Source organism: Ruegeria sp. HKCCA4812 (genome assembly GCF_013034245.1).
Lineage (GTDB): Bacteria > Pseudomonadota > Alphaproteobacteria > Rhodobacterales > Rhodobacteraceae > Ruegeria.
Genome location: NZ_WQFQ01000004.1, coordinates 170101 through 225025, shown reverse-complemented (window position 1 = coordinate 225025; position 54925 = coordinate 170101). Strand labels below are relative to the sequence as shown.

Below are 54925 nucleotides of genomic sequence, written 5' to 3'. Positions count from 1 at the left end.
GACGGGATCTACGGCCTGATCAGGAAGGGCTCCTGCCGCGTTTGCCATTGCGATCATATCCCGCCAGTTTTCGGCTTTGACGGCAATCTCTCCGGTCGGGATACCTTGGGCGTCCACATCCAGATCGCCTGTCGCGAACAGGCGCAGCTCACCCCATTTGATCTCGGCCAGACGCAGATCGATGGCCACGGGCTGCGGACGGCTGTCTTCGAGGGCGGACCGGCTCCAAACCTTGTCGAAAGTGGTGACCATATCCAGTTCCAGCGTCTCAAAGCTCTGCGGTAATGAACTTGCGGAATGCATCAGGGCCCGCAGGTTTTCCCCCGGTGTAAACCCATCCGCGCGGGCGGTGATGGAATAGGCTTCTGAAATTGGCGTTTGTTCCATGATCAGGCTCAGCGTGTCGCCCGAGGCCAGCTTGGTGGAGTTTTCCGTCACCAACCAGGCTCCGGCCGTCAAAGCCATTTTCTCCAGCACGAGCGAGACGCCGGGCTGCAATTGCAGCTCGGCAAGCAATTCGTCGGCCACAATTGTTGATGTCTGGTCGAAATATGACAGGCGTTGCGGTGTGTCCGCGAACCGCAATATCTGACGACCGGGCCAGATGGCGGGGCTTTTGAATTCGATCCAATCCGCGCTCCATGCCGTGCCGTTCACCGGATCCGCCAGCGCCAGATTGTTCAGACGGGTCATGTGGTGGGTCGGATAGCCCGCTGTCGCGACATTCGAGAAATCCGCTTGCCAGCCGCGCGCCTCCTGCTGTTCGAACCAGCCAGTGATCGCAGAGCGCAGGCCATATCCGGCGACGAACCAATAGGCGCTCCATGCCAGGGAAACAAAAATCAACACTCGTATCAGACGCATTCGAAAGGCCCTTTTTCCCGCCTTGGAATTGATGTTTATAGGCCGAAACAGGCAAGGACCAGTGCAATGACGATGTGGGTATTCGGATATGGATCACTGCTGTGGAATCCGGGCTTTCCGGTGGCACGCAGTGAACGCGCGACACTTCATGGTTATTCCCGGTCCTTCTGCATGAGCTCGATCCACCATCGTGGGACCGAAGAAAAACCCGGCCTGGTGCTGGCACTGGACGAACAGGAGAACGCAAGTTGCACCGGTTTGGCCCTTGCGGTCGAGGCGGGTCACGAAGACCGTACGCTGCACGAGCTGCGCGAGCGCGAGCTGATTTCCTCGGCCTATGTTGAACGTATGCTGGATGTGCACCTGGAAAACGGCGAAATCGTCAATGCGGTTACCTATGTGATCGATGCCGACCACGTCCAGTATTGCGGCGGGATGCCGTTGGAGGAACAGGCCCGGATCATCGCCCATGCGGTTGGCGGGCGCGGTCCGAATGACGAATATCTTTACAACACCGTTGAACATCTGGCCGAGATCGGGCTGCGTGACCATGATCTTGAGTGGTTGGCGCAACGGGTGCGCGACATCACCGCATAAACTCTTGGCGTCACGCGCGGAATCCCGCTAGATTCGACACAAAGCAGGCAAATACCGGGAACCACGCGCATGGCGCAGGCACATCAGGGCGCGAGACCCCATTTCTCGCATCCAATTCGACAAATTCTGTTGATGTTGATGGCGATCGGCCTGTCCGGGCTGGGGGTGTTTCTGGCGCTTCCATACGTTTTGCCGGTTTTTTATGCCAATCCGTATCTGAATGGCTTCATCCTGATTGTGTTCTTTGTCGGCGTCTTCGCCTGTTTTTATCAGGTTACGCAGCTGATCGGGTCCGTGCGCTGGATCGAGGCCTTTGTCGGTGGCGTCGTTCGCGAAGATGCGCGCACACCGCAATTGCTGGCGCCTTTGGCTTCGCTGCTGCGCGAGCGAGGCGCGCGCTCACAGATCAGTTCCACCTCAACCCGGTCCATTCTGGACTCCGTGGCCGAGCGTGTCGAAGAAGAACGGGAAATCACGCGTTATATAACCAATGTTCTGATCTATTTGGGTCTGCTGGGTACGTTCTTTGGCCTGGCGACAACCGTTCCAGCCATTGTCGACACCATCCGCAGCCTGAACCCGCAAGAAGGCGAAGAGGGGCTGGCCGTTTTCAATCGCCTGATGACGGGGCTCGAGGCGCAGTTGCAGGGGATGGGTGTTGCGTTCGGGTCGTCTCTGCTGGGCTTGGCGGGATCGCTGATTGTTGGTTTGCTCGAAGTGTTTGCCGGGCACGGGCAGAACCGCTTTTATCGCGAGCTCGAAGAATGGTTGTCCTCGATCACCCGCGTCGGATTTGCCGGTGGTGAGGAGGGCGGGGCAGAGATCGCCGTACTGACACCTGTGCTGGATGCCATGTCCGAACAGATGGATGCGTTGCAGGATCTGTTTGCCGCTCAGGAAAGCGAGCGGGCTGAGGTTTCCGCCAAGCTGGGGCAACTGGTCGATGTGATTGCCGAGATGAACAATCGCCAGGCCAATACCGAAAGCGTCACTTCGGCTCTGGAGCGTGTTGCGCTGGGGCAGGATGCGTTGCTTGACCGCATGCGCGAACACGGTGCAGGCGATGGAATCGACGCCGAAAGCCGGATGCGCCTGCGCTCGATGGACGTGCAGTTGCTGCGCATTCTCGAAGAGATTTCGGCGGGTCGTCAGGAAAGCATGAACGAATTCCGCAAGGATATCGAACTGCTGGTCAAGGCCCTGACCCTGCCCCGAGGCGCGGTGCGCACCACGCCGGAAGGAGAGTAGTCCATGGCGCTGTCCCGCCGCACCGGTCAACGCTTCCAGGGCTCGGTCTGGCCCGGATTCGTGGACGCGATGACCGGGCTGCTGATGGTGCTGACATTCGTTCTGACCATTTTCATGGTGATTCAGTTTGTTCTGCGCGAGACCATTTCGGGGCAGGAAGACGAACTGACGACACTGGCAGACGAAGTTGCTGCGCTTGCGGGCGCGCTGGGTTTGGAAGAGCGTGAAAACAGCCGCTTGCAGGCAAGGCTGGGTGCGTTGAACACGACGCTGTCGCAGGCCGAAGACGATCTGGCGCAAGCGCAGTCGCTGATCGCCTCACTGACCACCGAACGCGACCGTCAGGCCGCCGCGCTGGATCAGGCGCAGACCCGTATCACGAATTTCGAAGCACAGGTTGCGGCGCTGCTTGCCGAGCAGGAACAGGCTTTGGGCGACATCGCAGCGCTTGAGACTGAGCGCGAGCAATTGCTGACGAAACAAGAGGCGCTGAACCTTGCCCTTGCACAAAGTCGCGAGGAAATCGATGCGCAGACGGAAGCGGCCCGATTGGCAGCCGCCCGCCGCGAGGCGCTGGAAGCAATGGTTGCGGATCTGGAGCAAAGTGGCAAGGAACGCGCGGCGGAAATCGCCACCCTTGAACAGCAACTGAGCGATGAAGAAGCCGCCCGCCTGGTCGAAGCCGCTGCTGCCGAGGCATTGCGAAACCGTCTTCAGGATGCGGATGCCGAACTGACGGCCATGACGCTCGCGTTGGAGGCACAACGCAAAGAGGCCGAAGACACGCTGACTCTTCTGGCCGCCGCGCAAGCCGCGCGGGCCGAGCTTGAGCGGCAATTCGGCGACGTGAACCCTGATGAATTGCGCGCCCAGCTTGAAGCCGCCCTGGAGGCGCAAACGCAAGCGCAGGCGGATGCTGATGAGCAACGCACCCTGGCCGAACAAAGGCAGGCCTTGCTGGCTCTGGCCGAATCGACATTGTCGGAAGAGAAAGAAATCTCAGCCGAGGCCCAGCGTGAGGCGGCTCTGCTGAACCAGCAGATTGCCGCCCTGCGCGGGCAGTTGGGGTCGTTGCAGGCCCTGCTGGACGATTTCGAAGAGCGCAACGAGGCCGCCGAAATCCAAATCCAGACTTTGGGTCAGGACCTGAATGCCGCGCTGGCCCGTGCCGCTTCGGAAGAACGCCGGCGCCGCCTGCTGGAAGAAGCCGAACGCCTGCGTCTCGAGGCCGAGGCCGAAGCACTGGCCGGTCAGAATGAGGAACTGGCAGCGCAGGCGGAAGATCTGCAACGTTATCGTTCGGAATTTTTCGGACGTCTTCGGGATGTCCTTGGCGATCAGGAAGGCGTGCGGATTGAAGGCGACCGTTTTGTCTTTTCGTCCGAGGTTTTGTTTCCGACAGGATCAGCCGTGCTGTCCGCGGAAGGGCAGCAGGAGGTTGCGAAAGTTGCCAACATCCTGCGCAGTGTCGCCGCTGAAATTCCGCCCGGTCTGAACTGGGTGATCCGGGTGGACGGCCATACCGACAACGTTCCGCTGGCCGGTTCGGGCCGATACCGGGACAACTGGGAACTCAGCCAGGGTCGCGCGTTGTCTGTTGTGCGCTATATGGTCGACGCGCTGGGCATCCCGCCCAATCGTCTGGCGGCAAACGGGTTTGGTGAGTTCCAGCCGGTCAATCCGGCTGACACGCCCGAGGCGCGGGCGCAGAATCGCCGGATCGAGCTGAAACTCACGGAAAGATAGAAAAACCTTGCCTCTTGCCTGGGTAATCTGCGTGATGGGGTCAAACCGATTACCGTCTGCCAAAGCGAAAGCTTTGATCCGGAGTGCCCATGAAACAACGGGGTACCACGGGGTAATCCTCGGTCAGAAAATACGCATAGGTTCCTGAAGGGTATTCTGCTGAAACGGTGAAGGCGCCGTTGCATTGGTCCAAATTGCCGTGACCCTGAACAAAAACGTAGTCCTCGTTGAAGGTGCCGTCATGCCGCCCGCCCGGCGCAGCGCCACCCGGCCGGTTGCCGGGTTTCAGACGATAGGACGACGTCATTTCGGTCACTTTGCCCCCTACGACGCCAGTGACGGCAAATATCGGGAAACCATCTGCCGCATAGCCGATCAGAGGTGAATGCTCGGACGGTGACCATCCCAGCAGCTTGACCAACCCCGTCGGTACACCGTGATAGTGATACTTTCCGTTCGGCTGTACATGGGCATAATTGGCGTCCAATCCCAAGGAAACAGCGCCACCCAAGGCATTGTAGGACCACCCGGACCTGGGGTCGCCATGCCAGAACTCGGCCGCCAGCGGGTCGAACACAACCCCGTTGAGTGACACGCCAAAGTTCCACCCCATTTGCAGCGGTGTGATTGCACCTTTGGCCGTTGGATTTGCAGGCAATTTCAACCTGACCTTCTGCTGTTCGATCTGGTGCGGATTGCCTTGGTTTGGAAACCGGCCAACCAGATGATCAGGAATACCATTGCCCGTCACTTTGATTTTTCCGCCTTTTTCTTTCACCGAGGCGCTGCTTTTCCCGGGGTTTTCGGTTGCGGGCACCAACCTCAACGGTTCTGCGGTCGTTTCGTCGTGATAGCGAAACCTGTGCTGTGCAGTTGCCACAGCGGCAACGGCGGATAGGGCAAAGGCGGCGCCCCAGAGGATTGAAATTTTGCTCACGTGTCGATCCCTGTCTTGCGTTCATCATTGAAGATGACACGCAGCAGAAGTCTTTTTCCGTCGCATTTTATGCTGCCAGCAGAGAAAAAGCCCGGCGATGGGGATCGCCGGGCTTTAAAGGAATTGTCTGTTTTCCGGTCAGTCTGCCGTCAACAGAGGTGGTTTGTCTCCTGAAATGCGCCGTTGGTCCGGGCCAAGAATTTCAAGATCCAGTTCGCCCTTCTTGACCGAGACACGAACCACGCCGCCTTTGGCCAGCTTGCCGAACAACAGCTCTTCGGCCAGGGGTTTCTTGATGTGCTCCTGGATCACGCGACCCAGCGGGCGTGCACCCATCTTGTCGTCATATCCCTTGTCGGCCAGCCACTCGGCAGCTTTTGGGGTCAGGTCGATGGTCACGCCACGATCCAGCAGTTGTGCCTCAAGCTGTAGGACGAATTTCTCGACTACCTGCAAAATGACCTCTTTCGGCAGCGGTGCGAAGGAGATCACGGCATCCAGACGGTTGCGGAATTCCGGTGTGAACATGCGCTCGATCGCGGCCGTGTCTTCGCCTTCGCGCCGATCGCGACCGAAGCCGATGGCGGCCTTGGCCTGTTCCTGCGCGCCCGCGTTCGAGGTCATGATCAGCACCACGTTGCGGAAATTCACCGTGCGCCCGTTGTGATCGGTCAGCTCGCCGTGGTCCATCACCTGCAACAGGATGTTGAACACGTCCGGGTGGGCCTTTTCGATTTCGTCCAGCAGCAACACGCAATGCGGATGCTGGTCGACACCGTCGGTCAGCAGACCACCCTGATCAAACCCGACATAGCCCGGAGGGGCACCGATCAGGCGGCTGACCGCATGTTTCTCCATGTATTCCGACATGTCGAAACGCAGCAGTTCCACACCCAGGGTATCTGCCAGCTGTTTCGCCACCTCGGTCTTGCCAACCCCCGTCGGACCGGCAAACAGATAGTTGCCGATGGGTTTTTCAGGTTCGCGCAGACCGGCGCGGGCCAGTTTGATCGCACTGGACAGCGCCTCGATTGCCAGATCCTGACCAAACACCACCCGTTTCAGCGATGCTTCGAGGTCTTTCAGCACCAACGCATCATCCTTGGTGACGTTCTTGGGCGGAATACGCGCGATCTTGGCGACAACCGCCTCGATCTCTTTGACGCCAATGGTCTTGCGCCGCTTGCTTTCCGCGACCAGATGCTGCGCCGCGCCGGCCTCGTCGATCACATCGATGGCCTTGTCGGGCAGCTTGCGATCGTTGATGTAACGCGCCGACAGCTCGACCGCCGTCTTGATCGCATCAGCGGTGTATTTGATGTCATGATGTTCTTCGAAATAAGGCTTCAGCCCGCGCAAAATCTTTACGCTGTCTTCCACCGAAGGTTCGTTCACGTCGATCTTCTGGAACCGGCGGCTCAGCGCACGGTCCTTCTCGAAGTGCTGACGGAACTCTTTGTAGGTGGTCGAGCCCATGGTGCGCAGTTTGCCGCCCTGAAGCGCAGGCTTCAGCAGGTTCGAGGCATCCATAGCCCCGCCCGAGGTCGCCCCGGCACCGATCACGGTATGGATTTCGTCGATGAACAACACCGCGTCCGGGTGATCCTCCAGTTCTGTCACAACCGCTTTCAGACGTTCTTCGAAATCACCGCGATAGCGGGTTCCGGCCAGCAGCGCGCCCATGTCCAAGGAATAGATCGTGGTATTGGCCAGCACATCGGGGGCCTCGCCACCGACGATCTTGTGCGCAAGGCCTTCTGCGATGGCGGTCTTGCCTACACCCGGATCCCCCACCAACAGCGGGTTGTTCTTGCGGCGGCGGCACAGCACCTGGATACAGCGTTCCACCTCATCCGAGCGTCCGATCAGCGGATCGACATCGCCAGCTCGAGCCTTGGCGTTCAGATCCACGCAGTATTTTCCCAGCGCGCTTTCTTTCTGTTCGGCTTCGCCGGATGTGGTCTGGGCGTCTTCTTCCACCTGATCCGCACCGGATACCGAGCGGCTTTCGCCGTAGGCAGGATCCTTGGCGACGCCATGCGCGATGAAATTGACCGCGTCGTAACGGGTCATGTCCTGTTCTTGCAGGAAATAGGCGGCATTGCTTTCGCGTTCGGCGAATATGGCGACCAGAACGTTGGCGCCGGTCACTTCGGTCCGGCCCGAGCTTTGAACGTGGATCGCGGCGCGCTGAATGACGCGCTGGAACGCTGCGGTGGGTACGGCTTCGGATCCGTCGATATCCGTGACCAGATTCGAAAGATCCTCGTCGATGAACTCCACCAAAGTGCTGCGCAACTCGTCCAGATCGACACTGCACGCTTTCATGACGCGCACGGCATCGGGTTCTTCCAGAAGGGCCAGCAGCAAATGCTCCAGCGTTGCGAATTCATGGCGCCGTTCATTCGCAGCCGCCAGGGCCGCGTGGATGGCTTGTTCCAATGTGCTCGAGAATGAAGGCACGCGGGTGCTCCTCTGTCTTGGGTCAGAAGGGGGCGGTTTCTTGGCCGGAACCCCATCCCAACCATGTCCTCATACTATTAGAGTTTGGTTGATCGTGGCCCGGCTTCAAGGGTTTTCTTTCACTTGACAGTCACATTTGTTGTGACCGTGGCCCTGAAGAGGAGCAAATAGGCATCAGAACCGGTCTTTTCTAGCCCGAATTTCGGCAAAAACGGCCTCGGGGTCAGCACCCACCATACCCAATTTCGCCTGAATCGCCGGATCGGCGGCCCTCAGGAACGGATTTGTGGCCTTTTCAAGGGCCAGAGTCGAAGGAACAGTGGCTTTTCCGGCCGCACGCGCGCGGTCGATATCCGCAATGCGATCTTTCAAGGCTTGGTTTTCGGGATCGACTGTAATCGCGAATTTGGCGTTGGATTGTGTATATTCGTGCCCTGAACAGACCAAAGTGTCGTCCGGCAGGGCGGCCAGCTTGTTCAAAGAGGCCCACATTTGCGCGGGTGTGCCCTCGAACAGGCGCCCACAACCCAGCGCCATCAGGCTGTCGGCGGTGAACACGGCGGAACTCTGCGGCATGTAGAATGCGATATGGCCATCCGTGTGCCCGGAAACGTCCAGAACCTGAACCGGTTCGCCGCCTATCTCGAAACTGTCCCCCTCGGTGACTTGCTGATCCAGCGGCGGCAGGCGATTTGCGTCAGCGGCGGCCCCGATGACCTTTGCCGGCTGTTTGGCCAAAATTCCCGCAAGCCCGTCCACGTGATCCCAGTGATGATGGGTCAACAGCACATGTGACAGCGTCCACCCCCGGTCATCCAGCGCCTTCAGGACCGGTGCGGCCTCGGGCGCGTCGATCAGCGCGGTCTGGCCAGTGACGGCGTCATGCGCCAGAAAGGCGTAATTGTCGCTCAGGCACGGGATTGTAACGATTTCAAGAGGCATGGCCTTTTGCCCTTTCATTGCTAGACTACGCCCAGCTAAGCCGATTGACCGGATGTCCGCAATGCATCTTGATGTACAGGATCTGAGGAACTTCTATTACCGCAGCACATTGGGGCGTGCGGCGCAGGCGGCCATTCGCGGGCGTCTGATCGAGCTTTGGCCCGAAGCAAAAGGCCAGACAGTGGCGGGATTCGGTTTCGCGGTGCCTTTGCTGCGCCCCTACCTGTCGGATGCGCGCCGGGTCATCGGGTTGATGCCGGGACCGCAGGGCGTGATGCCCTGGCCGGCAGGCATGCCCAACGTTTCGGTCCTGACCGAAGAAACCCTCTGGCCGATCGAGACCGGCCACGTGGACAAGCTTGTGGTGATGCATGGGCTGGAAACGTCGGAACGGCCAAACCAGTTGCTTGACGAATGTTGGCGCGTGCTGGGCCCCGGTGGCCGGGCCGTCTTCATCGTTCCAAACCGGGCGGGTCTGTGGTCACGGTCGGACAAGACCCCGTTCGGGTTCGGGCGCCCGTACTCGGCAACTCAGCTGGAGAACCAGCTTAAAGCGCATCACTTCCTGCCCGAGGTGCATTGCTCGGCCTTGTATATGCCTCCGTCGTTCCGGCGATTCTGGTTGAAATCCGGCAACCTGATCGAAAAGGCCGGCCAGCGGATTCCGACGGTCATGGCCGGTGGGGTGCTGATGGTCGAAGTCAGCAAACATATCCGCCCGCCAAGCGGCAGCGTGACCAAGGATGCGGTCAAAAAACCGATCAAGGCGCTGGACGGCTTGCTGAAGCCCGCCTGAGACCCCGGGCAATTCCATGCGAAAAATTGAGGAAAAAAAGTCACAGGAATCGCAAAAACCTGCATATTCGTAACATTTTTCAACTGGGCCAATGTGTTCAAACCGTCGCACTTGCCGTAAGTTAATGAAAAATAACAATTTGTGGATAAATCTGTTACCGCTATAGCGTATTGCTTGGTTGGTTCGGCTCTGCTACATCCCCGGTGATTTTGATCCCCGACCGTCTGGCCGGGGTTTCTTCACGCCCCCGGGGTAGCTGCCGCACGCGAATTCGGGGCCCAAAATATCGGAAGGGTGGACGTGTCCGAACCAGCTTCGATTTCCACTGGCATCGCCGAGCGCTATGCCACCGCGATCTTCGAGATCGCAAAAGAGAACAACGACCTTGCAGGTCTGGAATCCGGCATCAATGATCTGGCAGCCGCGCTGGACGACAGTGCAGAGCTGCGCGACCTGATCGCATCGCCGCTGGTTTCCCGCGCTGAACAGGAAGGCGCGATCACTGCGATCGCAGACAAGATGGGTCTGAACCCCATCCTGCGCAACACGCTGGGTCTGATGGCGCAGAAGCGCCGCCTGTTCGTCGTGCCGCAACTGCTGAAGGTTCTGCGCGACATGCTGGCCGAAGAGCGCGGCGAAGTGACCGCCGAGGTTGCCTCGGCCAAGGCACTGACCAAGACCCAGATGGAAAAACTGTCCAAGACACTGTCCGAGCGTGTGGGCAAGACGGTGACAATCAATGCGACCGTGGATGATAGCCTCATCGGCGGTCTTGTCGTTAAAGTGGGCTCGAAAATGATCGACAGTTCGATCCGTTCGAAGCTGAACTCCCTACAGAATGCAATGAAAGAGGTCGGATAAATGGGAATCCAAGCTGCAGAGATTTCTGCAATCCTGAAGGACCAGATCAAGAATTTTGGTCAGGAAGCCGAAGTGGCCGAGATCGGTCGCGTGCTGAGCGTCGGTGACGGGATTGCCCGTGTATACGGTCTGGACAATGTGCAAGCCGGTGAGATGGTCGAATTCCCCGGCGGCATCATGGGCATGGCGCTGAACTTGGAAAGCGACAACGTCGGTGTCGTTATCTTCGGTTCCGACCGTGACATCAAAGAAGGTGACACCGTCAAGCGCACCAACTCGATCGTGGACGTTCCGATCGGTGACGAGCTGCTGGGCCGCGTTGTGGACGGTCTGGGCAACCCGCTGGACGGCAAAGGCCCGATCAACGCAACCAAGCGTGGCGTTGCAGACGTAAAAGCGCCCGGCATCATCCCGCGTAAATCGGTTCACGAGCCGATGGCAACCGGCCTGAAATCGGTTGACGCGATGATCCCGATCGGCCGTGGCCAGCGTGAGCTGATCATTGGTGACCGTCAGACCGGCAAAACCGCCGTTGCTCTGGACGCAATCCTGAACCAGAAAACCTACAACGACGCAGCAGGCGACGACGAGTCGAAAAAACTGTACTGCGTTTACGTTGCAATCGGTCAAAAGCGTTCGACCGTTGCACAGCTGGTGAAGAAACTGGAAGAATCCGGTGCGATTGAATATTCGATCGTTGTGGCCGCAACCGCTTCGGACCCGGCTCCGATGCAGTTCCTGGCGCCTTACGCCGCAACTGCGATGGCTGAATACTTCCGCGACAACGGCCGCCACGCGCTGATCATCTATGATGACCTGTCGAAACAGGCTGTGTCTTATCGTCAGATGTCGCTGCTGCTGCGTCGTCCGCCCGGACGTGAAGCCTATCCTGGCGACGTTTTCTACCTCCACTCCCGTCTGCTGGAACGTTCGGCGAAGCTGAACGAAGACTTCGGCGCGGGTTCGCTGACCGCTCTGCCGGTTATCGAAACTCAGGGTGGTGACGTTTCGGCGTTTATTCCGACCAACGTGATCTCGATCACCGATGGCCAGATCTTCTTGGAAACCGAACTGTTCTACCAGGGCATCCGTCCTGCCGTGAACACCGGTCTGTCGGTTTCGCGTGTGGGCTCTTCGGCTCAGACTAACTCGATGAAGTCGGTTGCCGGTCCGGTTAAACTGGAACTGGCTCAGTACCGCGAAATGGCTGCTTTTGCGCAGTTCGGTTCAGACCTCGACGCCGCAACCCAGCAGCTGCTGAACCGTGGTGCGCGTCTGACCGAGCTGATGAAACAGCCGCAGTACTCGCCGCTGACCAACGCTGAAATCGTCTGCGTCATCTTCGCAGGTACCAACGGTTACCTCGACAAGATCGATGTGTCCGACGTTGGCCGTTACGAAGCTGGCCTGCTGGCACACCTGCGTGGCAAGCACGCGGATCTGCTTCAGTGGATCACGGACGAAGACCCCAAGATCAAGGGTGACGCTTCCGACAAGATCAAGGCTGCGCTGGACGAATACGCCGCAACCTTCGCTTAAGGGAGAGGCGGGCATATGCCAAATCTTAAGGACCTTAAAAACAGGATCGAGTCGGTCAAATCGACCCGCAAGATCACCAAGGCCATGCAGATGGTCGCGGCTGCAAAACTGCGCCGCGCCCAAGAATCTGCCGAAGCCTCGCGTCCGTATGCCGAACGGTTCAATGCCGTGATGGCAGGGCTGGCGGCTTCGGTCGGGGGCAGCGACAGCGCCCCCAAGCTGCTCCGTGGTACGGGCAGCGATGATGTCCATCTGCTGGTTGTCATGACAGCTGAACGCGGCCTCTGCGGCGGCTTCAACTCGAACATCGCCAAGCTGGCCCGCCAAAAGGCGGAAGAGCTGCGCCTGAAAGGCAAGACGGTCAAGGTTCTGACTGTCGGCAAGAAGGGCCGCGACGCGCTCAAGCGTGATTTTGGCGATCTGTTCGTTGGACATATTGACCTGAGCGAAGTCAAGCGTCTGGGCTATGCCAACGCGCAGGACATCGCGAAGGACATCCTGTCTCGTTTCGACGGGGGAGAGTTCGACGTGGCCACGATCTTCTACTCGAAGTTCGTCAACGTCGTGACCCAGATCCCAACGGCACAGCAAATCATCCCTGCCTCGTTCGAGGACGAAGCGGCGGGTGACGACAGCGGTGCCATCTTCGACTACGAGCCCAGCGAAGAAGCCATTCTGGCCGACCTGCTGCCCAAGGGGGTTGCGACTGCGATCTTCTCGGCTCTGCTCGAAAACGGGGCGTCTGAACAGGGTGCACGGATGTCCGCGATGGACAACGCGACACGCAACGCGGGTGAGATGATCGACAAACTGACGATCCAGTTCAACCGCTCGCGTCAGGCCGTGATCACCAACGAGCTGATTGAAATTATTTCCGGCGCCGAAGCGCTGTAAGAAAACCGGAGACGAAACATGGCGAATGCAAAAGGCAAAGTCACACAGATCATCGGGGCCGTCGTCGACGTGCACTTCGAAGATCAGCTGCCTGAAATTCTGAACGCGCTGGAAACCACCAACAACGGCAAGCGCCTGGTGTTGGAAGTTGCTCAGCACCTGGGTGAAAACACTGTCCGTACCATCGCGATGGACGCGACCGAAGGTCTGGTCCGCGGTGAGGCCGTGACCGACACCGGCGCACCGATCTCGGTTCCGGTCGGCAACGCCACCCTGGGCCGCATCCTGAACGTGGTTGGCGAACCGATCGACGAAAAGGGCCCGGTCGAAGCCACCGAAACCCGCGCCATCCACCAGCCCGCGCCCGAGTTCGACGAACAGTCGACCGAGTCGGAAATCCTGGTGACCGGCATCAAGGTCGTTGACCTGCTGGCCCCTTACGCCAAAGGCGGCAAGATCGGCCTGTTCGGCGGTGCCGGCGTTGGTAAAACCGTTCTGATCATGGAACTGATCAACAACATCGCAAAAGTGCACTCGGGCTTCTCGGTGTTCGCGGGTGTTGGTGAACGGACCCGTGAAGGCAACGACCTGTACCACGAGATGATCGAATCGAACGTCATCAAACCCGACAACCTGTCGGAAAGCCAAGTGGCCCTGGTTTATGGTCAGATGAACGAGCCTCCGGGTGCGCGTGCACGTGTCGCTCTGACCGGTCTGACCCTGGCGGAACAGTTCCGCGACCAGTCCGGTACCGACGTTCTGTTCTTCGTCGACAACATCTTCCGCTTCACGCAGGCGGGTTCCGAGGTGTCGGCTCTGCTGGGTCGTATTCCTTCGGCGGTGGGCTACCAGCCGACGCTGGCCACCGACATGGGCGCCTTGCAGGAACGCATCACCTCGACCAAGTCGGGATCGATCACCTCGGTTCAGGCGATCTACGTGCCTGCGGACGACCTTACCGACCCCGCGCCGGCAACCTCGTTCGCTCACTTGGACGCGACCACCGTTCTTAACCGTGCGATCTCGGAAAAGGGTATCTACCCTGCGGTTGACCCGCTCGACTCGACCTCGCGTCTGCTCGACCCGGCCATCGTTGGTGAAGAGCACTACAAGGTTGCGACCGACGTTCAGCAGATCCTCCAGCGCTACAAGTCGCTGCAGGACATCATCGCAATCCTCGGCATGGACGAACTGTCGGAAGAGGACAAACTGACCGTGGCACGTGCCCGTAAGATCGAGCGCTTCCTGTCGCAGCCGTTCGACGTGGCCGAAGTCTTTACCGGTTCGCCGGGCGTTCAGGTTCCTCTGGATGTGACCATCGCGTCGTTCAAGGCCGTTGTGGCCGGCGAATACGATCACCTGCCCGAAGCGGCCTTCCTGATGGTTGGCGGCATCGACGAAGTGATCGCCAAAGCGGAGAAGATGGCCGCAGAAGCCGCCTAAGGAGTATCCCTGATGGCAAACACGATGCAATTCGACCTCGTCAGCCCCGAGCGGAGCCTTGCTTCGCTTCAGGCGAGCGCGGTCCAGATTCCCGGCGCGGACGGGGACATGACGGCAATGCCCGATCATGCCCCCACCATCACCACGCTGCGCCCCGGTCTGCTCAAGGTCGAGGCACCCGAAGGGTCCAGCGAATACCTGGTCACCGGCGGGTTTGCCCAGATCAACGGCGACAGCCTGTCGGTTCTGGCCGAAAAGGCCATCCCGGTGGCGGAAGTAACCCGCGCGCATCTGGATGAGCTGATCGCCGAGGCGCGCGCCTCGCACGAGGTGGCGAAGGAAAACGGCGAACAGACCATTGTCGACGATGCAGCCAAGCTGCTGGCCGACATGGAAGCGCTTGGAACGCATATGAGCCTGTAACGGGCCCACTGGTGAAAAATTTGAGCGGCCTCGCAATTGCGGGGCCGTTTTTTTGTCGTGCTTTTGCCGAAATGCCGGGGTAAGTTGCGGGAATTCAAGAATAATGATGATAAGATGAAAAAGTTTCTAACCCATCCCATTGGAATTGAGCAGGGTGAAGATGTCCTGTTCTCGGAGTTTGCTGAAGGCGGCGATATGTGGACCGGGCAGGGGCCGCGTGAACGCCGCACACACATTCGGTTCAAAGAAGCATTTCGGACCCCGCCCGTGGTGCAGATCGGGATCTCGCTGTGGGATGTCGACACGTCCTCGGCGCTGCGCGCAGAGGTTCAGGCCGAACATATCACCGCCGAGGGTTTTGACGCAGTATTCCGGACCTGGTCCGACACTCGGATTGCCCGCATCCGGGCAAGCTGGACCGCGATAGGAGAGGTGGCACACCCGGACGATTGGAATATTTCCTGATCCGGGTTCGCCATGTTTTCAGGCGTTTGAACGATTGATTGGGCTCAGTCGTCCTGCGCTTCGATCATGTCCACGCGCGTGGCGTGGCGGCCGCCTTCGAATTCGGCACCCAGAAACGCGTCAACGATGTCCAGCGCCAGACCTTCGCCGACAACCCGCGCACCAATCGACAGCATGTTGGCGTTGTTGTGCTGGCGGATCATGCGGGCCGAGAATGCGTCTGAACAAACGCCACAGCGAATGCCGGGCACTTTGTTCGCAGCCATCATGATACCCTGCCCAGTGCCGCAAAGGACGATACCCAAGCTGCAATCGCCCGAGGCAACGGCCTGCGCCGCGGCCTTTCCATGCTTGGGGTAATGGGTGCTTTCGGGGGTTGTCGGGCCGATATCAACCACGTCCCAACCTTGCTGCGCGATGTGGTTGGCCACGGACTGGCGCAGCTCGATCGCCGCGTGATCGCTGGAAAGAACAATACGTTTGTTGGCAGTCATGGAGGTGATTCCACTTGTGTCGCCGATCGCGCCCCATGGTCAGATATCCGCGCAATCGGTATTTCAGATATCAGGGGGCGACATGTTCGGCCGCCCCTGTAGCTCAATCCATCTGATACATGGATTCGTAGATCGGGGTCAGTGTCTTGTCTTCGAACAGCGAAGACACACTGGTTCCGTTCCAGATGTTCAGGATCGCCTGGGTGAAGATCGGCGCAGTCGGAACGATGCGGATATTCTTTGCCTTCAAAATCTCTTTGGTCGGCTGGATCGTGTCGGTCAGCACCAGCGACTTCATGACCGAGTTCGTCACTCGCTCGACCGCAGGGCCGCTCATGACGCCATGCGTGATGTACGAATGAACTTCCTTGGCGCCATTGTCCAACAGGACCTGCGCGGCCTTGCAAAGCGTTCCGGCGGTGTCACACATGTCGTCGACGATCAGGCAGATCTTGTCCTTCACATCCCCGATAACGGTCATTTCCGCGACTTCGCCTGCTTTCTCGCGCCGCTTGTCAACGATCGACAAGGGGGCGTTGATGCGCTTGGCCAGTTCACGGGCGCGCGCCACGCCGCCCACGTCGGGTGAAACCACCATGATCTCATCCAGATTGTCCTTGAACTGGTTTTTGACATCCAGCGCAAAGATCGGCGAAGCGTACAGATTGTCGACGGGCATATCGAAAAAGCCCTGAATCTGCGCGGCATGAAGATCCATCGTCAGAATCCGCTCGATCCCTGCACCGGTCAGCATATTGGCCACCAGCTTGGCACTGATGGGCGTGCGGGCCTTGGTGCGGCGATCCTGGCGGGCATAGCCGAAATACGGGATCACGGCCGTGATCCGTTGCGCCGACGAGCGGCGCAGTGCGTCGGCGATGATCAGCAGCTCCATCAGGTTGTCGTTGGCCGGGTTCGAGGTCGGCTGGATGATGAACATATCCTCGCCGCGTACGTTCTCGAACACTTCGACGAAGATCTCGCCGTCATTGAAACGTTCGACGCGCGCATCGACCAATCCCTGGTCGACACCGCGATACAGGCTCATGCGGCGGGCGATGGTTTCGGCAAGTGGAAGGTTGGCGTTCCCAGCGATAAGCTTGGGTTCGTGAAGTGTCGGCATCGGCTGAGGTCCCCGGGCAGCAATGGCAATGTGACAGATTCGTGATGTTGACACCGCTTAGCATGGCCTTACCGTCCCGCAAAGGTAACGCAGCGGAGAAAGTGAACATGACCCGGATTGACTACTTTTTTGCGACAATTTCGCCCTACAGCTATCTTGCGGGGAACCGGCTGGAAGAGATTGCGGCGAAACACGACGCAACGATCAACTACAAGCCGCTGGACATCATGGCCCTGTTCGCACGCACCGGGGGCACGCCGCCGAAGGACCGTCATGTATCGCGCATCGAATACCGCGCTCAGGAGCTGCTGCGCCAATCGAAGAATCTGGGGATGGAGTTCAACCTGCAACCGGCGCACTGGCCGACCAACATGGCGCCGTCTTCCTATGCGATCATCGCCGCGATCAAGGATGGTTCGGGCGACGTAGGCAAGTTGTGTCAGTTGATCCTGCGCGCCTGCTGGGCCGAAGAAAAGGACGTCGCTCAGGATGATGTGATCAGGGACTGCCTGGCAAATGCCGGGTTTGACCCGGAACTGGCCAACAGCGGTCTGCTAGTCGGGGCCGAAACCTATGCCGCCAACTTGGAAGAAGCCGTGGATCGCGGCGTGTTCGGCGCGCCGTTCTACATCACGCCGGATGGTCAAAGGTTCTGGGGGCAGGATCGCCTGGACGATCTGGATCGGCATCTGTCCGAGATGAATGGATGACAGCCCCGACGGCGATGCAGTCCGGCTTCGTGAGACGATTGGGCGACGGAGGGCGCAAATTGCTTGCCCTTCATTGCACCATTGCACATTCCGGCGCGTGGTCCGGCCTGGCCAAGGCATTGGATGGCAGCGTGTGTCTTGTTGCACCGGACATGCTGTCTCATGGGCGCAGTCCGGATTGGGACGGTCAAAGCGATTTCTTTGACGCTGTGACAGGGCTGGCGGCGGTCGAATTGACCGAGCCCACGGATCTGGTCGGCCATTCCTTTGGGGCGATCGTTGCGCTCAGACTGGCCATCGAGCACCCGGACTGTATACGAAGTTTGACCCTGATCGAGCCTGTGTTCTTTGCCGTGGCAAAACAGGACGCGCCCGATTTGTTCGATCAGCACCTGCGAGAGTCCCAGCCGATTGAAGCAGCGTTCCAAGCAGGCGACGAAGCGCTGGCCGCGCGGTTGTTCAACCGGATGTGGAGCACTGACATCAGCCCCAAATGGCCTGACCTGCCAGAGCGGACGCGCGCCAGCATGGTGCGTGGAATTCATGTTGTTCCTGCGTCTTATCCCGTTCTGTACGATGACCGCGCCAGGTTGCTTGACCCCGACGGATGCAAGCGCGTATCGATGCCAACCCTGTTGCTGAGCGGATCAAAGACCCACCCGACGATCCCCGCAATCTGTAAAGGATTGCAGCGCCGTCTGCCGAACGCACGCCATGAGGTCGTTCAAGGTGCGGGGCACATGCTGCCCATTTCGCACCCCGGTGAAACCAGCGTGCTGCTTGAGGATCTCTGGAAAGCTGGCCAAGAGACGGGTGTTACAACAGGCTGAGAAACTGATCGATCTCGGCTGTCCCGATCGACCAGTCGCAGACCAGTCGGCATGCAAGGCTTTCGTCGTCATCATCACCTTCCAGCTCTGCCCCCCAGAGGTGGTAGATCGCCCCGGCCTCATGCAGCTGTTTGTGCTTTGAGCGTGAAAAAGCGGTAAAGATCATATTGGCCTGTGGTTCGTGCAGGAACTCGGCGCCTTTTGCACGCAAGCCATCGGCCAGCCGGGCACAGTTTGCATTGGCCTGACGCGCCAGCTTCAGCCACAGATCATCCTCAAGATAGGCCGCCATCTGAGCGGACAGGTAGCGATGCTTGGAAAACAGATGCGCCCCGCGTTTGCGCCGCAGCTCGAATTCCCAGGCCTTGCTCTCGTCAAAGAACACCACCGCTTCAACGCCCATCAGGCCGTTTTTGGTGCCGCCGAAGCTGACCGCGTCCACCCCAGCTTTCCATGTCATGTCAGCCGGAGAGCAATTCAGGGCCACCAGGGCATTGCTGAACCGGGCCCCATCCAGATGGACCGGCAAGCCATATTCCTTTGCGACCCCGCACAGCGCCTGCAACTCCTCCAGCGAATAGACCGATCCGCGCTCGGTGACCTGGGTGATCGACACCGGCCCGCGTTGCGGCCCGTGAACACCACGGGTTTCTTCGCCCAGGATGGACCCGCGCAGCGCGTCCGGCGCCATCTTGTCGCCGCCGGGAACAAGGGTCAGCTTGGCGCCGGTGAAAAACTCGGGCGCGTTGCACTCGTCTTCGTGAATATGGGCAACCGGAGAGCAGAAGATCGTTTCCCAAGGGTTGGACAATGTGGCAAGGGCCAGCGAATTTGCCGCTGTCCCCGTCGCCACCAGATAGACGGCCGCCCCCGGCGCTTCAAAGATGCTGCGAATGCGGTCACGCACCTCGTTCATCATCGTGTCGGCGCCATAGGCCATCTGGTAGCCCTGATTGGCCTCGGCCAGTTTGGCCATGACCTGCGGGTGAACCGGCCCGGAATTGTCAGATGCGAAATACATCAGCTAGGCTCCTCGATAATGTAGTCTTCCCACTCTTCCATGGGGGTTTCGAACTCGGACACCGTGCGCCCTCGGACCGACACGCCTGCGGCGTGCACGGTTTCCGGCGTACCAGACAACAATGGGTGCCAGTCGTAAAGCGGTTTGCCCTCCCACAGCAGCCGATAGGCGCAGGTTTGCGGCAACCAATAGGCGTGTTCGTCGATATTGTCGGGTGTTATGACGATGCATTCCGGGACAAATTGATGCCGGATGTCATATTGCGTGCAGCGGCAGCTTTCATCGTCCAGCAGTCGGCAGGCGACGCAGGTCAGGGCAACTTCGCCCGAGTCTTCATCTTCCAGCTTGTTGAGGCAGCACTTGCCGCAGCCGTCACACAGGGCCTCCCACTCGCGCTGGTTCATCTTGCGCAGGGGTTTGCGTTCCCAGAACCGGGCGGGCAGGCCGGTGCGTTCAATCGGATCGGCGCTCATAGGGCGGCCAGTATGCCCCGGGCCTGTTCACAATCGGCATTCATCTGCGCGATCAGACCATCCAGCCCCTTAAATGTCATTTCAGGGCGCAGGAAATCGATCAGCCCCACCGACAAGGTCGCCCCGTACAGGTCGCCGGAAAAGTCGAACAGGAAGGTTTCGATATTTGGCACTTCGCCATGGAACATCGGGCGCACCCCAACCGAGGCCGCGCCGTGATAACTGCCCTGATGCGGGCCATCCAGCACGTCGACCAATACCGCGTAGACACCGAATTTCGGCGGATGGAGCCCTTCGATGGACATGTTCGCAGTTGGGAAACCCAGTTCCCGCCCGCGTTGCTCGCCGCCGATCACCTCGCCTTCGATCCTGTGCCAATGGCCCAGCATCGCGGCGGCATCCCTTGGGCGACCCTCGCTCAATGCGGTGCGGATGGCGGTTGACGAGACCACGTTTTCCGACCGCTGCATCAAAGGGGCAATCGTCACGCCAAATCCCATCTCTTGCCCGAAGCGAACCAGATCGTCAGCCGTCCCACTGCGGCCCTTGCCAAAACAGAAATCGGCCCCGACCACGACATGGGACAGACCCAGACCGTCACAAATCACGTTGCGCGCGAATTCATCAGGGGAAAGCCCGGCCAGCGCCGCGTTGAACGGCAGCTCGTACAGTTTCTCCACACCCAGCTTCTCAAGCCGATGCGCCCGCGCATTGCCGCGCATCAGGCGGAACGGAGGAGAGTCCGGCGCAAAGTATTCACGTGGATGCGGCTCGAATGTCATGACCCCCAGTGGCGCATCCGGGGCCGCGTCGCGGGCCAGTTCGATGACCGACTGGTGCCCCAAATGGACGCCATCAAAATTCCCGATCGCAACGCTGGCGCCGCGATCTTCTGGCTCGACAAACTGGAAATCCCGGATGATGTGCATAGGCGATTGCGTAGCGTTGCGTTGCGATTTGTTCAAGCGGCAGTTTGAATTCAAGGCACGGGTCCTGGCGAAACACACCAAAACCATTTGTCAGACCTGATTGCACACAGGGCATCCCCGGAATGCTGTGCGACATTCGGCCAACTGCTTGATCCAAAAAAAATACTGGGTGTAGACTGGGTTTCCGGCCCTCGGACCACGCTGGGGGGGCGGACGATGGCCCGGCCAGGTTCAAATGGACCCAGCACAGGAGGCAGACCATGTATCGATTGCGACTGTTCGCGATTCGCAACGCCCGTGCGTTCGAGTGGATTTACAAATGTGTCGAACGGGGCATGGTCGCGATGGATCCGGTCTTTGCAAGGATCGGCTACAACCGCGTTGAACGCCCCATCGCGCTGGTCGAAAAAGGCGTCAAAAGTCTTTTGTTTGATTGCAAGATGTGCGGACAATGCGTTTTGTCTTCGACGGGTATGTCTTGCCCGATGAACTGCCCCAAGCAACTGCGCAACGGCCCATGCGGCGGCGTACGTTCCGGTGAGTTCTGCGAGGTGAAGCCCGATATGAAATGCGTCTGGGCTTTGGCCTGGGACGGGGCCAGCCGCATGCAACACGGGGGCGACAAGATAAAAGAGGTTCTTCCGCCCGTGGAACACACGTTGAAAGGGTCATCATCCTGGCTGCGGGTCAGCCGCGAGATCGCTGCACAGGAACGCGAGGCCCGGGACGCTGCCCGCGAAACGCTTGCGCAGGCGTTCCCGGAGGCGCGCGAAAACGAACCCTCTGCGGCACCTCTGGCTGCTGAACCCCCCAACGCGGTGAACCGGGAGCTGAAGAAATGAATGATGCCCATCGCAGCGAGGTCGAGCCGATCGGCTATGTGCCTGTTCCCGAAGGCTATGTTTCGCACAGTCGATTGGAAAGAGTTCTGCGTTCGGGCCGCTTTGCGGTGACCGCTGAACTGAACCCGCCAGACAGCGCTGACCCCGAGGATGTTTTTCAGGCGGCGCAGCCGCTGGGTGAAGTGGCGGATGCGATCAATGCAACCGATGCGTCTGGTGCCAACTGCCACATGTCTTCGATAGGGATCTGTGCGTTGTTGACCCGCGCGGGGTATTCTCCGGTCTATCAGATTTCCTGCCGAGACCGGAACCGGATCGCCATTCAGGGGGATGTTCTGGGGGCTGCGGCGCTGGGCGTCAGCAACGTGCTGTGCCTGACGGGCGACGGTGTCGGGGTTGGGGATCAACCGGGGGCAAAACCGGTGTTCGACTTCGATTCCCTGACCTTGCTGCGGACGATCCGAACGATGCGCGATCAGGGAAAGTTTCTCTCAGGCCGCAAGATCACGCGCCCCCCTCAACTGTTTTTGGGTGCGGCGGAAAACCCCTGTATACCGCCCTATGACTGGCGCCCGGAACGTCTTGCAAAGAAGGTCGAGGCGGGCGCCGAGTTTATTCAGACCAACTATATCTACGACATTCCGCTCTTTGAAAGGTTCATGGATCGTGTTCGGGATGCCGGTCTGGACAAAAAAGTATTCATCATCGCCGGTGTGGGGCCCATCGCTTCGGCACGCGCGGCACGCTGGATGCGCAGCAATGTGCCCGGAATTCACATCCCGGATCATGTCATCGAGCGGATGGAAAAGGCCGAAAAGCCCGCGGAAGAGGGCAAGAAGATCTGTATCGAACTGATCCAGCAGATCCGGGACATCGCCGGTGTTTCCGGGGTTCATGTGATGGCCTACAGGCGTGAACACGTGGTGTCGGAAATCATTCTGGAATCAGGTGCGCTGAAAGGGCGAAAACGAACTCGTTCTTCCTGACGACCTTGTGTGCAATTGAGTGCCCAAACAAAAAAGGCGCCGGTCCGGCGCCTTTTGCAAGACTGTGTTTGCCAGTCAATCGAACTTGCGCGACGGGGCAAGCACCATGGCTTCGCCGATCAGGACCTTCTTGCCCTCGACCGAACAATGGCAGTCCAGCTTGACTCGGCGCTTGGCAAAATCGATGTCGATCACCTTCACCTCGGCATAGACCATGTCACCCGGACGCACAGGCGCCAGGAACTTCAGTGACTGACCCATGTAAACGGTGCCATGACCCGGCAGTTGTTCACCAATCACGGCCGAGATCAGACCCGCCGTCAGCATTCCGTGGGCAATACGGCCTTCGAAGATCGTATCGCGGGCATAGTCGTCGTCCAGATGCACCGGATTCCGGTCGGTCGAGACCTGCGCGAACATTTCGATATCTTCATCCGTCACCACTTTGCGCAGGTGGCGGGACATCCCCATTTCGATGTCTTCGATACAGATCGTTCCGCGCGGAAGATTGTCCAACATGTTGCCCTCACTCGAAGTCGGCCGTGAAAGAAAAAACCATCATTTGGCCAAGGTTGGCAACTTTATTACTTCGCAGTTGCAGAAAATCAAGTCTTTTCTTGCTACCTCAAGCGCCCGATCGTGTAGGTTGGATTGATCTTTTCCCTTTCAATATAGGCGGTTAAGGATTCGTGGTGCGGATGATGCGACGTTTTTGTTTCTGCCGCGGCCAATCCGCCCGAGATGAACAGAGAATCAATGCCCTCTCCCATGCCGCCCAGAATGTCCGTGTGGGGGCCGTCGCCGATCACCAGAATGTCGCTGTCGGGGATATCGTGCCCCAGTTCCTGCAACCTGCGACGGGCCAGATCATAGATCGGGGGATGCGGTTTGCCGAAATACAGGCTCTCGCCGCCCATTTCGGTGTACAGCCTGGCCAAAGCACCGGCACACCATTCGCGCACCTCGCCGCGGTCCACGACAATGTCAGGGTTAGCACAAAGCAGTTTCATCCCCATCTGCTTGGCGTACAGGAAATCCGGCCGGTTCACATCCGGGTCGGCCATCGGGTCGAACGGGCCGCAGCAGACAATACCCTCGGCTTCCTTCAGCGGCACACGCTCGATATGAATGGGGTGATCCAGCAGTTTCAGCGGTTCGAAAAAGCCCGCATCGCGCTGCCACTCGCCCATGAAATAAACCTTATGCCCGACAGCACCGCGGAACATCGCAGATCGCGCGGAATCCCCGCTGGTGGCGATGGTGTCATACGCGTCGGCGGGGACGTTGAATTGCACGAGTTGCTCTGCCACCCCGGCGCGGGGTTTGGGAGAGTTCGTGACCAAGACCACCAGTCCACCCTTGGCGCGATAGGCCTTCAGCGCTTCGACGGCCTCGGGGTAGGCCGTGATGCCGTTGTGAACACAGCCCCAAAGGTCGACGAACAATGCCTTGTAACGGTCCGAGATCTCGGAAAGCGAGGAAACGATCTGGGTCATGGGGGCCTCTGGGTCTGATATCGCGCTGGCGACAGCTATGGCAAAGCTTGGGCCCGAACACCATCCCGCATTCCCGTTTGCGCGAAGGAATGGGTGAAACTGCTACTCGTCTTCGGTAATTTCAGTGACGTCCGGGGCCTGCTGAACGTTTTCCGTTCCCAGGATGATCTGGGCCCCGATACGCGGCTGATACCGGATAATGGCCAGGTATCCGGGTCCAAGCTCCTCCTCCAGCACCCCGACCAGAGGGGTCTCACGCAGCTTGGGTGGCAGCAAACCGGCAATGGAAGAAACTTTGAACTGCGCCTCGGCCGGCAGATCGACGACCAGCCAAACCTCGGCCCGCTTGCGCTGAGCGTTGACGTCGATGCGGATGATTTCCACGGAAACCGGATCGGCCCATGCGCGAATGGCATCGGCCAGTTGCGCCTCGGTGCGCGTCTCCAGATAACGGTTGTAGGTGGACTTCCCAAGTTGCAGGACTACGACGACCAGAAACGCGATCGCGACAAAGACGCTGGCGGTAAAGTTCAGCTTGCGCTTTCCCTTGCTGAAAACCACGGACCGCGCGGCATAGACAAGATAAACCGCGCAGGCTGACAGAATGATCGCGCCAAGATTCGTTGCGAAAAGCAGCCCTGCCTCATAGGCCTCGGCGGGTTCGTCAAAATATAAAAGAATGCCCGAGGCCGACAGCGGGGGAACAAGCGAAACGCCGATGGCCGCGCCGGGTAGAAGGCTCAATTCGGATTTGTTGATCTGAACATAGGCCCCGGCCACACCGGCAGCGAGCGCGACGATCAGGTCTTCGGTGCCGGGATCGGTGCGCGCCAGGACCTGATCGGGGATCAAAATGCCACGGGGAACATCTGCGACATAGACCAGAAACCACGCCATCATCACGCAGACAATGGCAGCCAGGCACACCGTAAGCGCCAGCGTCACCGCGCGTTTCAGCCATCCCATGACCATCGCGGCTGCCACCCCGAGGATCGGGGTCATCAGCGGTGCCACAAGCATGGCCGCGATCACGACAGCGCCGGAGTTGCGCAGCAAACCCATGGTGGCAATCACGACCGACAGCGTCAGCAGCATTGCAAAGCGTCGCCAATACGCCGCCTTGTCGGCACCTTCAAAAAGAAGGATGCTGCGGGTGGTGCTTAGTTTTCGTACGACCATTGCATTTACCTGACCTGGGATAGGCTTTTGACCCCCCGGTCAGACTAACAACCGACAACGCGTCCGCAAATGGCTGTCAGCAAAGAAAAAAGGCGCCCGAATTGGACGCCTTCAGATTTGGGTCGCTTGAGGATCAGACCTTCAGGTTCGGAATGATCTGCTTTTTGCGGCTCATGATACCGGGCAGAACGACGGCGTCCCCGTCTACGGTTGCGCCAAAGCTTTTCTCGGCCACGGTTTTGACCAGATCATTGGGGACCAGCAGCGTGGCCTCTTCGTTCAGGATATCAACCACGAACAGCAGCACCTGATCGACGCCGTCTTCCTTGGCAACGTCCACCATCGAGTCCGCCAGGCTGGCCTTGCGGTCCAGAACGACGCCGGGGGCGGTGGTTTCCAGAACCGAGACCCGGAATTTGGTGCCGTCGACCTCGTATTCTTTACTGTCCATGCGGATCAACTCGGCGTCCGAAAAGGACGAGACATCCGATTTCGCCGCGAACATGTCTGCCGCATATGCCGAAATGTCCAGCTCGAGCTCAGCCGCCAGACGTTCTGCAACCTCGCGGTCATGCGCTGTGGTGGTCGGAGAGCGGAATTCCAGAGTATCCGACAGAATGCAGGTAAGCGCGGCGCCCTTGATTGCGTCGGGCATCTTGGCCGCATCTTCGCCCATCAGATCAACCATGATGGTGGCGGTGCAGGCCAGGGGGCGCACGGTGATGTCGATCGGGCCTTTGGTTTCCAGGCCACCGACCAGCTTGTGATGGTCGATGATGGCGCGGATATCCGCGTCGTTGATGTTGGCCGGCAGTTCGGCGGGGTTGTTGGTGTCGACGATAACCACCGGGGTTTCCGCAGGCAGGTCCTCAAGGATCCGCGGCTTGGGCAGGTCCCAGTTTTCCAGCATGAATGTTGCTTCGGTGTTGGGTTCACCCAGCAGCACGGGTTCGGTCTGCTCACCCTTGACCTCGTTCAGGTACCACGACCACAGGATCGGCGAACCTGTGGAATCTGTGTCGGGGGATTTGTGGCCAAATACTAGCGTCGTCATGTCAGTGTCCTGCGGAATGGAAATTTGCGCGCCTTATAGGGCGGCTAAAAGCCGTTGTCACGCCGCTGAGCACTGTCTGCGACGCTTGGTCTGAAAACCGCTGGGTCCGTTCAGAATTCGGCGCGTGTCAGAACGTATCCGGCTTCTTCCAGTTGGTTCAGCAGGCCGTAATCATCGCTCAGGTGTCCCGCGCCGACCGCAATCACAACTGTCTGATCCCTGATGTCCAGAATCTGCGCCATCCAGTTGGCATTTCGCTGCACCAGCAACTGCTGCTCGAAATTTTGCCATTCCGCATCAAAGGCTTCGGGGCTCAGGCCCGACTGCTCAAGCCCCTGTAGGCGGGCAAGCTGTATGATCTCGGCGTGCTTTTCTTCCAGATACGCGTTGGCCATGGTGGCCAACTGGTCCGCATTGCCCTGCATCGCCCCGGACAGGCGCACAAGCGACTCGACCTGTTTCTCGAGCGGATAACTGTCGAACATGGCCATCAGGTCTTCGATGCGTTCCAGCGAGTGCTGCGGGATACCTTTTTCAACGGCCAGATCGTTCAGGCGGGCGTCCATTCCGTAAGTTGAATTCGGGTCCTCGATCATGCAGGGCGGAATGCTCAGCATCATGGTCAGGAACCACGGACGCATTTTCGCAGCCATCCAGCCGGGGATGCCGCGCTGGGCCAGGGCTGCGGACAGCGCATCCCAGTCGTCTTCCGCCATCAGATCGATCAACGTAGGGCCTGAGGTTATCATTACCGCACTCAGGTCGTTGGCCATGGTCTTTTCGAAAGCGTCCATGTCGTGCTGAGTGACTTCGAAATAAAAGGCGTCCGCTTTGCTGAGTTCGGGCGACAGGCGGTCAATCACGTCTTCCATGCGCGGATCGTAACTGTGCAACGTGCCGATGATGTGCAAAACCGTGTCGCCCTTGCGTGCAATCCAGTGATTGCCTTCTGGATAAGCGATCTGGGCCACTGCACTTTGCAATTTGGTCCGGGTTTCCTCAGGCAGTTGCGGGCGCAGGTCCACCCCCTCGCACGCGGCCTGAGCCGAGATCGGAAACAGAAGGAACGCAAGAAAAGTGAGCAAACGCATGGGGCCAGCCTGAATGGTGTCAAGAAGTTGAACCCAGACTTAGCCACGCCACCTACCGATGTTCAAGCCGCCCGTCTGGTATTCCCCGACAATCTGCGTAGCATGGGCACATGAACCGCGAGCAGGATCTTTATCCCCCGGTCAAGGCGCTGCTGGAGCGTCAGGGATACATCGTCAAGGGCGAAGTCGGCGCAGCCGACATCGTTGCGGTGCGCGATGGGGATGCGCCGGTGATTGTCGAACTGAAACTGCGGTTCACGCTGGCCCTGTTTCATCAGGCGATCACCCGGCTGAAACTCACTGATCTGGTTTATGTTGCAGTCTGCAAACCCACGGGTCGAACGGCCCGGCGGGCGCTCAAGGATAATCTGGCACTGTGTCGTAGACTTGGTCTGGGCCTTATCACCGTGCGGGCTGATGGCACGGTCGAGGTTCAGTGCGATCCCGGCCCCTACGCGCCCCGTAAGAACAAAGCCGGGGCCGCACGGTTGCTGCGCGAATTCGACCGGCTGCAAGGCGACCCGAACGCCGGGGGCGCGACGCGCCATGGTATCGTGACGGCGTATCGGCAGGATGCGCTGAAATGTGCGGCCTATCTGGCCGAGAATGGCCCGTCCAAGGGGGCGGACGTCGCCAGATCGGTCGCGGTCCCGGTCGCCACCCGGCTGATGCGGGAAAACCACTACGGGTGGTTCGAGAAGGTTGAAAAAGGCATCTATGGGCTTACGTCAGAGGGCGCAGAAGGGTTGAAGCATTGGGCCTATAGCTGGGAACAGGCTGACTGATCCATTTTGCAAAAAAATCTCTCACAAATTGTTGACTCGGACTTTTAGACTCCCTAGCTATGCGTCGTTATCACTCACACACTCCGAGTGCTAACGCCTCGTCGGAAGGCGGGGGGAGGATAGATAAACTTTGAGCCCAAGGAGCTGCAAAGATGGCATTGAAACCGCTTCATGACCGTGTGCTGGTTCGCCGCGTAGAGAGCGAAGAGAAAACCGCAGGCGGCCTGATCATCCCTGACAGCGCAAAAGAAAAGCCGAGCGAAGGCGAAGTCGTCGCAACCGGCGAAGGTGCGCGCAAGGACAGCGGCGAACTGATCGCAATGGCTGTCAAAGCTGGGGACAAGATCCTGTTCGGCAAATGGTCGGGCACCGAGGTCAACGTCAACGGCGAAGAGCTGCTGATGATGAAAGAAAGCGACATCATGGGGATCATCGAGTAAGCGCGCGCTTTCTCTGATCTTCATTTCAAACTTATTTCTCAAGGAGAAACGACATGGCTGCAAAGGACGTCAAATTCGACACCGATGCCCGCAATCGTATGCTGAAGGGTGTGAACATCCTGGCCGACGCGGTTAAAGTGACCCTGGGCCCCAAAGGCCGCAACGTGGTTCTGGACAAATCTTTCGGCGCACCGCGCATCACCAAGGACGGTGTTTCGGTTGCCAAGGAAATCGAACTGGAAGACAAGTTCGAAAACATGGGCGCGCAGATGGTGAAAGAAGTCGCCAGCCGCACCAATGACGAAGCCGGCGACGGCACCACCACCGCAACCGTTCTGGCACAGGCGATCGTAAAAGAAGGCCTGAAGCAGGTTGCAGCTGGCCTGAACCCGATGGACCTGAAGCGCGGCATAGACCTGGCAACCGCCAAGGTTGTTGAAGGCATCAAAGAAGCCTCGCGCGAAGTCAAAGACTCGGCAGAAGTTGCCCAGGTTGGCACCATCTCGGCCAACGGCGAAGCCGAAATCGGTCAGCAGATCGCAGACGCGATGCAGAAGGTTGGCAACGAAGGTGTCATCACCGTCGAAGAAAACAAAGGTCTGGAAACCGAGACCGACGTTGTCGAAGGTATGCAGTTCGACCGCGGCTACCTGTCGCCTTACTTCGTCACCAACGCAGACAAGATGATTGCAGAACTCGACGACTGCATGATCCTGCTGCACGAGAAGAAACTCTCGTCGCTGCAGCCGATGGTTCCGCTGCTGGAACAAGTGATCCAGTCGCAGAAGCCGCTGCTGATCATCGCGGAAGACGTTGAAGGCGAAGCGCTGGCAACTCTGGTTGTCAACAAACTGCGCGGCGGCCTGAAAATTGCTGCTGTCAAAGCACCTGGCTTCGGCGATCGCCGTAAGGCCATGTTGCAGGACATCGCAATCCTGACCGGCGGTCAGGTTATCAGCGAAGATCTGGGCATGAAGCTCGAGTCCGTAACCATGGACATGCTGGGCACCGCCAAGAAAATCGAAATCACCAAAGACGAAACCACCATCGTCGACGGTGCTGGCGAGAAAGCCGAGATCGAAGCTCGTGTTGCTCAGATCCGCACTCAGATCGAAGAAACCACCAGCGACTACGACCGTGAGAAGCTGCAAGAGCGCGTTGCCAAACTGGCAGGCGGTGTTGCCGTTATTCGCGTCGGCGGCATGACCGAAGTTGAAGTGAAAGAGCGCAAAGACCGTGTGGACGATGCTCTGAACGCAACACGCGCTGCCGTTCAGGAAGGCGTTGTTGTGGGCGGTGGTGTTGCTTTGGTCCAGGCCGGTAAAGCACTGGAAGCTCTGAAAGGTGCAAACGCCGATCAGGACGCAGGTATCAACATCGTTCGCAAGGCAATCGAAGCGCCGCTGCGCCAGATCGCCGAGAACGCAGGTGTCGACGGCGCGGTTGTGGCCGGCAAGGTCCGTGAATCGTCGGACGCAGCATTCGGCTTCAACGCGCAGACCGAAGAATATGGCGACATGTTCTCGTTCGGTGTGATTGACCCGGCCAAAGTGGTTCGGACTGCTCTGGAAGACGCTGCATCGGTTGCTGGCCTGCTGGTTACCACCGAAGCAATGGTTGCCGACAAGCCTGCCAAGGAAGGCGCGGCACCTGCCGGCGGCATGCCCGACATGGGCGGCATGGGCGGCATGATGTAAGCACGCCGAATTCGCCTCTGGCGAATTCTGGCGACCCGACAGGCGCTTGGCGGTATCGCCAAGCTGCCGAGGGGGGAGCATTGGAGCTTGAGAACGGGGTCGCCTTCGGGCGGCCCCGTTTTGTGTTGACAGTTCTGTTTTCAAGGCGTGTTTAGACGCTGCTTTGTCCGGCGCCGGATGTCTGTTCCCACAACCTTCGCGAAAGTGAGTGTGCAAATCCCGCCCGAACGGCTATGCGGATGGCATGAGATTGTTTTTGCTCACCGCCCTGACCATGTGTGCCTTTGCGGCGAACTCCATTCTGAACCGGCTGGCCATCGACAGCGGAGCCAGCGATCCAACCGGATTTGCCATCGTTCGGGTTTTGGCGGGGGCCGTGGTCCTGGCCGCTCTTGTGCTGGCACGCGGAGGGCGCCTTCCGCTGCGCAATCGAAGGCGGATCATTGGCGCGGGGTCGTTGACGCTCTACATGATCGGATTTTCAATCGCCTACCTGACGCTGGATGCAGGCTTGGGTGCATTGATTCTGTTCGGTGTGGTGCAAATTACGATGTTTTCTGTGGGCGCATTGACGGGCGCGACTCCGACCGCCCGGCAGGTGGCGGGGGCAGGGGTTGCGCTTGCAGGTCTTGCCTATGTGCTGTGGCCGACTGGCGCCGTTCAAGTCGACTTGGCTGGCGCGGCTCTGATGGCCGCCGCCGGTATTGGTTGGGCCCTTTACTCGATAGCGGGCCGATCAGAAACAAACCCGCTGGAGGGAACGGCCGCCAATTTCATCGTCGCTTTGCCGGTGACTGCCCTGGCGATGCTTGCCGGCGGCAGCGCCTGGCAGATGAGCGGGGCGGGGTATCTGCTGGCCGTCCTGTCCGGCGCGGTAACATCCGGGCTTGGTTATGCTTTGTGGTACCGTGTTTTGCCTCAACTGGCCCCGTCCGTGGCGGCTGTCGTTCAACTCAGCGTGCCGGTGATCGCAATTCTCGGCGGTGTCGCCTTTCTGGGCGAGATTGCCGGAGTGCGGCTTATCATCGGGGCCACGCTTGTTTTGGGCGGTATCGCGCTGGCCGTGCTGCGACGTCACCGGGGCTAGGGCTTTTATCAAAGGCTGATAGGCTTTATCTGGCGGTTATGAAACTTTTGATTGCCTTGCTCTTCTGCCTCGCTCCTGCCGCAGCCAGTGCGAAATGCGTGATCCTTCTGCACGGCCTTGCGCGCACCGAGGCCTCGTTCACCGTGATGGAGCAGCTGTTCAAGGCGCATGACTATACCGTTGTGCGCCACGGGTATCCATCGACCGAAATCGGTATTCCGGAACTGGCAAGGCAAACCATACCGGACGCGCTTGCGGCATGTGGTGATGACAAAGCCAATGTCGTTGCGCATTCCATGGGCGGTATCCTGTTGCGCTATTGGCTCAAGGACCATCGGCCCGAAAACCTGGGTCGTGTCGTCATGCTCGGCCCGCCCAATCAGGGCAGCCAGTTGGTCGATGAGCTGAGCGCATGGGAAGTGTTCGGGTATCTGAACGGCCCGGCGGGCCTGCAATTGGGCACAGGTCCTGAAGGCATTCCGCGCCGCCTGCCGCCGGTGGATTTTGAGCTGGGGGTGATCGCGGGTGAGAATTCGCTCAACCCGCTGTTTTCATCGCTGATCGACGGGCCGGATGACGGTAAGGTTTCGGTTGAAACCACCAAGGTCGAAGGGATGAAGGATCATCTTGTTCTGCCGGTGACCCACACGTTCATGATGAACAACCCGCGCGTTATGGCACAGGCGCTGCATTTCATCGAATTTGGCCAATTCGATCGGCAGATCACCTGGCTGGACGGCGTGATGGAGATAATCGATGAGATCTGCATCGGGCAGGATTGCTCGGAACCTGACTCGGAGTCCACACGATGACCTCTCTGGATCTGACTTTGACCGGCGCAGAGGTTCTTTTGCCGGGGGATGGTCTGTCGCGCTGCGATCTCTCGATAGCGGAGGGTGTCATTCAGCAAGATCGGACCGGGCGCAGGGTTGACCTGACCGGTTATCTTGTCCTGCCCGGTATCGTCGACCTGCACGGGGACGGGTTCGAACGCCACATCGCCCCGCGCCGGGGCGCAATGAAGCAAATGAGCGAAGGCATTCTGGCAGCCGAAGCCGAACTGGCCGCCAATGGCATCACCACCGCCGTTCTGGCCCAGTTCTACAGCTGGGAAGGTGGCGTGCGTGGCCCCGAGTTTGCCGCGCAGGTGTTTCAGGCCATCGCTGCGGTCAAGAACAGCACCGTCACGGATCTGATCCCGCAATTGCGGTTCGAGACTAACATGCTAGGGGATTACGAGGGTCTGGCCCATCGCATCGCCGAATGGCAGGTGCCCTATGTGGTGTTCAATGATCACCTGCCGCATGATCGTTTGGCGCAGGGCAAAAAGCCGCCGCGCCTGACCGGGCAGGCGTTGAAGGCCGGACGCAATCCGGATGCGCATTTTGAGATGCTGCTCCATATGCATGCCCGTAGGAACGAGGTTCCCGCTGCCGTCGAAGCACTCAGCGCCGAACTTGTCTCAATGGGGGTGCGTTTGGGCAGCCATGATGACGCGACCGCCGAGACTAGGGCATGGTGGCACGACCGGGGCGTGCGCATTGCCGAATTCCCCGAAAAGCTTGAAGCCGCCGAAGCCGCGCGTTCCGCCGGGGATCACGTTATCCTCGGCTCTCCCAACGTTGTGCGGGGCGGATCACACAAGGGGAACGCAAGCGCCGTCGAACTGATCGCCATGGGGCTCTGTGATGCGTTGGCCTCGGATTATCACTATCCCAGCCCGCGCCGCGCAGCGTTGATGCTGGCCAAAACCGGTCTGCTGGATCTGGCCGGTGCCTGGGCGCTGGTCTCGTCCGGCCCCGCGCGGGTGCTGGACATGCAGGACAGGGGCACGCTCGCGCCGGGAAAACGCGCGGATCTGGTCATCCTGGATGCGGACACCCATCGCGTTGCGGCCACCCTGGCCGGTGGGCGCGTCAGTTACATGTCAGGCGACATCGCCGCCCGGTTTCTGGGATAGGCCCCGCAAAACCTTCATCTTTTCCAAAATACTCTCGCCGCGACACCCTCAACGTTTGATGCGGTTGAAATGCCCCATCTTGCGCCCGGCCTTTACCTCGGCCTTGCCATAGAGATGCAGCGCCACATCCCGCTCGCGGGCCAGCTCGGGTACACGGTCCATGTCGTCGCCGATCAGGTTCTCCATCACGACGTCGGAATGGCGCTGCCCGTCCCCCAAAGGCCACCCCGCCACGGCGCGGATATGCTGTTCGAACTGATCGACAGCACAGCCGTTCTGCGTCCAGTGCCCCGAATTGTGAACCCGCGGAGCGATTTCATTCACGATCAGGCCACCGGGCGTCACGAACAGCTCAACGCCCATCACACCAACATATTCGAGAGCGTTCAGGATGTTCGCCGCCAGCAGGATTGCGTCTGTGCGCTGGGCCGGGGACAGGCGGGCAGGGATGGTGGTGGTGCGCAGGATGCCATCGCGGTGCACATTCTCACCCGGATCGAAACAGGCGACCTGACCGTCCAGACCACGGGCCGCGATGATCGACACCTCGTGCGAGAAATCCACGAACCCTTCCAGAATGGCCGGTGCCCCGGACATATCGGCCAGAGCGGCCTCGGCATCCTCGGGCTTGCGCAGCCGGGCCTGCCCCTTGCCGTCATAGCCAAAGCGACGGGTTTTCAGGATGGCGGGTGTCCCGATCTGTTCGATCGCCGCATTCAGGCTGTTCAGGTCGGTGATATCCGCAAACGGGGCCGTCTTCAGGCCCAGCTCTTGCAGAAACGTCTTCTCGGTCAACCTGTCCTGGCTGACCCGCAAGGCCTCGCGCCCGGGGCGGATCGGGCGGTGCGCTTCCAGAATGTCCAGCGCTTCGGTCGGGATGTTTTCGAACTCATAGGTGATGACATCGACCGCATCGGCAAAGGCTTTCAGCGCATCTGCATCGTCATAAGCCGCAGTGGTGACGCGATCCGCAACCTGCCCCGCCGGTGGGTTCGCACCCGGCTCATAGATATGGCTGACAAAACCCAGCCTGGCGGCTGCCACGGACAGCATCCGGCCCAGCTGACCGCCCCCCAGAATCCCGATCACTGCACCTTGGGCGAGCATTTCCGCCATCTTCAACTCTCCAAACGTTTGCCAATTGCCCCAAGCGCGGACCGCAGCGCCTCGTGCGCGCCCCCGTCTTTCAGGGCGTCCGTCATTTGCAGGCTCAGCGTGCCCTCGGTCGCCAGGGCGTCACGCTCCTGCGCCAACCGTCCGGCGGCGCCTTTTTCCATCGAGGCCAGAAAACCCGCCATCAACTGCGTTGTATAGAACTCGGCCCCGTCCGCATCACCGGTTGCGTCACCCAGCCATTCGGCACCGGTGGCCATCAGGTCCAGAATGCCGGGAACCATGGCACAAATGGCGAAATGCGCGTTCAGCGCGGCTTCATCCGCAACCTTGACCACGGGGTTTTCCGGTTCAAACAGATCCGCCAGCAGGCGATCATTGCCAAAAGCCGCCATCGGGCAGCCGCCGGTTTCCAGAAAGCCCAGCGGGATGGTCTGCACGAAATCCGACGCAGGGGCGCAAAGCGCGGCAAGTTGCTCGGCGGGCACCGACGCCATGACCGACACGATCTGCTGATCGGCGCGGAATGTCAGCGGGTCCAGAACCTCGGCCGCGATATGCGGGCGCAGGCACAGGAACACGATGTCCGAGGTGTCAATCACGGCCTGAGGCGCAGCTACGGTTACGCCCAGTTCCGCCTTCAATGCGGCTGAAACCTTGGCGTTGCGCTCGGTCACGCTGATCTGGTGCCCCTTGGCGGCCATCAGCCGCGCAATCGGCGCGGCGATATGGCCGGTTCCGATAAAGCCGATCCGGTTCATCCCTGCGGTTCCTGGGGGATCGAGGCTGACAACGCGTCACGCCAGCTGTCCAGCCTTTCGGCCAAAGCATCATCCTGCAATGCAAGAATGCCCGCCGCCATCAGACCGGCATTGGCCCCGCCGGCGGACCCGATCGCCATGGTCGCCACCGGAAACCCTTTGGGCATCTGCACGATGGAATACAGCGAATCCACGCCCGACAAGGCTCGGGTCTGCACCGGGACGCCAATCACAGGCACCCGCGTTTTCGACGCCATCATGCCCGGAAGGTGCGCAGCCCCACCTGCACCTGCAATGATCACCTGCAACCCACGCGAAACGGCGGTCTTGCCATAATCCCACAGCCGGTCCGGCGTGCGGTGGGCGGATACGATGCGCGCTTCGTAGGCGACGCCCAGTTCGTCCAGAATATCCGCGGCTTCCTTCATCGTGGGCCAGTCCGACTGGCTGCCCATGATGATCCCTACTTTCACATCGCTCATCCGCATACGTCCCCGCGCTCAGAAAGAGCGCGCACTATAGCCAAATCCGGTTGGCTGGCAATGCGGTACAGGGCGTTCAGGCGATGATATCGGGCGTCAGGCGGTCTTCGATCAGGCGGATGATGTCTTTCAGGCGCAGTTTCTCTTTTTTCAGGCGCCGCAAGGTCAGTTGATCGGCCGTTCCCTTGTCATGCAATGCCTGAATCGCCTCGTCCAGATCGCGGTGCTGTCGGCGGAAGACCTCAAGCTCAACACGCAATACTTCATCTGTTTTCATCGAAAGATCGGTAGGCGCGTTCATTGGCGACTCGAGTTGGTTGTGGTGCTTGGCCAACAAGATAGTGTGTCAGACGTTATCGCGCCAGACCTTGTGGACATCCTGGTTTCTTCCCATATTCTATTGCAGGCGGTTGCCAGAACGGGGCCGCACACCACGTCGCTTTTACAAAGAAGGACGAAAATACGTGTCGAAACTTACTCTTGGCTCATACCCGCATCTTTTGGGGTTCGAGCAGTTGGAACGCCTTCTGGAACGGTCTGCAAAGGCCGGAAATGAGGGATACCCGCCCTATAACATCGAACAGACCTCGGATTTTTCCTATCGCATCACTCTTGCGGTGGCCGGGTTTGCCGAAGAGGATCTGTCAATCACGATCGAGGATCGCCAGTTGGTGATCCGGGGCCGTCAGCGCGACGACAGCGAGGGGCGCATCTTCCTGCATCGCGGCATTGCGGCGCGTCAGTTCCAGCGCATGTTCGTGCTGGCCGATGGTGTCGAAGTGGGCGAGGCGATCATGGAAAATGGTCTGCTGCATGTGGATCTAACCCGCGCCGTGCCGGAAACCGTGGTTCAGACGATCAACATACGGAAGGGGTAAGAGCAATGAATACACCGATTGAAATCAACACCCAGGGCAACCGTATTGTCTATGTCAAAACGGTTGAAGTATCTGAATTGCCTCGGGAAGTTCGTGAACAGGCCGGCGATCTGGATCAGCTTTACGCCGTCCACGATTCCGACGGGCAGCAACTGGCGCTGGTCGCCGACCGCAAGCTGGCCTTCGTGCTGGCGCGCGAACATGACCTGTCTCCGGTGGCCGTTCACTAGGCGGCCTGAAACTCTGCTGAAAAGACGTGACATTTTCTGCCTATGCAGTGATCGTGCCACAAATGCTAAAGCAGGAGTGGCATTATGGGCTGGTTTGACTTTGACTGGGTGGACGCCTTCAGTGATCGCGCCTTCGGTGGCAACGGATGTGCCGTCGTCCATGAAGGTGCGCGCCTGACGCAAGAGGTCTGCATGGCCTATGTGCGCGAAACCTCTCTGGTCGAATGCACCTTTACCGGGCCGTCCGACGTGGCCGACATCCGCGTCCGCTACTTTCTGGCCAGCCGCGAAATTCCCTTTGCGGGGCATCCGACTATCGCCACCGTCGCGGCGATGCGATCCCGCGGCATGATCTCGGGCGATCGTCTGACGCTGGAAACCGGTGCCGGCCTGGTGTCGATCCGTTTGCAGGGGGATCAGATCGAAATGACTCAGGTCGCACCGCAATTCGGTACGCGCGTCCCAGCGGAACTGGTGGCGGAAGCGGTCAGCCTGCCACCGGAAGCCATCATTTCTCCGCCTCAAATGGTTTCGACCGGCTTGCCGTTCTGCATCACCGTCCTGCGGGATCATGCGGCCTTACGGGCCGCTCAATTGGTTGAAGGCCCGTTGCGCAAAGTGGCTGAAACTGCGGGGTATTCCGGCTCGGACATGGCCGAGCCGTTTCTTGTCACGCTGCAAGGGGCAACCGATGAGGGGGATACGTTTTCGCGCCTTCTCATGGCACCGCCCAGCCCGCCCGAAGATCCGTTTACCGGGTCTGCCACCGGTGCGATGGCCGCCTATTTGTGGAAACATGGCTTGATGCAAAAGGAAAGCTTCATCGCCCAGCAGGGTCACGATATGGGCCGCCCCGGGAAGGCAATCGTCACGCGTGCCGGCCCGTCTGATGCGATGACGGGCATCAAGGTTTCTGGTCAAGGGCATATCCTGATGCGCGGGCAGGTCGACCTTCCGGAAACGCCGATAAACTAGGCGGGCGTTGACCTAGGGCTGACCGCGAAACCCTGGCCGGATGCGACGGGCTACATCCAGGCCAACCGCAGAATCGGGGCCGTACTTGGTTCGATCCCGTGTCGTTTACACAACCTGTCCAGATATGACCCTGAAACCGGCAGCCCGGCCATCCGGTTGGCCATCAGTTTCTTCTGATGGCCGTAGATGTGTACCGAATGCACGGCTTCGGTTTCGATTTCGTTCGTCGCGATTCGCGGATCGTGGAGCTTCCACAATTCCTCCTGGGCCAGCGGATAAAAGGTTTCGGCAGCCATGGCATGGTGGTCTTCTGCCGTCTGGCGCAGGAAATGGCCAAAGGCTTTGGGCCCCGAACTGGCCCAGGGCAGGGCTTCGATGCCCCAGCGTTCCCCTCTGGCGGTTCGTTCCCGATTGTGGCGCTGCAATCTGCGTCCACGCCAGGGTTGGGACGGGTTAGACGACATGACAAATTTCAGCATCTGTTCCAGGGTCGCCGATCTTGTGGGCAGGCGCAGCACACCAGTTGGGAAGTCACCCCGCCTGGAGCGACCGAACACGAAATCCGTCGAAAATTCAAACGCCCGTACGCAATAGGCATCCAGATCGACCCAGATCATCTCGCCTTGCCGCATCAGGTGCAGCCGGAAAATATCCGAGAAGACGGCAACGCCCTGTCTGTCTTCGGCCTTGACCCAAAAGGCGGCGGCCAGAAAACGTCGCTGGCAGGGCGGGTTTCGACGCCTGCCGGAATGCCTTTTACCTCGTGCGCGACATACAGGACGAAGCGGTGGCCGTGATCCAGAAAGGATTGAAGGCAGAGTTGCTCCAACCAACTCAGATCGGATCCAAACCAGAAACTGGCAATGGTCGGAGACCTGTTCGTCATCTCAGTTTCACACCCGCCTTGAGGTCCTGAAAAGCATCAGGACCAGCGGCATTTGTCAATTGGTGACCAAAAAAGAAACGGCCCCCGGAATGACCGGAGGCCGCCAAACAAAGTCAGATGAAACCGTTATCCGTTTGCTGCGATCAGGCCCATGCTTTCCAGTTTCAGCAGCACCTGATGGGCGCAGTTGTCGACCTCGACATTTTCGGTTTCGACGCGCAGCTCGGGGTTTTCCGGAACATCGTAAGGGTCCGAGATGCCCGTGAACTCCTTGATCTTGCCCTCGCGCGCAAGCTTGTACAGACCCTTGCGATCGCGGCGTTCGCATTCCTCGATGCTGGTGGCCACATGCACCTCGCAGAAGGCTCCGAACTGTTCGATCTCTTCCCGCACGGCACGGCGTGTGGTGGCATAGGGCGCAATCGGGGCGCAGATGGCGATGCCGCCGTTCTTGGTGATCTCGGACGCCACATATCCGATGCGACGGATGTTCAGGTCGCGGTGTTCCTTCGAGAAGCCCAGTTCCGAGCTGAGATTCTTGCGAACGATGTCGCCATCCAGCAGCGTCACCGGGCGGTCGCCCATCTCCATCAGCTTGACCATCAGCGCGTTTGCGATGGTCGACTTGCCCGAGCCCGAAAAGCCAGTGAAGAAGACGGTGAAACCCTGCTTGGAGCGCGGCGGGAAGCGGCGGCGCAGTTCCTCAACCACCTCGGGAAACGAGAACCACTCGGGGATTTCCAGCCCTTCACGCAGGCGGCGGCGCAGTTCGGTACCCGAGATGTTCAGGATCGTGACGTTGTCCTTGTCGAGAATCTCATCATTCGGTTCGTACTGGGCGCGTTCCTGCACATAGACCATGTGCTTGAAGTCCACCATTTCAACGCCGATTTCGTCCTGAAACTGTCGGAACAGATCCTGCGCGTCATAGGGGCCGTAGAAATCCTCACCCTTGCTGTTCTTGCCGGGGCCTGCGTGGTCGCGGCCGACGATGAAGTGGGTGCAGCCGTGGTTGGCGCGGATCAGGCCGTGCCAGACGGCCTCGCGCGGGCCAGCCATGCGCATGGCCAGATTCAACAAGCTCATAGAGGTGGTCGAGGCGGGGTACTTGTCCAGCACCGCCTCGTAACAGCGCACGCGGGTAAAATGATCGACGTCGCCCGGTTTGGTCATGCCCACGACCGGGTGGATCAGCAGGTTGGCCTGTGCCTCTTTGGCGGCGCGGAAGGTCAGCTCCTGATGCGCGCGGTGCAGCGGGTTGCGGGTCTGGAAGGCCACGATGCGGCGCCAGCCCAGCTTGCGGAAATAGGCGCGCAATTCATTCGGCGTGTCGCGACGCCCACGAAAATCGTAATGCACGGGTTGTTGGATTCCGACCACCGGTCCGCCCAGATAGACCTTGCCGGCCACGTTGTGCAGATAGTTCACCGCCGGGTGGGCATCGTCATCGGCGCCAAAGACCTTCTCTGCCTCGCGTGACTTGTCCGGAGTCCAGCGGTCGGTCACGGTCATGGTGCCCAAGATTACGCCTTCCTGATCACGCAGAGCGATATCCTGCCCAAGTTCGATCTGATCCGCGAAGTCTTCGCTGACATCCAATGTGATGGGCATTGGCCAAAGCGTTCCATCGGCCAGGCGCATATTCTCGACCACATTGTCGTAATCCGCTTCGCTCAGAAATCCCTTGAGCGGGTTGAACCCGCCATTCATCAGAAGTTCCAGGTCGCAGATCTGACGCGGGCTCAGATCCCAGCTGGTCAGGTCGGCCGCTTCCACCTTCAGCTTCTGCGCCGAATCGTATGACACATACAGTTCGGGTATCGGGGCCAGATTGCTTAACATCGTCATTGGAATTCTCTTGTCGCAGTGTTGATTTGCCAGTGGATATCAGGCGGTTTCGAGGCGTTTGCACCGACTGACAGGCGAAGTCCACAGGCGTGAATGTAACAAAGGAGGATATGCGCCGAATATTTTTGAATTGGAAGGAATTTCTAATTCACGGGTCAAATCGATGATCTGATCCTTGCGATCAGAGGTTATTGCTTCATGCAGAGAATTTCTGTTCCTGTTCTGTGGCGTTCTGCTCAAGTGTGGACGCACGGGTGACGGGCAGGGCGGGAATCGGTTCAGACACGCCGCGCAGCTGGAACAATCTGATATCGTTCTGGGGCACGACGACACCTGCGGCCTTCAGCAACTCTTGCGAGACCAGCAGTTCGACCTTCAGCGCCTTGGTTTCGCTTTCCAGACGACTGGCGACATTGACGGCGTCGCCGATTATGGTTTTCGATGCGTGGCCCGCGGCGCCGATCTCACCCACCACCAGATCCCCAAGATGCAGACCCATCCCGATGCGAATGCCGGGGCTTCCTTCGGCCTCGAGCTGTGCGTTGAATTCATCAAGGGCGTGACTGATGTCGATGGCGGCTTGCAATCCGGCACGGGCGGACGCCGCTGCATTCGGCTTTTCAAAAACGGCCAGCAGCCCGTCTCCCATATATTTGTCCACGACACCGCCTTCCTTGGTGATGGCAGGCACGACCGCATCGAAAAACCGGTTCAGCAGGAACACGATGTCATAAGGCAATTGGCCGGTCGTGCGCGCGGTAAAGCTGCGCATGTCCAGAAACAAAACAGCCAACTGACGTTCCTGACCCTGGCTGGCATGTCCGCGTATGCGCCCGCCATCTGGCCTGAAAACCCGAAAAACGGTGGTGGGTTCCGTTGGGCGTATCTGGCAGGCCAGTCGCGTCTGCGGCGAGGCGCCCACAGCGGCAAGGCTGCGTGCTTCGACGTCGCCGGGCGGTGGCAGGGCGTCGCTGCCATCCTCTACGATGACCCGGCATGTGGTGCAGCGCCCCTTTCCACCGCACAAGGCGGCGTGCGGCACGCCGTTCACCTGCGAAATCTCAAGCAAGGTCATGCCTTTTTCCGCGACCACCTCGGGCCCTTTGGCGTAATTCACGCGCACTGAATGCCTGCGCCGCCACAGTTTGCGCCCGATGTAAACCAGACCCGTCGCCCCCAGAGCCAGCCAGAAGATCAAAAGGCCATAATCTTTTACACTGAACAGGGTCTGGAAGGTTTCGGGCGATGGCCAATTGTAGTGCTCGATATATTGCTCGCGCAGGAATTCATCAGCAAAGTCGGCCCATATGCGTCGACCTTCGGTCAGCAATCCGGCCAACGCGAATAATGGCACGAAAACCGCAACGCCGATCAGATAGGGCACGACCCGCGACCACCACCGGGTCAGCCGCAACCACATATGCAAACCGATGCAGCCGTGTATCCAAACGATCAGCAACAAGGCGCTTTGCATCCATACGGCGATACTGGGCCACATCAAAATGATGATATATCCCATCTCGTCATTGACGTCATAGATCTCGTGCGCGACCCGCGTCTGCACGATGTGCGAGATCAGTTGCAGCGGAATCAGCAAGCCCAGAACGACCTGCAACGCCGTGCTGAAGGGCATGCGCAGGGTTCTGCGTTGCGCGATCGATGTCAGGGCCAAACCTGCATGCGTGAACAGGGCAGCATAGAGAAGCACGCTCATGACATCGTGGCGTGTGACGGCCTTCCGACCATCCTGCATCCCGTGCAGGTAATCCGTGTGAAACAGGCCCAAGCCAATATTTATGAAGTGAAAGAACGCGAACACAAACAACACAAGACCACTGACGATCCTGAGTCGGGTTGACCACCCGCCGCGCCAAAGAGCGTTGTTCAAATGTTCACCTGTTTTTCGCTTTTCCCTCGGCAATCCTGATACGCCGCCGGCTGGGGGTCAAGGGATTGGCAGGTGGCATCGGCTGCCGATCAGTGATTGCAGAGCAGCGTATGCTGTGCAGTGTCCCCTTAAACCCCGGGGGCACTGTACTGAAAGGGCTGACGGCCTTCGGATCTGAACTCACCGGGGCAGCCCCGCAACATTCAGAACGCGCGCTATTCGTTTTCCGCCAGGAACCGTTCGGCATCCAGTGCCGCCATGCAGCCCATACCGGCGCTTGTGACCGCCTGACGATAGACGTGATCGGTCAGATCGCCCGCTGCGAACACGCCCGGAACCGAGGTTTCCGTGCTGCCCGGCTTGGTGACGACATAGCCACCCATATGCGTTTCAAGCGTGTCCTTGACCAGCTCGTTCGCAGGCGCGTGGCCGATGGCAACAAACACGCCTTTACAGGGGATTTCTGTGATCTCTCCGGTTTTGACATGTTTGACGCGAACGCCCTCGACGCCCAGCGGCGCGTCGGTGCCGATCACTTCTTCCAACTCGTGGAACCACAGTGGCTCGATTTTGTCGTTCTTCATCAGCCGGTCTTGCAGGATCTTTTCCGCGCGCAGCTCATTGCGGCGATGGATCAGAGTCACCTTGCTGGCGAAATTGGTCAGGAACAGGGCCTCTTCCACGGCCGTATTGCCGCCGCCGATCACCACGATTTCCTGTCCGCGATAGAAGAACCCGTCGCAGGTGGCGCAGGCTGAAACGCCAAAGCCCTTGAACTTTTCTTCCGACGGCAGGCCCAGCCACTTGGCGCGCGCGCCGGTCGCCAGAATGACGGCGTCCGCCGTGTAGGTAGTGCCGCTGTCGCCCTTGGCGGTGAAGGGGCGCTGGCTGAGGTCCAGATCGTTGATGATGTCGCCGATCACTTCGCAACCCATGGCCTTGGCATGATCCTGCATCCGGACCATCAGGTCCGGGCCCTGTACCTCGGTGTCGCCGGGCCAGTTCTCGACCTCGGTCGTTGTCGTCAGCTGGCCGCCGGGCTCGATACCCTGCACCAGGATGGGTTCCAGCATGGCGCGGCTTGCGTAAACGCCCGCAGTGTATCCTGCCGGCCCCGATCCGATGATCAGAACCTTGGTGTGTCGTGTGTCGGCCATGGTAACTCCGCTCGAATTGCCTGAATTGGGCTTTTTGCCCGTCGCCCCGATATAGCGACCGACAGACCCGGCTTAAAGCCCCTTACTGTTCAAGGCCGTTCAAGCCGCCGTGCGCAGTGTGAGGGCGAAATGAGAGAATTGAAAACAAAGAAAATTGCGCATGTACGAAACATTATTGCGCGCGCGTGGGGGGCTGATATAAGAACCGCAATAATCAGGAGCATTTGATGGTCACGACTCGGCTGGATGATATCGACCGCAAGATTCTGGCGGAACTACAGGCAGACGGTCGTATGACCAATGTGGAACTTGCCAAACGGGTCGGAATTTCGGCGCCGCCCTGTCTGCGCCGCGTGCGCACACTGGAAGAATCCGGCTATATCACCGGTTACCACGCCGAGGTGAATTCCCGTGAGTTGGGATTCGAAGTGCAGGTGTTCGCCATGGTCGGTCTTGACAGTCAGGCCGAGACCGAGCTGCGCGCGTTCGAAGAACGCTGCCGCGAATGGCCGCTTGTCCGTGAATGCCACATGCTGAACGGCGAGGTGGACTTCATCCTGAAATGCGTCGCACCCGATCTCAGCAGTTTTCAGCAGTTTCTGACCGGTGAACTGCTGACCACGCCAAACGTGGCCAGCGTCAAGACTTCGCTTGTTATCCGCGGCGCAAAAGACGAACCAGGCGTGCCGTTCGACGTTCTGGAAGAACGAATGAACCGGACGGCGTAACCCCCAGACGTTTTGCAGGTGCGGTGTTCGGTGGCAGCATGGCAGCCACCGCCAAGGATAGAATCCAACTTAGTAACAGCTGCATGATGCCCCCCATAATGCAGTAATCGCTATCGTACTCAGGCTGTCATCGCGTCGATTTCTCCGTCCCCGGCACGCGGCATCAGCAGCGGACCAAAATCGTTGAGCGACTCGATATGCGCAAACAGGTTCAGATAAACCGACCGCAACGAGTGGCTGATCATCCGGACCGCGTTCACACCTGGGTGATACGTTTCGAACTGTAAACCATCTACCCGAATAACGGAATGCCGTTTCAGACAAATGTGAAACAGTTCAACTGGCGTCGGCGGCATTGTTTCAATCACGCCCGTTCCATCCTGAAATTCGGATACAGGTGTCAGAATCGGGTCATTTCCGTACAAATGCCGTAAATGTGTCGGTGTGCCCACGATCCGTGCCGCAGGCCCGGCGATTACACCCGACATCGGTTTTTGCATCCCGAATGTATCTGCCGTGACGCGCGTAAGCGGCCGCGTGCGGCCCCGCGAATCCGGACGTCCCGGGATCAGAGTGACAGATCCCTTCCAAAGCACGGTTTCCGACGCGCCATCCTGCGTCAGGACAGTATCCCCTGGCATCAGGTCTTCGATGGCCATGGGCCCATGTTCCGTTTCAACCAGCGATCCGCGCGTGAAGGCACAAAAAGCGTCTTCGAACATTGGCAGAGCGGGCGCGATGTGTCTGGTCTGAACCACGTTTCCGTTTTTCAACAGGCTGCTGACTTCATACCGGCGCAGCTGAGCCTTTGGTTTCGCAACCGGCCGCGGTGCTTCCCGCAGCATGGCTGTCGTTTCGATCGCATTTCTGGCCGCACGGGCCAGTGAACTAGGAATAGTCATAAATATTCCTTCCCCTCAAATTGTCCGGTCAGGCGCGGCGTATCCCCGTACAGGCCAACCTGGCGAACTGGTTCTTTGTCTTGAAACAAATGGGTGACCCATGGGCGGCGGTCGGTCAGACCCCGCATTGCGACAAAATCTCGCTTTCCAATGGTCAACACATTGACCCCCCAGACAAACTCGTACTTCACGGGCGAAAATTGCCCGCACACACACAACTCCTGAATCCGTCTCGACCCCCTCAGATCGCGACGCACCACACATCGGGCAGGAGCAAGCCCGAAGCGCGTTCACCCAATCGAGACCGGCAGCTTGGCCTCAGGGTGTTTCTGTCTCAGCGTCGTGCCGCGATGCGGCTTGCGACCCTGACAGAATGGCTTGATACCCGCTTCCACGGCATTTCCAGCTTCTGGCTCCGCGTGGCGGCAACCATGGCTTTGAGAAAGCGAGATTTGGTTTTCATTTTCTGGTCCTGCTCTGAACGGGTTTGTTTCCCGCATCCGTTATGAACCTTTTGTGACGCACGTTTGCGGCATGGATAAGGCTTATCCGGGATGTTTTGCAGACAAGAAATTTATACTCGGTCCATCCTTCCACTCAACACGCCAGCGTCCGAAACAAGGACGTCAGAAGACCATCTGATAGCTGGCAAAACTCGTTACGATTCTGAGTCCGATAAACACAACAAATGTGGCGGAAAAGTGGCGCAGCGCCTAAATCTGGGCCAAAATCACAATCTTATGACCGAGATCAACCGCCCGTAATCGGCCTCGTTTGCATGTGTTGTGCGGCGGTAGGAATAGAACCGGTCCGGGTCGGAATATGTGCAGTGCCGGGTCCATTCCGCCTGCCCGACACCGGCCTGCCGCAATCGGTGCAAGCCAAAGGCGGGCAGGTCGAATTGCAGCCGGTCATCCTGTCCGTTTGCAAAGAACCGGGTGTTGTCTGGAGAATCGGCGATAAATGCGTCCAGAAACTCGGGGCCCACTTCGTAGGCGCGTTGCGAAATGCTGGGGCCGATGACGGCGTTGATATTCCGGCGTGTTGCGCCAAGCGCTTCCATGGCGTCCAGCGTCGCCTCCAGCACACCGTCAAGCGCGCCGCGCCAGCCCGCATGGGTTGCTCCGATCACCTTGGCCGCGGGATCGGCAAACAGAACTGGCTGACAATCTGCCGTCAGAATCGTCAGCGCCAGACCGGGTGTCGCCGTCACGACCGCGTCCGCGCGCGGTTTTTCACCTTCCAGGGGCTGTTCAACCGTCAGAACTGTTGGGGAATGAACTTGATGCACGCCGATCATCGCCTCGGGCGCGACGCCTATCGCATCGGCAACCCGTCGGCGGTTCAACGCGACAATTTCGGTTTGATCTGACGATCCATAACCGCAATTCAACCCGTCGAAGATACCAGAGGACGCCCCGCCGCGACGGGTGAAGAACCCGTGCCGAAATGGGGAAAGCAAGTCCGAAGTCAGAATTTCCAGTGTCATGGCTCTAATCCCGGCGGTGGTGCAGCATAGGCCGGATAGAGGCCCATCACCTTGAACAGATTTCCCATTTCGGCCGGATGCGTCAACCGGCGATGCGCGGCAGCCAGGGCATCCAGCTCGGAACCGCTCAGCGACCGGGACAAAGCCTGCGCCCGGGCGGTTATGCCAAGCCGTTCCAGAAACACGCCCTGCGGTGTCAGGCGTGTGTGCCTGGCTCCGCAGGCGCGGGTCGCAATGGCCAGAGGCTCAAAATCCACATGTGCCGTCAGGTCGGCCTGACCGGGTGACGCCAGCGGATCGGCGGGCTCGTGGTTTTGCAGGGCTTGCAGCGTATCACCCAACGAATGCCAGTCGCCATAATCGACAATCAGCGCGGCACCTCCGTGGCTGGCGATCCGACCGGCAATCACGGTCAGAATGGGGATCGCTGCGGCGCATAGCTCGACCAGATCACCATCCTTGGTGTCCGAAAGCCTGTCCGCCAGCGCCACTTGCGGCCCGTTGGGCCCTCGCCCAAACAGCAATTCGCCGTCGCGTTCGCCGACCAAGCGTTCACTCCAGCCGTCACCGTCGCGCAGGAACTGCCGGACGGGCAACGCGTCGAAGAACTCGTTCGCCACCAGCAGCAGTGGCTGGTCCGGCAACTCTGCGACACTGTCGGCCCAGTTCGGTGTGTAATCCTTCAGGGTGTCCGCCTGAACCTGCTTCAGGGCAGGCGAGGCCTCGACCAGCACGATCCGGGCAGCATCGTGAAATCCCTGCACGGCCCGGGTGGCACGCAATATGTCACTCATCAGAGTGCCGCGCCCGGGCCCCAATTCGCACAGGGTGAATGGCGCGGGACGGCCCTGATCCACCCAGCATTGCGCAAGGCACAGCCCGATCAGTTCGCCAAACATCTGGCTGATTTCCGGTGCCGTGGTGAAATCCCCGGCAGCCCCCAACGGATCACGCGTCGTGTAATAGCCCAGCGTGGGATGCAGAAGGCATTCGGCCATGTAGTCGGCCACGCTCATCGGTCCATCCTGTCGGATGCGGGCGATCAGGCGATCGGTCAGGCTCATTTTGCCCGCCCTGCGCGAAAGACAAACCACAGGCCAAGCGCGATCATGGGCAATGACAGGATCTGGCCCATGGTCAGGCCATATCCGCCCACATGCCATGCAAGCCCCAGCGGATTGCCGGGCGACACGAACTGCGCATCCGGCTGGCGGAAAAATTCAACAATAAAGCGCGATGCGCCGTAACCGGCCAGAAACGTGCCCATGATCAGGCCGGGTTTCTGAAAGGCCCCCCGGCGATAGACCAGCCACAGCAACAACGCGCCCAGCAACACGCCTTCCAGCGCCGCTTCGTACAGCTGCGAGGGGTGCCGGGCGCACATTCCCGCAACCACGCCGGGGCAGTCCTGCGCGGCAAAACCGGGAAAAATGACGGCCCAGGGCAGCTCGCTCGGGCGGCCCCACAGCTCGGCATTGACGAAATTGGCAAGCCGCCCCAACAGCAGGCCGGGTGGCACGGTGTAGGCGACCAGATCACCCAGCGACAGGGCCGGAATCCGATGGCGGCGGGCAAACAGGTACGAGGCCAGGATCACGCCCAGCAGACCACCATGAAACGCCATGCCGCCTTGCCAGACCTTTACTATCTCAAGCGGATGCGACAGGTAATAGGCGGGTTGGTAAAACAGCACAAAGCCAAGCCGCCCGCCCAGGATCACGCCCAGAATGATCCAGGTGACCAGATCCTCCAGTTGGTTCGGTTTCATCGGCGGGCCGTCCGTAGGCCACAGGGCAGGGCGGCGCAACGCCATGACTGCCAGCCGCCACGCAATCAGGATGCCCGCGATATAGGCCAGCGCATACCACCTCAACGCGAACTCCATCCCGAACAGCGAGATCGAGAACAATTCGGGCGACAGATCGGGGAAATTCAGAACAGCCTGCATGTGCGTCTCATTGCCCGGGGTTTGCAGGGCAAGTCAACCTTGAGCCTGCGGCATTCTTTCCCCATATAGAGATCAACCGCGATACCGGAGTAGTGATATGCAAACCCGCAACAAGATACTGGACGACATGTCCCAGCTGATGACCAACGCCATGGGTGTCGCGCAGGGCGCGCGGGAAGAGGCCGAGAACGCGATGAAGTCGATGATCGACCGCTGGCTGGCCGACCGTGATTTCGTCACCCGCGAAGAATTCGACGCCGTCCGCGCCATGGCCCAGAAAGCGCGCGAAGAAAACGCCGCACTCGAAGCCCGCATTGCCGCGCTCGAGGCGAAACTGGACAAGTAACGCCCCGGGCGTTCCCTGTTTTCACAATTTTGGACGAACTCTTACGCCGCGCAATCCAGCCGGGATTGTGCGGTGCCGTGCATTTTGAAGCATCGCGGGATTAAATCAAGACAAAGCTGACCCGACATCCAATATTTTGATCCCCGTTGCCTTCTGTCCACAACTTATTGCTGTTATCCCCAACAAATAGGGTTGCCAGAACCTACGCCACATCGCACCATATTTAGTACAGACCTATGGGGGAAGCCCGGTTTGTAGAGCAGGCAACTAGCGCTGGGGCGCTGCCAGCCCCAAAATGCTAGAGATTAGTGAGGTGGCATTATGGCCCTTTCCGAGCAGTATCTCGAAGAAGACATTCATCCGATCGACATTGTTGAACATCTGGCCGAACATCACGACTGGGATTTTGACCGCATTGGGGACGATCAGATCGCCATGGCTGTCGAAGGCCAGTGGCGGACCTATTCAATCACTCTGGCCTGGTCCAACTATGACGAAACGCTGCGGATGGTGTGTTCGTTCGAAATGGAACCACCGGCCGAGCGGGAAATGCAGCTCTATGAGCTTCTCAACAAGATGAATGATCAGTGCTGGGCAGGTGCCTTTACCTATTGGGCGAACCAGAAGCTGATGGTGTACCGGTACGGGTTGGTCCTTGCCGGGGGGCAGACAGCCAGCGCCGAACAGATCGATACGATGATCACCGCTGCCGTCATGAGCGCGGAACGGTACTATCCGGCGATTCAACTGGTCACCTGGGGCAATCGAGAGCCAGAAGAAGCCATGCAAGTGGCCATTGCAGAGGCCTACGGCCGGGCGTAAAGCTTTGCCCCGAACCGACATGTAACGCGGGAGGGGCAAATGGACATGACGCGTGTGGCCGAACAGGGGCTTGTGCTTCTGGGGTGCGGAAAGATGGGGTCCGCAATGCTGGCGGGATGGCTGGAACACGGCCTCCCGCCAGCGTCCGTTTGGGTGATCGATCCGCACCCGTCCGACTGGCTGAAGGCGCAGGGCGTCAACATCAACACACCCTTGCCCGAAGCCCCTGCCGTGGTGTTGGTCGCGGTCAAGCCGCAGATGATGGGCGAGGCCTTGCCTGCCATTCAGGCGCTGGGCGGTGGCAGCACGCTGTTTGTTTCGGTCGCGGCGGGCACCTCGATTGCCACGTTCGAATCCGTTCTGGGCAGCGATACGCCGATCATTCGCGCCATGCCCAACACCCCCGCCGCCATCCGTCAGGGCATCACCGCGCTGATCGGCAACAGCCACGCCTCGGCCGAGGATCTGGCTCTGGCCGAAAATCTGCTGTCGGCGGTGGGTGAGACGGTTCGTCTTGAAGATGAGGCGCAGATGGATGCGGTCACTGGCCTCAGCGGATCCGGTCCTGCCTATGTGTTCCATCTGATTGAAACGCTTGCCAAAGCCGGCGAGGCGCAGGGCTTGCCGCATGACCTTGCGATGAAACTGGCCAAATCGACGGTGGCCGGGGCCGGCGCACTGGCGATGGCCGCTGACGAGGATCCGTCTCAACTGCGGATCAATGTAACATCGCCGAACGGCACGACCCAGGCCGCGCTTGAGGTGCTGATGCATGAAGAACGCGGCTTCCCTGACTTGCTGCACCGCGCCGTCAAGGCCGCAACCGACCGATCCAAGGAGCTGTCACGTGAGTGAGATTTCTTTCGACGATTTTCTCAAGGTCGATATCCGCGTGGGCGAGGTGATACGCGCCGAACCCTATCCCGAAGCCCGCAAACCTGCGATCAAGATGTGGATCGACTTTGGTGATGAGATCGGCGAGCGCAAGACGTCGGCCCAGATCACCGCGCACTATGATCCGTCGACCTTGGTGGGCAAACAGGTCATGGCCGTGGTCAATTTCCCCCCTCGCCAGATCGGCAGATTCATGTCCGAAGTTCTGGTGCTGGGTCTGCCCGATGAAAACGGCGAGATTGTTCTGATCGGTCCCGACGGCCGAGTTCCGACAGGCGGGCGGATGCATTGATGAAACTGTTGATCACACGCCCGATGACGCCGGCAGTCGAGGCCCGCGCCCGCGACGCGTTTGACGTGAAGATTCGAGACAATACGGCGCCCATGTCGCGGCAGGAAATGCTGTCGGCGCTGACGGATTTCGACGTGGTCGTGCCCACGCTGGGTGATCAGTTTTCGGCTCGGATATTTGCGGATGCAGGCGCGCCTCGGTGCAAGCTTCTGGCCAATTTCGGCGTCGGCTACAATCACATCGATGTCGAGGCCGCGCGCGCAGCCTCGGTCGAGGTGACCAACACGCCCGGCGCAGTCACTGACGCCACGGCGGATATCGCCATGACCCTGTTGTTGAGCACGGCCCGACGCGCGGGTGAAGGCGAACGGCTGGTCCGCGCGGGCCAATGGCAAGGCTGGCATCCCACGCAGATGCTGGGTCATCATGTAACGGGCAAACGCGTCGGTATCGTCGGGATGGGCCGTATCGGGCAGGCCATCGCGCGCCGGTGCCATTTCGGTTTCGAAATGCAGGTGGCCTATCAATCCCGCAGCGCCAAGAAACTGGACTTTCCGGCCGAGTTCACACCTGACCTTGAAGCCCTTGCCGCCTCGGTCGATTTCCTTGTGCTCGCCGTTCCCGGCGGTGCCGAAACCCGACACCTGATCGACGCGCAGGTTCTTCAGGCGATGAATCCTTCGGCCATTCTGGTCAATATCGCGCGGGGCGAAGTCGTGGACGAAGCGGCCCTGATCGCGGCGCTGCAATCGGGTCAGATTGCCGGGGCCGGGCTGGATGTCTACGAGTTCGAACCCAAAGTGCCCCGGGCCCTTTGTGAAATGGAAAACGTCACCCTGCTGCCCCATCTGGGCACGGCAACCGAAGAAGTGCGCAGCAGCATGGGGCACATGGCCCTGGATAACGTGGCGGCCTTTGTGGCGGGCGAGGCGTTGCCCAACCCGGTCTAGTCGCCCACCGCCTCGCGCCAGTGTTTGCGGCAAAGCGAAACATAGGTCTCGTTGCCACCGATCTGAACCTGGGCACCTTCGGTGATGGCATTGCCGTTTTCGTCCTGACGTATCACCATCGTGGCCTTGCGTCCGCATTTGCATATGGTGCGGACCTCGCGCATCTCATCAGCCAGGGCCAGCAGCGCGGCTGATCCGGGAAACAGCTTTCCCTGAAAATCCACCCGCAGTCCGTAGGCCAGTACCGGTACGTCCAGATCGTCGACCGCCCGGGCCAGCTGCCAGACCTGAGCTTCGGACAGGAACTGGGCCTCATCGATGAACACGCAGGTTACCGGGCCGTCGTCCAGGCGGTTTCGGATCATCGCGAAGACATCGTCGCCGGGCGTGAAGGTATCGGCCTCCTCCGAGATACCGATGCGCGATGCGATCCGTCCGGCACCCGCCCTTCCGTCAATGGCCGCGGTCATCAGGTATGTCTGCATCCCACGCTCGCGGTAGTTGTGCGAGGCTTGCAGCAACACGGTCGATTTCCCCGCGTTCATGGTTGAATAGTTGAAATACAGTTTTGCCATGACGCGGGTCTAAAACGCTTGGGGAAAAGGAACAAGATATCAATCGTTTTGATGGAGCGACGTCGCCGTTGCGTTCGCAGAGGCCGAGCTACGCTCTAGGGGATGGAACCCCCACATCTGCAACAGCGACGCCGTCGGCCAACATGTGGCCAAAACGCAGCAAGGTTTAACAATATCACCCTGCAATCACTCGTTACCGGCTTGAACTGCCGCCACTCACTCACAAAATCCCCCGCATATCTGAGGGATAGCCAATGTATGACATTTCAATTATGACTTAGTTATGGGAAATTTACCCACGCTTTCCCCCGTTTGGACATCGGGCAGGCGTTTGCAGGTAACAAAGGTAAAACAATGGCAGATATCGGGGCCTATCTGAAAAAACACACAGAAGCGCTGGTCAAGGATGTTGGAATCGAAGCCGCGTGTGAAATTACAGGGAAATCCAAGGCCACTTTAGGACGATACTATTCAGACAATGCTGAACACGAGGATAGGTTCATGCCAGTGGACGCGGTGGCCCGCCTTGAAAACGCGGCGACCTATCCGCATGTGACGTCGGCTTTGGCGGATCTGAAGAACATCACCTTGTCCTATAGCGACCGCAACACCTCTACCCCCCGCACCGGTGGTGTCAATTCGGATGTCATTGCGCTAAGCCAGCGGTTTGCGATGTTGATGACCGAGTATCAGGCCGCAATCGAAGACGGAATCATCACCGTCAACGAAGCAAAACGGTTGCTGAAAGAAACCAGTTTGCTGCAACAGGTTCTGATCGAGATGAAGCTGCATCTGGAAGAAGAAAGCGTCAGCTAGCCGGGGTCGGGAACCTTTGCACCCATGACTGGCCAGTTTTCGCCTGTGCGGCGTACCTCTTTTCATGCTCGAAAAGACAGAAACGCTGACCGTGCCTGTTGCCTCAATTCAGTCACGTCTGTCCTGTAAGGTCCGTCGCGGGCAAGAACGTCAAGGGCAGTGGACCATGCAGAAATCGCAGGGAACATTCAGTATTTTCGCAGACCGGGTGGTTCTGCGATTTTTCGTATGCGCCTATGCGGCACTTCTGGTTTTGATGGCCCTAAGTGGTCATCAGGAAGGCTCTGACGACGTGATGCGCTGGGTGGTCGTGCAGGATCTGTTGCAGGGGCAGGGCTGGTTCGACAGCCATCAGTACCGGCTGGGCCCCGAGGGCGGCACGCTGATGCATTGGTCCCGATTGATCGACGCGCCGATTGCTTTGCTCTACGGAACATTCGGGTTGGTTTTGCCGCCCGATATGGCCCTTCAGGTGACGGCATTTGTCTGGCCCTCACTTTTGGCGGGTCTGACCTTGTGGGCCTTTGCGGTGACTGGCAGTGTTTTGGGCGCGCGGGAAGGCGCCGTTTCGGCGCTGGCTGTGGGGGTGCTTGCGCTCGAACACTCCAGGAAGTTCGACTATTTTTCGTTTGATCACCACAATGCTCAGATTCTTTTGTTCGTCACGGCCCTGATGCTGTTTGCTTTGCGCAGGGACAAACCATATGCCGGATGGCTGCTGGGTGCCTGCCTGGCGCTTTCGGTGTCGATAGGCACCGAATCGATATTGCAGATCGCACTTGTCGCCGTGTTTTTTACCATTGACTGGATCGTAAACGGCGAACCGACCCGTCGCCGGACCATGGCGTTTGGTATCGGGCTGGTCCTGACGCTTGTGCTGACCAGCCTTGCAACAACGGGACACGAGGCCTTTCTGTTTCCAAGCTGTGACGCCCTGACTCTCAGCGTGGCATTGCCGGCGAGCGTTGCCGCGGCAGGGCTTTGCATTGCGGCATGGATCGGGTCTGGCTGGTCACTTTGGGGCCGCATCGGCGCATGTGTTGCAATTGGAGTGGTGACATTGGCCTGCGCTTACGGCTTCGCCCCGCATTGTCTCAGCAACCCGATCGAAGCCCTGCCACAGGACATGCGCGACTATTGGTTGAGCCAGGTGGCGGAAGCCCAGAAAATCAACGTCATTCTGCAACTGCACCGGGGCGAAGCGTTGGCCCTGATCGCGATGTCGATCCTGTGCATGGCAGCCGCCCTGATCTTTGCAGTCAGATCGCCTTTCAGACTGGAATACGCCCTGTTTCTGGCTCTGATCGTGACCGGCCTGGTGGTGTTCCTCTATCAGTCCAGAATGATGACATTCCTGGGTGTTTCGCTGGTGGCTGTCCAGGCGCAGATCCTGCGTGTCCTGTACAGCTCTTATGCAAGCCGTCGCCGCGCGTTGTCAGGGTTTGCGATGGTTGCTTTCATCCTCTGCATCTCGCCGAAAACCGGCGCCAGCATCGATGAGCAGCTGGGGCGTTTTGCCGGGCCGTCCCT

The 54925-nt window shown here is 59.3% G+C and carries 59 protein-coding genes (2 of these 59 running past the window's edge); 31 read left to right on the top strand and 28 right to left on the bottom strand.

Features of this window, described 5'->3' with window-relative positions; genetic code table 11:
• Nucleotides 1–864 carry the 5' portion of a DUF2125 domain-containing protein gene (locus GOW04_RS13585; RefSeq protein ID WP_171232894.1) on the bottom strand. It extends 135 nt beyond the left edge of the window, so 864 of the gene's 999 nt are visible here — the first part of the coding sequence; the start codon lies at nucleotides 862–864; its stop codon lies beyond the left edge, outside the window.
• 66 nt (nucleotides 865–930) lie between these two features.
• On the opposite strand from GOW04_RS13585, the gene GOW04_RS13580 reads away from it, so the two are divergent.
• The 3 genes from GOW04_RS13580 (at nucleotide 931) to GOW04_RS13570 (ending at nucleotide 4455) form a co-directional block, all read left to right on the top strand.
• Entirely contained in the window at nucleotides 931–1461 is a 531-nt protein-coding gene (locus GOW04_RS13580; protein WP_152459021.1) for a gamma-glutamylcyclotransferase, read from the top strand.
• 69 nt (nucleotides 1462–1530) lie between these two features.
• Nucleotides 1531–2709, top strand: coding sequence for a biopolymer transporter ExbB (locus GOW04_RS13575; RefSeq protein ID WP_171232893.1), 1179 nt, complete (start codon nucleotides 1531–1533; stop codon nucleotides 2707–2709).
• A 3-nt stretch (nucleotides 2710–2712) separates the two neighbouring features.
• Nucleotides 2713–4455 carry a peptidoglycan -binding protein gene (locus GOW04_RS13570; protein ID WP_171232892.1) on the top strand — a complete coding sequence of 581 codons (1743 nt, stop codon included), beginning with the start codon at nucleotides 2713–2715 and terminating at the stop codon, nucleotides 4453–4455.
• 49 nt (nucleotides 4456–4504) lie between these two features.
• Here the strand turns inward: GOW04_RS13570 and GOW04_RS21965 are convergent, their stop codons facing one another.
• The 3 genes from GOW04_RS21965 to gloB all read right to left on the bottom strand — a co-directional run bounded on the left by GOW04_RS21965 (nucleotide 4505) and on the right by gloB (nucleotide 8797).
• The gene (locus GOW04_RS21965; protein ID WP_171232891.1) at nucleotides 4505–5392 is read right to left on the bottom strand and encodes a YHYH protein; all 888 of its coding nucleotides are present in this window, start codon (nucleotides 5390–5392) and stop codon (nucleotides 4505–4507) included.
• A gap of 138 nt (nucleotides 5393–5530) precedes the next feature.
• Nucleotides 5531–7855 carry an ATP-dependent Clp protease ATP-binding subunit ClpA gene (clpA, locus tag GOW04_RS13560; protein ID WP_171168952.1) on the bottom strand — a complete coding sequence of 775 codons (2325 nt, stop codon included), beginning with the start codon at nucleotides 7853–7855 and terminating at the stop codon, nucleotides 5531–5533.
• Between the two features lie 174 nt (nucleotides 7856–8029).
• Nucleotides 8030–8797: a hydroxyacylglutathione hydrolase gene (gloB, locus tag GOW04_RS13555; RefSeq protein WP_171232890.1), complete on the bottom strand. Its 768-nt coding sequence runs from the start codon at nucleotides 8795–8797 to the stop codon at nucleotides 8030–8032.
• A gap of 61 nt (nucleotides 8798–8858) precedes the next feature.
• Here gloB and GOW04_RS13550 point away from each other — a divergent pair, with 61 nt between their 5' ends.
• The 7 genes from GOW04_RS13550 to GOW04_RS13520 all read left to right on the top strand — a co-directional run bounded on the left by GOW04_RS13550 (nucleotide 8859) and on the right by GOW04_RS13520 (nucleotide 15218).
• Nucleotides 8859–9593, top strand: a complete 735-nt coding sequence (locus tag GOW04_RS13550; RefSeq protein ID WP_171229009.1) for a class I SAM-dependent methyltransferase — start codon at nucleotides 8859–8861, stop codon at nucleotides 9591–9593.
• Between the two features lie 300 nt (nucleotides 9594–9893).
• Nucleotides 9894–10454 (top strand): F0F1 ATP synthase subunit delta, encoded by a 561-nt coding sequence (locus GOW04_RS13545; protein ID WP_171232889.1) that lies wholly within the window; start codon nucleotides 9894–9896, stop codon nucleotides 10452–10454.
• Nucleotides 10455–11993 carry a F0F1 ATP synthase subunit alpha gene (gene atpA / locus GOW04_RS13540; protein WP_152459013.1) on the top strand — a complete coding sequence of 513 codons (1539 nt, stop codon included), beginning with the start codon at nucleotides 10455–10457 and terminating at the stop codon, nucleotides 11991–11993.
• Between the two features lie 15 nt (nucleotides 11994–12008).
• Nucleotides 12009–12887 carry a F0F1 ATP synthase subunit gamma gene (locus GOW04_RS13535; protein WP_171118815.1) on the top strand — a complete coding sequence of 293 codons (879 nt, stop codon included), beginning with the start codon at nucleotides 12009–12011 and terminating at the stop codon, nucleotides 12885–12887.
• A gap of 18 nt (nucleotides 12888–12905) precedes the next feature.
• Complete coding sequence (atpD, locus tag GOW04_RS13530; protein WP_152459011.1) at nucleotides 12906–14330, top strand: F0F1 ATP synthase subunit beta; 1425 nt, start codon at nucleotides 12906–12908, stop codon at nucleotides 14328–14330.
• A gap of 12 nt (nucleotides 14331–14342) precedes the next feature.
• Nucleotides 14343–14753, top strand: coding sequence for a F0F1 ATP synthase subunit epsilon (locus tag GOW04_RS13525; RefSeq protein ID WP_171168948.1), 411 nt, complete (start codon nucleotides 14343–14345; stop codon nucleotides 14751–14753).
• A gap of 114 nt (nucleotides 14754–14867) precedes the next feature.
• Nucleotides 14868–15218 (top strand): H-type lectin domain-containing protein, encoded by a 351-nt coding sequence (locus tag GOW04_RS13520; RefSeq protein WP_152459009.1) that lies wholly within the window; start codon nucleotides 14868–14870, stop codon nucleotides 15216–15218.
• Between the two features lie 44 nt (nucleotides 15219–15262).
• Here the strand turns inward: GOW04_RS13520 and rpiB are convergent, their stop codons facing one another.
• Nucleotides 15263–15712, bottom strand: coding sequence for a ribose 5-phosphate isomerase B (rpiB, locus tag GOW04_RS13515; protein ID WP_152459008.1), 450 nt, complete (start codon nucleotides 15710–15712; stop codon nucleotides 15263–15265).
• Nucleotides 15713–15815: 103 nt separating this feature from the next.
• Nucleotides 15816–16835, bottom strand: a complete 1020-nt coding sequence (locus tag GOW04_RS13510; protein ID WP_152459007.1) for a ribose-phosphate pyrophosphokinase — start codon at nucleotides 16833–16835, stop codon at nucleotides 15816–15818.
• 107 nt (nucleotides 16836–16942) lie between these two features.
• On the opposite strand from GOW04_RS13510, the gene GOW04_RS13505 reads away from it, so the two are divergent.
• Both GOW04_RS13505 and GOW04_RS13500 read left to right on the top strand, forming a co-directional pair.
• Nucleotides 16943–17545, top strand: coding sequence for a 2-hydroxychromene-2-carboxylate isomerase (locus tag GOW04_RS13505; RefSeq protein WP_152459006.1), 603 nt, complete (start codon nucleotides 16943–16945; stop codon nucleotides 17543–17545).
• A complete protein-coding gene (locus tag GOW04_RS13500; protein WP_171232888.1) occupies nucleotides 17542–18375 on the top strand; it encodes an alpha/beta fold hydrolase in 834 nt (277 codons plus the stop codon). Before GOW04_RS13505 ends, GOW04_RS13500 begins: the two co-directional genes overlap by 4 nt.
• Here GOW04_RS13500 and GOW04_RS13495 read toward each other — a convergent pair.
• Genes GOW04_RS13495 through GOW04_RS13485 form a run of 3 tightly spaced genes read right to left on the bottom strand, consistent with a single transcriptional unit; the run spans nucleotide 18362 to nucleotide 20798 of the window.
• On the bottom strand, nucleotides 18362–19396 hold the full coding sequence (locus tag GOW04_RS13495; RefSeq protein WP_171232887.1) for a low specificity L-threonine aldolase: 1035 nt from the start codon (nucleotides 19394–19396) through the stop codon (nucleotides 18362–18364). The genes GOW04_RS13500 and GOW04_RS13495 overlap by 14 nt on opposite strands.
• Nucleotides 19396–19869, bottom strand: a complete 474-nt coding sequence (locus tag GOW04_RS13490; RefSeq protein WP_171232886.1) for a YcgN family cysteine cluster protein — start codon at nucleotides 19867–19869, stop codon at nucleotides 19396–19398. Before GOW04_RS13490 ends, GOW04_RS13495 begins: the two co-directional genes overlap by 1 nt.
• Nucleotides 19866–20798, bottom strand: coding sequence for a bifunctional riboflavin kinase/FAD synthetase (locus tag GOW04_RS13485; protein WP_171232885.1), 933 nt, complete (start codon nucleotides 20796–20798; stop codon nucleotides 19866–19868). The genes GOW04_RS13490 and GOW04_RS13485 overlap by 4 nt, the downstream gene beginning before the upstream one ends.
• Before the next feature lie 260 nt (nucleotides 20799–21058).
• Here GOW04_RS13485 and GOW04_RS13480 point away from each other — a divergent pair, with 260 nt between their 5' ends.
• Together GOW04_RS13480 and GOW04_RS13475 are read left to right on the top strand one after the other, a co-directional pair.
• Nucleotides 21059–21640 (top strand): methylenetetrahydrofolate reductase C-terminal domain-containing protein, encoded by a 582-nt coding sequence (locus tag GOW04_RS13480; RefSeq protein WP_171232884.1) that lies wholly within the window; start codon nucleotides 21059–21061, stop codon nucleotides 21638–21640.
• Nucleotides 21637–22626, top strand: coding sequence for a methylenetetrahydrofolate reductase (locus tag GOW04_RS13475; RefSeq protein WP_171232883.1), 990 nt, complete (start codon nucleotides 21637–21639; stop codon nucleotides 22624–22626). Before GOW04_RS13480 ends, GOW04_RS13475 begins: the two co-directional genes overlap by 4 nt.
• Nucleotides 22627–22701: 75 nt before the next feature.
• Here the strand turns inward: GOW04_RS13475 and GOW04_RS13470 are convergent, their stop codons facing one another.
• The 5 genes from GOW04_RS13470 to GOW04_RS13450 all read right to left on the bottom strand — a co-directional run bounded on the left by GOW04_RS13470 (nucleotide 22702) and on the right by GOW04_RS13450 (nucleotide 27446).
• Nucleotides 22702–23145 carry a MaoC family dehydratase gene (locus GOW04_RS13470; RefSeq protein ID WP_117872517.1) on the bottom strand — a complete coding sequence of 148 codons (444 nt, stop codon included), beginning with the start codon at nucleotides 23143–23145 and terminating at the stop codon, nucleotides 22702–22704.
• Nucleotides 23146–23246: 101 nt separating this feature from the next.
• Nucleotides 23247–24122, bottom strand: a complete 876-nt coding sequence (locus tag GOW04_RS13465) for a TIGR01459 family HAD-type hydrolase (RefSeq protein WP_171168937.1) — start codon at nucleotides 24120–24122, stop codon at nucleotides 23247–23249.
• A gap of 102 nt (nucleotides 24123–24224) precedes the next feature.
• Nucleotides 24225–25301, bottom strand: a complete 1077-nt coding sequence (locus GOW04_RS13460) for a DUF389 domain-containing protein (protein WP_171168936.1) — start codon at nucleotides 25299–25301, stop codon at nucleotides 24225–24227.
• 133 nt (nucleotides 25302–25434) lie between these two features.
• Nucleotides 25435–26355 (bottom strand): manganese-dependent inorganic pyrophosphatase, encoded by a 921-nt coding sequence (locus GOW04_RS13455; protein WP_171229002.1) that lies wholly within the window; start codon nucleotides 26353–26355, stop codon nucleotides 25435–25437.
• A gap of 110 nt (nucleotides 26356–26465) precedes the next feature.
• The gene (locus tag GOW04_RS13450) at nucleotides 26466–27446 is read right to left on the bottom strand and encodes a TraB/GumN family protein (protein ID WP_171232882.1); all 981 of its coding nucleotides are present in this window, start codon (nucleotides 27444–27446) and stop codon (nucleotides 26466–26468) included.
• Between the two features lie 110 nt (nucleotides 27447–27556).
• On the opposite strand from GOW04_RS13450, the gene GOW04_RS13445 reads away from it, so the two are divergent.
• The 6 genes from GOW04_RS13445 to GOW04_RS13420 all read left to right on the top strand — a co-directional run bounded on the left by GOW04_RS13445 (nucleotide 27557) and on the right by GOW04_RS13420 (nucleotide 33415).
• On the top strand, nucleotides 27557–28231 hold the full coding sequence (locus GOW04_RS13445) for a DUF2161 domain-containing phosphodiesterase (protein ID WP_171232881.1): 675 nt from the start codon (nucleotides 27557–27559) through the stop codon (nucleotides 28229–28231).
• Between the two features lie 152 nt (nucleotides 28232–28383).
• Entirely contained in the window at nucleotides 28384–28671 is a 288-nt protein-coding gene (groES, locus tag GOW04_RS13440) for a co-chaperone GroES (protein ID WP_152458994.1), read from the top strand.
• A gap of 53 nt (nucleotides 28672–28724) precedes the next feature.
• Nucleotides 28725–30368: a chaperonin GroEL gene (groL, locus tag GOW04_RS13435; protein WP_152458993.1), complete on the top strand. Its 1644-nt coding sequence runs from the start codon at nucleotides 28725–28727 to the stop codon at nucleotides 30366–30368.
• Nucleotides 30369–30612: 244 nt separating this feature from the next.
• Nucleotides 30613–31455 (top strand): DMT family transporter, encoded by an 843-nt coding sequence (locus GOW04_RS13430; protein WP_171118782.1) that lies wholly within the window; start codon nucleotides 30613–30615, stop codon nucleotides 31453–31455.
• 38 nt (nucleotides 31456–31493) lie between these two features.
• Nucleotides 31494–32267 carry an alpha/beta fold hydrolase gene (locus GOW04_RS13425; RefSeq protein ID WP_171232880.1) on the top strand — a complete coding sequence of 258 codons (774 nt, stop codon included), beginning with the start codon at nucleotides 31494–31496 and terminating at the stop codon, nucleotides 32265–32267.
• Nucleotides 32264–33415 (top strand): alpha-D-ribose 1-methylphosphonate 5-triphosphate diphosphatase, encoded by a 1152-nt coding sequence (locus tag GOW04_RS13420; protein ID WP_171232879.1) that lies wholly within the window; start codon nucleotides 32264–32266, stop codon nucleotides 33413–33415. The genes GOW04_RS13425 and GOW04_RS13420 overlap by 4 nt, the downstream gene beginning before the upstream one ends.
• A 48-nt stretch (nucleotides 33416–33463) precedes the next feature.
• On the opposite strand, the gene GOW04_RS13415 is transcribed toward GOW04_RS13420, so the two are convergent.
• From GOW04_RS13415 to GOW04_RS13400, 4 genes are all read right to left on the bottom strand, one after another.
• Nucleotides 33464–34531 (bottom strand): 5-(carboxyamino)imidazole ribonucleotide synthase, encoded by a 1068-nt coding sequence (locus tag GOW04_RS13415; RefSeq protein WP_171232878.1) that lies wholly within the window; start codon nucleotides 34529–34531, stop codon nucleotides 33464–33466.
• A 2-nt stretch (nucleotides 34532–34533) separates the two neighbouring features.
• Entirely contained in the window at nucleotides 34534–35289 is a 756-nt protein-coding gene (locus tag GOW04_RS13410) for an NAD(P)-binding domain-containing protein (protein ID WP_171232877.1), read from the bottom strand.
• A complete protein-coding gene (gene purE / locus GOW04_RS13405; protein WP_152458987.1) occupies nucleotides 35286–35771 on the bottom strand; it encodes a 5-(carboxyamino)imidazole ribonucleotide mutase in 486 nt (161 codons plus the stop codon). The genes GOW04_RS13410 and purE overlap by 4 nt, the downstream gene beginning before the upstream one ends.
• 76 nt (nucleotides 35772–35847) lie before the next feature.
• Nucleotides 35848–36072, bottom strand: a complete 225-nt coding sequence (locus tag GOW04_RS13400; protein WP_152458986.1) for a YdcH family protein — start codon at nucleotides 36070–36072, stop codon at nucleotides 35848–35850.
• A 163-nt stretch (nucleotides 36073–36235) separates the two neighbouring features.
• Between GOW04_RS13400 and GOW04_RS13395 the strand changes: the two genes are divergently transcribed.
• The 3 genes from GOW04_RS13395 (at nucleotide 36236) to GOW04_RS13385 (ending at nucleotide 37854) form a co-directional block, all read left to right on the top strand.
• A complete protein-coding gene (locus tag GOW04_RS13395) occupies nucleotides 36236–36649 on the top strand; it encodes an Hsp20 family protein (RefSeq protein ID WP_058275530.1) in 414 nt (137 codons plus the stop codon).
• 5 nt (nucleotides 36650–36654) lie between these two features.
• Nucleotides 36655–36879 (top strand): DUF1150 family protein, encoded by a 225-nt coding sequence (locus tag GOW04_RS13390; RefSeq protein ID WP_152458985.1) that lies wholly within the window; start codon nucleotides 36655–36657, stop codon nucleotides 36877–36879.
• Between the two features lie 84 nt (nucleotides 36880–36963).
• Nucleotides 36964–37854, top strand: coding sequence for a PhzF family phenazine biosynthesis protein (locus GOW04_RS13385; protein WP_171232876.1), 891 nt, complete (start codon nucleotides 36964–36966; stop codon nucleotides 37852–37854).
• Nucleotides 37855–37904: 50 nt separating this feature from the next.
• Here GOW04_RS13385 and GOW04_RS13380 read toward each other — a convergent pair whose 3' ends face one another.
• From GOW04_RS13380 to trxB, 4 genes are all read right to left on the bottom strand, one after another.
• Nucleotides 37905–38486 (bottom strand): hypothetical protein, encoded by a 582-nt coding sequence (locus GOW04_RS13380; RefSeq protein ID WP_254430147.1) that lies wholly within the window; start codon nucleotides 38484–38486, stop codon nucleotides 37905–37907.
• Nucleotides 38487–38866: 380 nt separating this feature from the next.
• Nucleotides 38867–40588, bottom strand: a complete 1722-nt coding sequence (locus GOW04_RS13375; protein ID WP_152458982.1) for a bifunctional sulfate adenylyltransferase/adenylylsulfate kinase — start codon at nucleotides 40586–40588, stop codon at nucleotides 38867–38869.
• A gap of 196 nt (nucleotides 40589–40784) precedes the next feature.
• A complete protein-coding gene (locus tag GOW04_RS13370) occupies nucleotides 40785–42476 on the bottom strand; it encodes an adenylate/guanylate cyclase domain-containing protein (protein WP_171232875.1) in 1692 nt (563 codons plus the stop codon).
• A 215-nt stretch (nucleotides 42477–42691) separates the two neighbouring features.
• On the bottom strand, nucleotides 42692–43633 hold the full coding sequence (gene trxB, locus GOW04_RS13365; RefSeq protein ID WP_171232874.1) for a thioredoxin-disulfide reductase: 942 nt from the start codon (nucleotides 43631–43633) through the stop codon (nucleotides 42692–42694).
• 227 nt (nucleotides 43634–43860) lie between these two features.
• Here trxB and GOW04_RS13360 point away from each other — a divergent pair, with 227 nt between their 5' ends.
• The gene (locus GOW04_RS13360; protein ID WP_152458979.1) at nucleotides 43861–44361 is read left to right on the top strand and encodes an Lrp/AsnC family transcriptional regulator; all 501 of its coding nucleotides are present in this window, start codon (nucleotides 43861–43863) and stop codon (nucleotides 44359–44361) included.
• Nucleotides 44362–44480: 119 nt separating this feature from the next.
• Here GOW04_RS13360 and GOW04_RS13355 read toward each other — a convergent pair whose 3' ends face one another.
• From GOW04_RS13355 to lgt, 5 genes are all read right to left on the bottom strand, one after another.
• On the bottom strand, nucleotides 44481–45263 hold the full coding sequence (locus tag GOW04_RS13355) for a Hint domain-containing protein (protein WP_171168906.1): 783 nt from the start codon (nucleotides 45261–45263) through the stop codon (nucleotides 44481–44483).
• A 334-nt stretch (nucleotides 45264–45597) separates the two neighbouring features.
• Entirely contained in the window at nucleotides 45598–45726 is a 129-nt protein-coding gene (locus GOW04_RS22165; RefSeq protein ID WP_256367481.1) for a hypothetical protein, read from the bottom strand.
• A 267-nt stretch (nucleotides 45727–45993) separates the two neighbouring features.
• Nucleotides 45994–46752 carry a peptidoglycan editing factor PgeF gene (gene pgeF / locus GOW04_RS13350; RefSeq protein WP_171232873.1) on the bottom strand — a complete coding sequence of 253 codons (759 nt, stop codon included), beginning with the start codon at nucleotides 46750–46752 and terminating at the stop codon, nucleotides 45994–45996.
• Nucleotides 46749–47816 carry a class I SAM-dependent methyltransferase gene (locus tag GOW04_RS13345; RefSeq protein ID WP_171232872.1) on the bottom strand — a complete coding sequence of 356 codons (1068 nt, stop codon included), beginning with the start codon at nucleotides 47814–47816 and terminating at the stop codon, nucleotides 46749–46751. Before GOW04_RS13345 ends, pgeF begins: the two co-directional genes overlap by 4 nt.
• On the bottom strand, nucleotides 47813–48700 hold the full coding sequence (gene lgt / locus GOW04_RS13340; RefSeq protein WP_171118756.1) for a prolipoprotein diacylglyceryl transferase: 888 nt from the start codon (nucleotides 48698–48700) through the stop codon (nucleotides 47813–47815). The genes GOW04_RS13345 and lgt overlap by 4 nt, the downstream gene beginning before the upstream one ends.
• 97 nt (nucleotides 48701–48797) lie before the next feature.
• Between lgt and GOW04_RS13335 the strand changes: the two genes are divergently transcribed.
• The 5 genes from GOW04_RS13335 (at nucleotide 48798) to GOW04_RS13315 (ending at nucleotide 52004) form a co-directional block, all read left to right on the top strand.
• Complete coding sequence (locus GOW04_RS13335) at nucleotides 48798–49046, top strand: accessory factor UbiK family protein (RefSeq protein ID WP_152458974.1); 249 nt, start codon at nucleotides 48798–48800, stop codon at nucleotides 49044–49046.
• Nucleotides 49047–49367: 321 nt separating this feature from the next.
• Nucleotides 49368–49868: a YbjN domain-containing protein gene (locus GOW04_RS13330; protein ID WP_152458973.1), complete on the top strand. Its 501-nt coding sequence runs from the start codon at nucleotides 49368–49370 to the stop codon at nucleotides 49866–49868.
• A 39-nt stretch (nucleotides 49869–49907) separates the two neighbouring features.
• Nucleotides 49908–50723: a pyrroline-5-carboxylate reductase gene (gene proC / locus GOW04_RS13325; RefSeq protein WP_171118754.1), complete on the top strand. Its 816-nt coding sequence runs from the start codon at nucleotides 49908–49910 to the stop codon at nucleotides 50721–50723.
• On the top strand, nucleotides 50716–51054 hold the full coding sequence (locus tag GOW04_RS13320) for a tRNA-binding protein (RefSeq protein ID WP_117867910.1): 339 nt from the start codon (nucleotides 50716–50718) through the stop codon (nucleotides 51052–51054). The genes proC and GOW04_RS13320 overlap by 8 nt, the downstream gene beginning before the upstream one ends.
• Entirely contained in the window at nucleotides 51054–52004 is a 951-nt protein-coding gene (locus GOW04_RS13315; protein WP_171232871.1) for a D-glycerate dehydrogenase, read from the top strand. The genes GOW04_RS13320 and GOW04_RS13315 overlap by 1 nt, the downstream gene beginning before the upstream one ends.
• Here the strand turns inward: GOW04_RS13315 and GOW04_RS13310 are convergent.
• Nucleotides 52001–52579 (bottom strand): thymidine kinase, encoded by a 579-nt coding sequence (locus tag GOW04_RS13310; protein ID WP_152458970.1) that lies wholly within the window; start codon nucleotides 52577–52579, stop codon nucleotides 52001–52003. The genes GOW04_RS13315 and GOW04_RS13310 overlap by 4 nt on opposite strands.
• A gap of 354 nt (nucleotides 52580–52933) precedes the next feature.
• Here GOW04_RS13310 and GOW04_RS13305 point away from each other — a divergent pair, with 354 nt between their 5' ends.
• Both GOW04_RS13305 and GOW04_RS13300 read left to right on the top strand, forming a co-directional pair.
• Nucleotides 52934–53395 carry a hypothetical protein gene (locus GOW04_RS13305; RefSeq protein ID WP_152458969.1) on the top strand — a complete coding sequence of 154 codons (462 nt, stop codon included), beginning with the start codon at nucleotides 52934–52936 and terminating at the stop codon, nucleotides 53393–53395.
• 64 nt (nucleotides 53396–53459) lie between these two features.
• Nucleotides 53460–54925, top strand: the 5' portion of a protein-coding gene (locus GOW04_RS13300; protein WP_171232870.1) for a hypothetical protein. Its footprint extends 439 nt past the window's final position; only the first 1466 of its 1905 coding nucleotides appear in the window; its start codon is at nucleotides 53460–53462; the stop codon falls past the right edge of the window.

Coding starts and splice junctions, on each gene's coding strand:
- GOW04_RS13575 (WP_171232893.1), top strand. CDS start 1,531: ATGGCGCAGGCACATCAGGGCGCGAGACCCCATTTCTCGCATCCAATT.
- GOW04_RS22165 (WP_256367481.1), bottom strand. CDS start 45,726: ATGAAAACCAAATCTCGCTTTCTCAAAGCCATGGTTGCCGCCACGCGG.
- GOW04_RS13490 (WP_171232886.1), bottom strand. CDS start 19,869: ATGAGCGCCGATCCGATTGAACGCACCGGCCTGCCCGCCCGGTTCTGG.
- atpA (WP_152459013.1), top strand. CDS start 10,455: ATGGGAATCCAAGCTGCAGAGATTTCTGCAATCCTGAAGGACCAGATC.
- GOW04_RS13345 (WP_171232872.1), bottom strand. CDS start 47,816: ATGAGCCTGACCGATCGCCTGATCGCCCGCATCCGACAGGATGGACCG.
- GOW04_RS13380 (WP_254430147.1), bottom strand. CDS start 38,486: ATGCGGCAAGGCGAGATGATCTGGGTCGATCTGGATGCCTATTGCGTA.
- GOW04_RS13400 (WP_152458986.1), bottom strand. CDS start 36,072: ATGAACGCGCCTACCGATCTTTCGATGAAAACAGATGAAGTATTGCGT.
- GOW04_RS13480 (WP_171232884.1), top strand. CDS start 21,059: ATGTATCGATTGCGACTGTTCGCGATTCGCAACGCCCGTGCGTTCGAG.
- GOW04_RS13445 (WP_171232881.1), top strand. CDS start 27,557: ATGAACCGCGAGCAGGATCTTTATCCCCCGGTCAAGGCGCTGCTGGAG.
- GOW04_RS13410 (WP_171232877.1), bottom strand. CDS start 35,289: ATGAACCGGATCGGCTTTATCGGAACCGGCCATATCGCCGCGCCGATT.
- GOW04_RS13460 (WP_171168936.1), bottom strand. CDS start 25,301: ATGGTCGTACGAAAACTAAGCACCACCCGCAGCATCCTTCTTTTTGAA.
- GOW04_RS13330 (WP_152458973.1), top strand. CDS start 49,368: ATGGCCCTTTCCGAGCAGTATCTCGAAGAAGACATTCATCCGATCGAC.
- proC (WP_171118754.1), top strand. CDS start 49,908: ATGGACATGACGCGTGTGGCCGAACAGGGGCTTGTGCTTCTGGGGTGC.
- GOW04_RS13360 (WP_152458979.1), top strand. CDS start 43,861: ATGGTCACGACTCGGCTGGATGATATCGACCGCAAGATTCTGGCGGAA.
- GOW04_RS13475 (WP_171232883.1), top strand. CDS start 21,637: ATGAATGATGCCCATCGCAGCGAGGTCGAGCCGATCGGCTATGTGCCT.
- lgt (WP_171118756.1), bottom strand. CDS start 48,700: ATGCAGGCTGTTCTGAATTTCCCCGATCTGTCGCCCGAATTGTTCTCG.
- rpiB (WP_152459008.1), bottom strand. CDS start 15,712: ATGACTGCCAACAAACGTATTGTTCTTTCCAGCGATCACGCGGCGATC.
- GOW04_RS13450 (WP_171232882.1), bottom strand. CDS start 27,446: ATGCGTTTGCTCACTTTTCTTGCGTTCCTTCTGTTTCCGATCTCGGCT.
- GOW04_RS13500 (WP_171232888.1), top strand. CDS start 17,542: ATGACAGCCCCGACGGCGATGCAGTCCGGCTTCGTGAGACGATTGGGC.
- pgeF (WP_171232873.1), bottom strand. CDS start 46,752: ATGACACTGGAAATTCTGACTTCGGACTTGCTTTCCCCATTTCGGCAC.
- GOW04_RS13485 (WP_171232885.1), bottom strand. CDS start 20,798: ATGCACATCATCCGGGATTTCCAGTTTGTCGAGCCAGAAGATCGCGGC.
- trxB (WP_171232874.1), bottom strand. CDS start 43,633: ATGGCCGACACACGACACACCAAGGTTCTGATCATCGGATCGGGGCCG.
- GOW04_RS13535 (WP_171118815.1), top strand. CDS start 12,009: ATGCCAAATCTTAAGGACCTTAAAAACAGGATCGAGTCGGTCAAATCG.
- GOW04_RS13310 (WP_152458970.1), bottom strand. CDS start 52,579: ATGGCAAAACTGTATTTCAACTATTCAACCATGAACGCGGGGAAATCG.
- GOW04_RS13510 (WP_152459007.1), bottom strand. CDS start 16,835: ATGCCGACACTTCACGAACCCAAGCTTATCGCTGGGAACGCCAACCTT.
- GOW04_RS13375 (WP_152458982.1), bottom strand. CDS start 40,588: ATGACGATGTTAAGCAATCTGGCCCCGATACCCGAACTGTATGTGTCA.
- groES (WP_152458994.1), top strand. CDS start 28,384: ATGGCATTGAAACCGCTTCATGACCGTGTGCTGGTTCGCCGCGTAGAG.
- GOW04_RS13415 (WP_171232878.1), bottom strand. CDS start 34,531: ATGGCGGAAATGCTCGCCCAAGGTGCAGTGATCGGGATTCTGGGGGGC.
- GOW04_RS13520 (WP_152459009.1), top strand. CDS start 14,868: ATGAAAAAGTTTCTAACCCATCCCATTGGAATTGAGCAGGGTGAAGAT.
- GOW04_RS13385 (WP_171232876.1), top strand. CDS start 36,964: ATGGGCTGGTTTGACTTTGACTGGGTGGACGCCTTCAGTGATCGCGCC.
- groL (WP_152458993.1), top strand. CDS start 28,725: ATGGCTGCAAAGGACGTCAAATTCGACACCGATGCCCGCAATCGTATG.
- atpD (WP_152459011.1), top strand. CDS start 12,906: ATGGCGAATGCAAAAGGCAAAGTCACACAGATCATCGGGGCCGTCGTC.
- GOW04_RS13570 (WP_171232892.1), top strand. CDS start 2,713: ATGGCGCTGTCCCGCCGCACCGGTCAACGCTTCCAGGGCTCGGTCTGG.
- GOW04_RS13305 (WP_152458969.1), top strand. CDS start 52,934: ATGGCAGATATCGGGGCCTATCTGAAAAAACACACAGAAGCGCTGGTC.
- purE (WP_152458987.1), bottom strand. CDS start 35,771: ATGAGCGATGTGAAAGTAGGGATCATCATGGGCAGCCAGTCGGACTGG.
- GOW04_RS13550 (WP_171229009.1), top strand. CDS start 8,859: ATGCATCTTGATGTACAGGATCTGAGGAACTTCTATTACCGCAGCACA.
- GOW04_RS13355 (WP_171168906.1), bottom strand. CDS start 45,263: ATGACTATTCCTAGTTCACTGGCCCGTGCGGCCAGAAATGCGATCGAA.
- GOW04_RS13470 (WP_117872517.1), bottom strand. CDS start 23,145: ATGTTGGACAATCTTCCGCGCGGAACGATCTGTATCGAAGACATCGAA.
- GOW04_RS13430 (WP_171118782.1), top strand. CDS start 30,613: ATGAGATTGTTTTTGCTCACCGCCCTGACCATGTGTGCCTTTGCGGCG.
- GOW04_RS13580 (WP_152459021.1), top strand. CDS start 931: ATGACGATGTGGGTATTCGGATATGGATCACTGCTGTGGAATCCGGGC.
- GOW04_RS13495 (WP_171232887.1), bottom strand. CDS start 19,396: ATGTATTTCGCATCTGACAATTCCGGGCCGGTTCACCCGCAGGTCATG.
- GOW04_RS13455 (WP_171229002.1), bottom strand. CDS start 26,355: ATGACGACGCTAGTATTTGGCCACAAATCCCCCGACACAGATTCCACA.
- GOW04_RS13425 (WP_171232880.1), top strand. CDS start 31,494: ATGAAACTTTTGATTGCCTTGCTCTTCTGCCTCGCTCCTGCCGCAGCC.
- GOW04_RS13390 (WP_152458985.1), top strand. CDS start 36,655: ATGAATACACCGATTGAAATCAACACCCAGGGCAACCGTATTGTCTAT.
- GOW04_RS13335 (WP_152458974.1), top strand. CDS start 48,798: ATGCAAACCCGCAACAAGATACTGGACGACATGTCCCAGCTGATGACC.
- gloB (WP_171232890.1), bottom strand. CDS start 8,797: ATGCCTCTTGAAATCGTTACAATCCCGTGCCTGAGCGACAATTACGCC.
- GOW04_RS13315 (WP_171232871.1), top strand. CDS start 51,054: ATGAAACTGTTGATCACACGCCCGATGACGCCGGCAGTCGAGGCCCGC.
- GOW04_RS13525 (WP_171168948.1), top strand. CDS start 14,343: ATGGCAAACACGATGCAATTCGACCTCGTCAGCCCCGAGCGGAGCCTT.
- GOW04_RS13420 (WP_171232879.1), top strand. CDS start 32,264: ATGACCTCTCTGGATCTGACTTTGACCGGCGCAGAGGTTCTTTTGCCG.
- GOW04_RS13465 (WP_171168937.1), bottom strand. CDS start 24,122: ATGACCCAGATCGTTTCCTCGCTTTCCGAGATCTCGGACCGTTACAAG.
- GOW04_RS13505 (WP_152459006.1), top strand. CDS start 16,943: ATGACCCGGATTGACTACTTTTTTGCGACAATTTCGCCCTACAGCTAT.